Annotated in this window: 49 protein-coding genes and 1 pseudogene (1 of these 50 running past the window's edge); 47 read left to right on the top strand and 3 right to left on the bottom strand. The window is 47.0% G+C overall.

Annotated features, from left to right (window positions below):
• The first annotated feature begins 444 nt into the window (after nucleotides 1-444).
• From kduI to AC4EVX_RS06320, 11 genes are all read left to right on the top strand, one after another.
• Nucleotides 445-1,287: a 5-dehydro-4-deoxy-D-glucuronate isomerase gene (kduI, locus tag AC4EVX_RS06270; protein WP_177976624.1), complete on the top strand. Its 843-nt coding sequence runs from the start codon at nucleotides 445-447 to the stop codon at nucleotides 1,285-1,287.
• Nucleotides 1,288-1,344: 57 nt separating this feature from the next.
• Nucleotides 1,345-1,809 (top strand): NanQ anomerase/TabA/YiaL family protein, encoded by a 465-nt coding sequence (locus tag AC4EVX_RS06275; protein ID WP_177976614.1) that lies wholly within the window; start codon nucleotides 1,345-1,347, stop codon nucleotides 1,807-1,809.
• 243 nt (nucleotides 1,810-2,052) lie between these two features.
• Entirely contained in the window at nucleotides 2,053-2,772 is a 720-nt protein-coding gene (locus AC4EVX_RS06280) for an acyl-[acyl-carrier-protein] thioesterase (protein ID WP_177976615.1), read from the top strand.
• Between the two features lie 152 nt (nucleotides 2,773-2,924).
• The gene (locus tag AC4EVX_RS06285) at nucleotides 2,925-3,758 is read left to right on the top strand and encodes a CvfB family protein (RefSeq protein ID WP_490159807.1); all 834 of its coding nucleotides are present in this window, start codon (nucleotides 2,925-2,927) and stop codon (nucleotides 3,756-3,758) included.
• Between the two features lie 49 nt (nucleotides 3,759-3,807).
• A complete protein-coding gene (locus AC4EVX_RS06290; protein ID WP_490159808.1) occupies nucleotides 3,808-4,392 on the top strand; it encodes a class I SAM-dependent methyltransferase in 585 nt (194 codons plus the stop codon).
• 488 nt (nucleotides 4,393-4,880) lie between these two features.
• Entirely contained in the window at nucleotides 4,881-5,993 is a 1,113-nt protein-coding gene (locus tag AC4EVX_RS06295) for an ABC transporter ATP-binding protein (protein ID WP_177976618.1), read from the top strand.
• 387 nt (nucleotides 5,994-6,380) lie between these two features.
• Nucleotides 6,381-7,469: a PucR family transcriptional regulator gene (locus AC4EVX_RS06300; RefSeq protein ID WP_177976619.1), complete on the top strand. Its 1,089-nt coding sequence runs from the start codon at nucleotides 6,381-6,383 to the stop codon at nucleotides 7,467-7,469.
• Between the two features lie 2 nt (nucleotides 7,470-7,471).
• Nucleotides 7,472-8,155: a cell division ATP-binding protein FtsE gene (gene ftsE, locus AC4EVX_RS06305; protein ID WP_177976620.1), complete on the top strand. Its 684-nt coding sequence runs from the start codon at nucleotides 7,472-7,474 to the stop codon at nucleotides 8,153-8,155.
• Nucleotides 8,152-9,060, top strand: coding sequence for a permease-like cell division protein FtsX (gene ftsX / locus AC4EVX_RS06310; RefSeq protein ID WP_177976621.1), 909 nt, complete (start codon nucleotides 8,152-8,154; stop codon nucleotides 9,058-9,060). The genes ftsE and ftsX overlap by 4 nt, the downstream gene beginning before the upstream one ends.
• A gap of 83 nt (nucleotides 9,061-9,143) precedes the next feature.
• On the top strand, nucleotides 9,144-10,742 hold the full coding sequence (locus tag AC4EVX_RS06315; RefSeq protein ID WP_490159809.1) for a peptidoglycan DD-metalloendopeptidase family protein: 1,599 nt from the start codon (nucleotides 9,144-9,146) through the stop codon (nucleotides 10,740-10,742).
• A gap of 267 nt (nucleotides 10,743-11,009) precedes the next feature.
• Nucleotides 11,010-12,413 carry a S41 family peptidase gene (locus AC4EVX_RS06320; protein ID WP_177976622.1) on the top strand — a complete coding sequence of 468 codons (1,404 nt, stop codon included), beginning with the start codon at nucleotides 11,010-11,012 and terminating at the stop codon, nucleotides 12,411-12,413.
• 362 nt (nucleotides 12,414-12,775) lie between these two features.
• Here the strand turns inward: AC4EVX_RS06320 and AC4EVX_RS06325 are convergent, their stop codons facing one another.
• Nucleotides 12,776-14,257, bottom strand: coding sequence for a DUF1846 domain-containing protein (locus tag AC4EVX_RS06325; protein ID WP_490159810.1), 1,482 nt, complete (start codon nucleotides 14,255-14,257; stop codon nucleotides 12,776-12,778).
• Between the two features lie 121 nt (nucleotides 14,258-14,378).
• Between AC4EVX_RS06325 and tnpA the strand changes: the two are divergent.
• From tnpA to AC4EVX_RS06405, 16 genes and pseudogenes are all read left to right on the top strand, one after another.
• Nucleotides 14,379-14,790, top strand: a pseudogene (gene tnpA, locus AC4EVX_RS06330) (IS200/IS605 family transposase).
• A 14-nt stretch (nucleotides 14,791-14,804) separates the two neighbouring features.
• Nucleotides 14,805-15,908: an IS200/IS605 family element RNA-guided endonuclease TnpB gene (tnpB, locus tag AC4EVX_RS06335; RefSeq protein WP_490159811.1), complete on the top strand. Its 1,104-nt coding sequence runs from the start codon at nucleotides 14,805-14,807 to the stop codon at nucleotides 15,906-15,908.
• A 259-nt stretch (nucleotides 15,909-16,167) separates the two neighbouring features.
• Nucleotides 16,168-16,719: a DUF1653 domain-containing protein gene (locus AC4EVX_RS06340; RefSeq protein ID WP_177977482.1), complete on the top strand. Its 552-nt coding sequence runs from the start codon at nucleotides 16,168-16,170 to the stop codon at nucleotides 16,717-16,719.
• A gap of 27 nt (nucleotides 16,720-16,746) precedes the next feature.
• A complete protein-coding gene (gene uvrC, locus AC4EVX_RS06345) occupies nucleotides 16,747-18,633 on the top strand; it encodes an excinuclease ABC subunit UvrC (protein WP_490159812.1) in 1,887 nt (628 codons plus the stop codon).
• Between the two features lie 139 nt (nucleotides 18,634-18,772).
• The gene (gene hprK, locus AC4EVX_RS06350) at nucleotides 18,773-19,711 is read left to right on the top strand and encodes an HPr(Ser) kinase/phosphatase (RefSeq protein ID WP_177977484.1); all 939 of its coding nucleotides are present in this window, start codon (nucleotides 18,773-18,775) and stop codon (nucleotides 19,709-19,711) included.
• Between the two features lie 85 nt (nucleotides 19,712-19,796).
• A complete protein-coding gene (gene murB / locus AC4EVX_RS06355; RefSeq protein ID WP_490159813.1) occupies nucleotides 19,797-20,759 on the top strand; it encodes a UDP-N-acetylmuramate dehydrogenase in 963 nt (320 codons plus the stop codon).
• Between the two features lie 48 nt (nucleotides 20,760-20,807).
• Nucleotides 20,808-21,710: an RNase adapter RapZ gene (rapZ, locus tag AC4EVX_RS06360; protein WP_177977486.1), complete on the top strand. Its 903-nt coding sequence runs from the start codon at nucleotides 20,808-20,810 to the stop codon at nucleotides 21,708-21,710.
• Nucleotides 21,711-21,736: 26 nt separating this feature from the next.
• Nucleotides 21,737-22,702, top strand: coding sequence for a DNA-binding protein WhiA (whiA, locus tag AC4EVX_RS06365; protein WP_177977487.1), 966 nt, complete (start codon nucleotides 21,737-21,739; stop codon nucleotides 22,700-22,702).
• A gap of 30 nt (nucleotides 22,703-22,732) precedes the next feature.
• Nucleotides 22,733-22,990 carry an HPr family phosphocarrier protein gene (locus AC4EVX_RS06370; RefSeq protein ID WP_177977488.1) on the top strand — a complete coding sequence of 86 codons (258 nt, stop codon included), beginning with the start codon at nucleotides 22,733-22,735 and terminating at the stop codon, nucleotides 22,988-22,990.
• 156 nt (nucleotides 22,991-23,146) lie between these two features.
• A complete protein-coding gene (locus AC4EVX_RS06375; protein WP_177977489.1) occupies nucleotides 23,147-26,623 on the top strand; it encodes a DNA polymerase III subunit alpha in 3,477 nt (1,158 codons plus the stop codon).
• Between the two features lie 173 nt (nucleotides 26,624-26,796).
• Nucleotides 26,797-27,771, top strand: a complete 975-nt coding sequence (gene pfkA / locus AC4EVX_RS06380) for a 6-phosphofructokinase (protein ID WP_177977490.1) — start codon at nucleotides 26,797-26,799, stop codon at nucleotides 27,769-27,771.
• 182 nt (nucleotides 27,772-27,953) lie between these two features.
• The gene (locus tag AC4EVX_RS06385) at nucleotides 27,954-28,322 is read left to right on the top strand and encodes a DUF6145 family protein (protein WP_177977499.1); all 369 of its coding nucleotides are present in this window, start codon (nucleotides 27,954-27,956) and stop codon (nucleotides 28,320-28,322) included.
• Nucleotides 28,319-29,287 (top strand): tRNA dihydrouridine synthase DusB, encoded by a 969-nt coding sequence (gene dusB, locus AC4EVX_RS06390; protein ID WP_177977491.1) that lies wholly within the window; start codon nucleotides 28,319-28,321, stop codon nucleotides 29,285-29,287. The genes AC4EVX_RS06385 and dusB overlap by 4 nt, the downstream gene beginning before the upstream one ends.
• A 330-nt stretch (nucleotides 29,288-29,617) precedes the next feature.
• Nucleotides 29,618-30,100, top strand: coding sequence for a transcription elongation factor GreA (greA, locus tag AC4EVX_RS06395; protein WP_177977492.1), 483 nt, complete (start codon nucleotides 29,618-29,620; stop codon nucleotides 30,098-30,100).
• Nucleotides 30,101-30,323: 223 nt separating this feature from the next.
• Complete coding sequence (gene lysS, locus AC4EVX_RS06400; protein WP_177977493.1) at nucleotides 30,324-32,279, top strand: lysine--tRNA ligase; 1,956 nt, start codon at nucleotides 30,324-30,326, stop codon at nucleotides 32,277-32,279.
• Between the two features lie 292 nt (nucleotides 32,280-32,571).
• Entirely contained in the window at nucleotides 32,572-33,972 is a 1,401-nt protein-coding gene (locus AC4EVX_RS06405; RefSeq protein ID WP_490159814.1) for an O-antigen ligase family protein, read from the top strand.
• A 140-nt stretch (nucleotides 33,973-34,112) separates the two neighbouring features.
• On the opposite strand, the gene AC4EVX_RS06410 is transcribed toward AC4EVX_RS06405, so the two are convergent.
• Nucleotides 34,113-35,141, bottom strand: coding sequence for an acyltransferase family protein (locus tag AC4EVX_RS06410; protein WP_490159815.1), 1,029 nt, complete (start codon nucleotides 35,139-35,141; stop codon nucleotides 34,113-34,115).
• 335 nt (nucleotides 35,142-35,476) lie between these two features.
• Here AC4EVX_RS06410 and AC4EVX_RS06415 point away from each other — a divergent pair, with 335 nt between their 5' ends.
• From AC4EVX_RS06415 to AC4EVX_RS06460, 10 genes are all read left to right on the top strand, one after another.
• Complete coding sequence (locus AC4EVX_RS06415) at nucleotides 35,477-35,698, top strand: hypothetical protein (protein ID WP_177977496.1); 222 nt, start codon at nucleotides 35,477-35,479, stop codon at nucleotides 35,696-35,698.
• A gap of 32 nt (nucleotides 35,699-35,730) precedes the next feature.
• Nucleotides 35,731-35,997, top strand: a complete 267-nt coding sequence (gene rpsO / locus AC4EVX_RS06420) for a 30S ribosomal protein S15 (RefSeq protein ID WP_177977497.1) — start codon at nucleotides 35,731-35,733, stop codon at nucleotides 35,995-35,997.
• 260 nt (nucleotides 35,998-36,257) lie between these two features.
• Nucleotides 36,258-38,366, top strand: coding sequence for a polyribonucleotide nucleotidyltransferase (locus AC4EVX_RS06425; RefSeq protein WP_308450885.1), 2,109 nt, complete (start codon nucleotides 36,258-36,260; stop codon nucleotides 38,364-38,366).
• A gap of 4 nt (nucleotides 38,367-38,370) precedes the next feature.
• A complete protein-coding gene (locus tag AC4EVX_RS06430) occupies nucleotides 38,371-39,792 on the top strand; it encodes a M14 family zinc carboxypeptidase (protein ID WP_490159816.1) in 1,422 nt (473 codons plus the stop codon).
• Between the two features lie 310 nt (nucleotides 39,793-40,102).
• On the top strand, nucleotides 40,103-41,773 hold the full coding sequence (locus AC4EVX_RS06435; RefSeq protein ID WP_177977550.1) for a Na/Pi symporter: 1,671 nt from the start codon (nucleotides 40,103-40,105) through the stop codon (nucleotides 41,771-41,773).
• A 297-nt stretch (nucleotides 41,774-42,070) separates the two neighbouring features.
• Nucleotides 42,071-43,102: a type I glyceraldehyde-3-phosphate dehydrogenase gene (gap, locus tag AC4EVX_RS06440; protein WP_177977551.1), complete on the top strand. Its 1,032-nt coding sequence runs from the start codon at nucleotides 42,071-42,073 to the stop codon at nucleotides 43,100-43,102.
• 235 nt (nucleotides 43,103-43,337) lie between these two features.
• Complete coding sequence (locus AC4EVX_RS06445; RefSeq protein ID WP_177977552.1) at nucleotides 43,338-44,564, top strand: phosphoglycerate kinase; 1,227 nt, start codon at nucleotides 43,338-43,340, stop codon at nucleotides 44,562-44,564.
• A gap of 184 nt (nucleotides 44,565-44,748) precedes the next feature.
• A complete protein-coding gene (gene tpiA, locus AC4EVX_RS06450) occupies nucleotides 44,749-45,501 on the top strand; it encodes a triose-phosphate isomerase (protein ID WP_177977553.1) in 753 nt (250 codons plus the stop codon).
• A gap of 341 nt (nucleotides 45,502-45,842) precedes the next feature.
• Nucleotides 45,843-46,952 (top strand): ATP-binding protein, encoded by a 1,110-nt coding sequence (locus AC4EVX_RS06455; RefSeq protein WP_177977554.1) that lies wholly within the window; start codon nucleotides 45,843-45,845, stop codon nucleotides 46,950-46,952.
• Entirely contained in the window at nucleotides 46,942-47,634 is a 693-nt protein-coding gene (locus AC4EVX_RS06460) for a response regulator (protein WP_177977555.1), read from the top strand. Before AC4EVX_RS06455 ends, AC4EVX_RS06460 begins: the two co-directional genes overlap by 11 nt.
• A 38-nt stretch (nucleotides 47,635-47,672) precedes the next feature.
• Here AC4EVX_RS06460 and AC4EVX_RS06465 read toward each other — a convergent pair whose 3' ends face one another.
• Nucleotides 47,673-48,707, bottom strand: coding sequence for a hypothetical protein (locus tag AC4EVX_RS06465; RefSeq protein ID WP_490159817.1), 1,035 nt, complete (start codon nucleotides 48,705-48,707; stop codon nucleotides 47,673-47,675).
• A gap of 227 nt (nucleotides 48,708-48,934) precedes the next feature.
• On the opposite strand from AC4EVX_RS06465, the gene AC4EVX_RS06470 reads away from it, so the two are divergent.
• The 10 genes from AC4EVX_RS06470 to AC4EVX_RS06515 form a co-directional block, all read left to right on the top strand.
• Entirely contained in the window at nucleotides 48,935-49,876 is a 942-nt protein-coding gene (locus AC4EVX_RS06470; protein WP_177977557.1) for a carbohydrate kinase family protein, read from the top strand.
• Between the two features lie 124 nt (nucleotides 49,877-50,000).
• Entirely contained in the window at nucleotides 50,001-50,273 is a 273-nt protein-coding gene (locus AC4EVX_RS06475) for a PRC-barrel domain-containing protein (RefSeq protein ID WP_490159818.1), read from the top strand.
• A 326-nt stretch (nucleotides 50,274-50,599) separates the two neighbouring features.
• Entirely contained in the window at nucleotides 50,600-51,070 is a 471-nt protein-coding gene (gene nrdR, locus AC4EVX_RS06480) for a transcriptional regulator NrdR (protein ID WP_177977559.1), read from the top strand.
• 133 nt (nucleotides 51,071-51,203) lie between these two features.
• On the top strand, nucleotides 51,204-51,707 hold the full coding sequence (locus AC4EVX_RS06485) for a YqeG family HAD IIIA-type phosphatase (protein WP_490159819.1): 504 nt from the start codon (nucleotides 51,204-51,206) through the stop codon (nucleotides 51,705-51,707).
• A gap of 111 nt (nucleotides 51,708-51,818) precedes the next feature.
• Nucleotides 51,819-52,376, top strand: coding sequence for an elongation factor P (gene efp / locus AC4EVX_RS06490; protein WP_177977561.1), 558 nt, complete (start codon nucleotides 51,819-51,821; stop codon nucleotides 52,374-52,376).
• A 154-nt stretch (nucleotides 52,377-52,530) separates the two neighbouring features.
• Nucleotides 52,531-54,807 carry an SF1B family DNA helicase RecD2 gene (recD2, locus tag AC4EVX_RS06495; protein ID WP_490159820.1) on the top strand — a complete coding sequence of 759 codons (2,277 nt, stop codon included), beginning with the start codon at nucleotides 52,531-52,533 and terminating at the stop codon, nucleotides 54,805-54,807.
• Nucleotides 54,808-54,914: 107 nt separating this feature from the next.
• The gene (locus AC4EVX_RS06500) at nucleotides 54,915-55,850 is read left to right on the top strand and encodes a restriction endonuclease subunit M (protein WP_490159821.1); all 936 of its coding nucleotides are present in this window, start codon (nucleotides 54,915-54,917) and stop codon (nucleotides 55,848-55,850) included.
• A 4-nt stretch (nucleotides 55,851-55,854) separates the two neighbouring features.
• Complete coding sequence (locus AC4EVX_RS06505; RefSeq protein ID WP_308450872.1) at nucleotides 55,855-56,901, top strand: Eco57I restriction-modification methylase domain-containing protein; 1,047 nt, start codon at nucleotides 55,855-55,857, stop codon at nucleotides 56,899-56,901.
• Nucleotides 56,901-57,545, top strand: a complete 645-nt coding sequence (locus AC4EVX_RS06510; RefSeq protein WP_308450871.1) for a GIY-YIG nuclease family protein — start codon at nucleotides 56,901-56,903, stop codon at nucleotides 57,543-57,545. Before AC4EVX_RS06505 ends, AC4EVX_RS06510 begins: the two co-directional genes overlap by 1 nt.
• Nucleotides 57,545-57,671, top strand: the 5' portion of a protein-coding gene (locus tag AC4EVX_RS06515; RefSeq protein ID WP_490159822.1) for a DEAD/DEAH box helicase. It continues 1,574 nt past the right edge of the window; the window shows 127 of its 1,701 coding nt (coding positions 1-127); its start codon is at nucleotides 57,545-57,547; its stop codon lies off the right edge, out of view. The genes AC4EVX_RS06510 and AC4EVX_RS06515 overlap by 1 nt, the downstream gene beginning before the upstream one ends.

Below are 57,671 nucleotides of genomic sequence, written 5' to 3' on the forward strand. Positions count from 1 at the left end.
TCAAAATATCTGCTTTCTGTTGATGTCATGGTAGGAAAGGAAAATCCAATTCCGGAAAAAATCGTATGCGTAAGAAATAAAGCGAATCCCATTTTAGGTATGGGAAGTCTTAGTTACTGAGTATTTTGCAGAAGCGACACAAGGCGAGAAAGATTCTGCAAACCCGTGTGAAGCGCCGGTGTTTAGATCGCGTATTTTGCGATCTTATGCACCGTTGCGCTGAACCCGGAGTGAGAACGAGTTTGCAGAACTTTACTCGCCGGTGGAGCATATTCCCATTTTGCGCCCTTTCATTTGATTTTTGTTGAAAGCGCTTACAAAATGACCTTTATTTTCAGTACTTTGTTCCATTGAATATTAGTTACGGAATCGCTTATAATGGAAAATACAGGCAGGAGCGCGGGGGCGTACTGCCACAAAAGACAAGTATGGAGGATGAATGTAGTGGATATTCGCTATTCTGCAAACCAGAGAGATTTCAAACGTTATACAACAGAAGAAACGAGAAAAGAATTTCTGATCGAAAATTTATATGTGCCGAACGAGGTTGTTGCTGTGTATTCTCATGTAGATCGTATGGTAACCCTTGGATGCATGCCAACGACGGAGACCGTTTCCATCGACAAGGGCATCGACATCTGGAAGAACTTCGGTACCCAGTATTTCCTTGAGCGCCGTGAGATCGGTATTTTCAACATTGGCGGAGCTGGAAGCATTACCGCAGATGGCGAGACTTTCAAGATGGGATACAAGGATTGCCTGTACATCACAAAGGGAACGAAAGAGGTATTCTTCGCAAGTGAAGATCCGGAGCATCCGGCTAAGTTCTATATGGTAAGTGCGCCGGCACACAAGGCATGCAAGACGACCTTTATTCCGATCGAGAAGGCTGCAAAGAGACCGATCGGTGCAATGGAGACTTCCAACAAGCGTGTGATCAACCAGTTCATCCATCCGGACGTTCTGGAGACCTGCCAGCTGTCTATGGGTATGACCGTTCTTGAGCCGGGCAGTGTATGGAACACGATGCCGGCACATACTCACGAGAGAAGAATGGAGATCTACATGTACTTCGAGATTCCGGAGAACAATGTAGTCTTTCATATGATGGGTGAGGGTCAGGAAACCCGTCACATCGTTATGCAGAATGAGCAGGCAGTCATCAGCCCGTCCTGGAGCATCCATTCCGGAGCAGGTACAAGCAATTACACCTTTATCTGGGCAATGGGCGGAGAGAACCAGGCATTTGATGATATGGATACAATCCCGACCACAGAGCTGAGATAAAATCGGTTCTGGGAGAGACGAGAGAATTAATTAGAAATTTAATAGGAGGAGAGAGACATGATTTTAGATAACGCAAAGAATATTGATTTTTACCGCACTCTGGGTATCGAGGGACGCTATGCAAAGGCAATCGACTTTTTGAAGAGTCACGATCTGGCAACCCTTGAGGATGGAAAGTATGAGATCGACGGAAAGAACGTTTATGCAAATGTAATGAGCTATACCACCCTTCCGTGGGAGGAGGCAAAGTACGAAGCTCATCAGAACTACTCTGATATCCAGTATGTGATCTCTGGTGAGGAAGTGATGACCTACGCACCGGCAGAGGAGTTAAATCCGGCTGGACCGTACAATGCAGAGAAGGATGTTGTGAAGTTTGACAACGCCAATCCGGGTCTCAAGGTAACCTGCAAGGCAGGCGACTTCATGATCTTCTTCCCGTGGGATGGACATAAGCCGAAGGCAGCAGCAGGCGAGCCGTCTATGGTAAAGAAGATTGTTGTAAAGATCTGCGAGAAATAAAGATAATGTAAAGATTTGATAAGTGTAACAAATGATTTAAAGTGAGAGGTCGACGCTGTGAGACCTCTCATTTTTATTGTTTTGCGAATTGCGGGCGTATCAAAATCCGGTTTTGTTTGTGTAAAGCATGAACAGTAACGCTTTTGTTCCTTTTTTTGAGCGGTATTTCTTTGAAAAAACGGTTGTGATTCGCGACGGAATATGCGATAATGTACTGGACTTGACAGAAAGAGGGAAGAAAGCATGTATTCATTTGACAGCCGGGTTCGTTACAGCGAGGTGGATCAGAATCAGGAGCTGACGACGACTGGGATTATCAATTATCTTCAGGACTGTTCAACGTTTCAGTCAGAGGATCTGCATTTAGGCATTGATTATCTGACGGCGCATCATAGAGCGTGGTGGCTTTCCTTTTGGCAGATTGTCATTGAACGCTATCCGAGACTGGGAGAGCCGATTACGATCAGCACATGGCCGTATGATTTCAAGGGAATCTTCGGATACCGAAATTTCACGATTCGGGATAAAAACGGAGAGTATCTTGTGAAGGCAAATTCCCACTGGTTCTTTTTTGATACCGAGAAGGGAACTCCGACGAGAGTACAGGAGGGGGACATCCGGGGCTATGGAGTTGGCAGTGAGGAAAAGCTGGATATGGAGTATGCGCCGAGACGGATCAAAATTCCGGAGGAGTATCAGGAAGCTGAGCCAGTTGTGGTTGCGCGTCACCATATCGATACGAATCATCACGTTAATAACGCGCAGTATGTGGAGATTGCGAGAGAACTGCTTTCGGAAGAGATTCAGATTCGGGAGATTCGGGTGGAGTACCAGAAGTCGGCTGTGCTTGGGGATGTGATTTATCCGAGAATCAGCAAGGATGGAGAGACAACCACGATTGCACTCTGCAACCGGGAGGGCGCACCATATGCCGTTGTTTGGTTTCGATGTATCTCCAGGTAGAAATTTTCTGAACTGAAAATCCCGTATGGTAGTTATGGTACAGTTATAGCAGTGGATTTTGTCGATTCCCCACAGATGGGTAAAGAATCAGCGTTGACAATAAATAAGGAATAGCAAGAGGGTCGTATGGACGACCAGAAAGCGAGAATGCAATGATTGAACTTGGAAAGATACAGACACTTACTGTTTTGCGAGAGAAGGCATTTGGTGTGTATTTAGGACATCAGCAGGACGCAGAGCATGCGGTTCTGCTTCCACGCAAACAGGTTCCGGAGGGAACAAAGACAGGAGATGAACTGTCTGTGTTTGTGTACAAGGATTCGGAGGACCGTATGATTGCCACGACAGGAACCCCGAAACTTCAGGTGGGCGAGACTGCCGTGCTTGAGGTGAAGGATGTCGCAAAGATTGGTGCATTTCTGGATATGGGACTGGAGAAGGATCTTCTTCTTCCGTTCAAGGAGCAGAATCACCGCGTGGTAAAGGGAGAGAAATGTCTGGTGGCGCTCTACATCGACAAGAGTGGACGTCTGGCAGGAACGATGAACGTGTATCCCTACATGCGTGCAGACTCCGAGTACAAGAAGGATGACCGCGTGACTGGAATTGTTTACGAGATCAACGAGAATCTCGGAGCTTTTGTTGCAGTCGAGAACCGCTATTACGGTCTGATCCCGAAGCGGGAGCTGTACGGAGACTTCCATCTCGGAGATACCGTCGAGGCGCGCGTGGTCAAAGTCCGTGAGGACGGCAAACTGGATTTGAGTCCGAGACAGAAAGCCTATGTGCAGATGGATGAGGACGCAAAGCAGGTTTTGAAGGCGATTGATGAGTTTGACGGTGTGCTTCCGTTCAACGACAAGGCACGACCAGAGACAATTCTGCGCGAGATGAAGATGAGCAAGAATGCATTTAAGCGCGCAGTCGGACGCCTGTTAAAAGAGGGAAAGATCCGAATTACAGAAAAAACGATTGAAAGAATTTAACTGCGAGAGAGTAGATGGCAGTTAGAAAAGAATTTAATAGGAGGACGTTTTGGACACGATAGACTACTATAATAAGTATGCATCCAAGATTTTTGAAGATACGGTGGACCGGGATACGGAGGAATTGAGAGAAGAATTTTTGAGCCATTTACAGCCGGGAGATACGATTCTGGATTTGGGCTGTGGCTCAGGAAGAGATAGTCTCGCATTTTACGATCTGGGATATGATGTGACGCCGTTAGATGCATCGGAGGAAATGTGCAAACTTGCAGAGATTCACACAGGACTGGAAGTGTTGCAGATTTCTTATGAAGATATGGAGTTTAATGAGGCTTTTGATGGAGTTTGGGGTTGTGGAGCGCTGATCCATGAGCCGGAGGACGAGCTTGAAGGGATTCTTGACAAGCTCGCTGACGGACTCTGTCAGAAGGGTGTCCTGTTCCTCTCTTTCCTGGAGGGGGATTTTGAGGGAATCCGAAGCGGACGTTATTTCTGTGAGTATACGGAGGAGCAGTTGGAGCGAATTCTGCGTGAGACGGGCAGATTTGAGATCATTCGTCTGTGGCGCACAGAGGAAGAGGAACATGACGGCGGAGAACGTTGGCTGAATCTGCTTGCAAGAAAGATCTCATAAGATCTCATAAGATTCCGTAAGAACTCGAGATGTTTTGAGAAATGTTATCGAAGTTTTTGAAAGAGAAAGAAATAGCCAAAAAATCAGCCGGATTCTCCGAGAATCTGTCTGAATTTTGCTAGTTTGTGTAGATTTAAGACAGGAAATTGTACAAGGAAAGGTGTACGAACTTAGGCAAGATTCACAAGGTTTTCGTGCTGGGGCAGGTGTGAGAGCGGTTTTGAAGCAAAATTTATCGAATTCTTACAGGAAAATCAGGCGGAGTTCCGCCTGATTTTGTTATTTTCAGCACTTTTTAAATTAGTTAAGCAATTCTGACAAAAAGCAGAAAAGCAATTTGGGTATTCGGCACATGGCAGAACCTGGAGATCTATTGTATGATAGGATCATCAACCAAGGAGCTGTAAAACAGCCGGTTTGCCCGTGCTGATATGGATAAAATGGGGAGATCCGAAGCACACAGGCAGAAATAGCAGGAGGACAATATAATGGCAAGTTTATCACTGAGACATGTAACCAAAGCATATCCGAATGGATTTGTTGCAGTAAAAGATTTTAACCTGGAAATCGCAGACAAGGAGTTCATCATCTTCGTAGGACCGTCTGGATGCGGTAAGTCTACCACCCTTCGTATGATCGCTGGTCTGGAAGATATTTCTTCCGGTGAGCTGTACATCGACGGCAAGCTCGTAAATGATGTAGAGCCGAAGGACCGTGATATCGCAATGGTATTCCAGAACTACGCTCTGTATCCGCATATGACTGTATACGATAACATGGCATTTGGTCTGAAGCTGAGAAAGACTCCGAAGGATCAGATTGATAAACTGGTTCAGGAAGCAGCAAGAATCCTGGATCTGTCCCATCTGCTTGATCGTAAGCCGAAGGCTCTGTCCGGTGGTCAGAGACAGCGAGTTGCAATGGGTCGTGCAATCGTTCGTAACCCGAAAGTATTCCTGATGGATGAGCCGTTATCCAACCTGGATGCAAAGCTGAGAGGTCAGATGCGTATTGAGATCTCCAAACTGCATCAGAGACTGCAGGCAACCATCATCTATGTAACTCATGACCAGACCGAGGCTATGACACTGGGAACCAGAATCGTTGTTATGAAGGATGGCGTGGTTCAGCAGGTAGATTCTCCGCAGAACCTGTACGACAAGCCGTGCAACAAGTTCGTTGCTGGATTCATCGGCGCTCCGCAGATGAACCTGATCGATGCTGTTGTTGGTAAGGCTGGTTCTGATGTAACCCTGACCTTCGACAACCACACGATCACCGTACCGGCTGAGAAAGGCAAAGTTCTGGATCAGAAGGGATATGTTGGCAAGACCGTTACCCTTGGTATTCGTCCGGAGGATCTGCATGATGACGAGGCATTCCTTGCATCCTCTCCGAAGAGCGTGATCGAGGCTACGATCCGTGTATATGAGCTTCTCGGTGCTGAGGTATATCTGTACTTCGATATCAACGATGCAAACTGCACCGCTCGTGTAAAACCGAACACCACCGCAAGACCGGGTGATGTGATCAAACTGGCGTTAGATCTTGAGAAGATTCACGTATTCGACAAAGAGACCGAGCAGGTAATCGTTAACTAGGAATCATCCGAAAGATCAACCGGAAGTTCTAGGATTGGCTAAAAGAAATTGACTAGAAGAAATTAGTTAAAAGAAATTAGCGGAGGGTATTTGGCTGACTGGTCAGATTTGGAGAACAAAGGTTATGGATAAAGATTTCTGAATCTTTTATAAAAAGAGCAGGCAAGTGTGATACTTGCTTGCTTTTTTTATTATTTTGCATTAAGATATAGGCTAAGGAAAGTTTCTTTTTGTCGAGATTTTTGCCGGAATTTAAGGGCAAAGGACAGACAAAACGGACTCAGGGCTTCAAAAATGTTTCTGCTTGCGGGCAGATCTGTTGCTGACTTTTTTTGCATACGGACACAGGGGCAGGGACGACAAAATATAGAATAAGGAGCGTGTGTTATGATTTCAAATCAGATTCTTCAGAACACGATTGACGGATTAAAGGGTATTACCAGAATTGATCTCTGCATCTGCGATACAGAGGGAAAAGTGCTGGCTTCCACATTCCCGGATGCGGAGGAGTATGAGAGCTCCATTCTCTCCTTTGTGGATTCCCCGGCAGACAGCCAGGTGGTACAGGGATATCAGTTTTTCAAGGTGTTTGACGAGCATCAGCTCGAGTACATCCTTCTCGCACGTGGCGGAAGTGATGACGTATATATGGTAGGAAAGCTGGCAGCATTCCAGATCCAGAACCTCCTCGTCGCATACAAGGAGCGCTTCGACAAAGACAACTTCATCAAGAACCTTCTTCTTGATAACCTCCTGCTCGTTGATATTTACAACCGTGCAAAGAAACTCCACATCGAGACGAATGTGAAGAGAGTGGTATTCCTGATCGAGACCAAGCACGAGAAGGATGTCAATGCGCTTGAGACCGTTCGCAGTCTCTTTGCGGCTAAGACGAAGGACTTCATCACGGCTGTTGATGAGAAGAACATCATTCTTGTGAAGGAAGTCAAGGCAGGCGAGAACTACGACGATCTCGAGAAGACCGCAAACATGATCCTCGACATGCTCAACACCGAGGCAATGACGAAGGTTCACGTCGCTTTCGGTACGATTGTCGGAGACATCAAGGAAGTATCTCGTTCCTACAAAGAGGCAAAGATGGCACTCGATGTCGGCAAGATCTTTTACAGCAGTAAGAATGTTGTCGCTTACAACCGCCTCGGAATCGGCCGTCTGATCTATCAGCTTCCGCTTCCGCTGTGCCGGATGTTCATTAAGGAGATCTTTGAGGGCAAGTCCCCGGATGAGTTCGATGAGGAGACCCTGACCACGATCAACAAGTTCTTTGAGAACAGCCTGAATGTTTCTGAGACCTCCAGACAGCTTTACATTCACAGAAATACTCTGGTATATCGTCTGGACAAACTTCAGAAAAGCACTGGTCTTGATCTGCGCGTGTTCGAGGACGCAATCACGTTCAAGATTGCTCTGATGGTTGTGAAGTATATGAAATATATGGAGAGCCTGGATTATTAATTATGATAGAGATTCAGAATGTGTGCAAGACCTATGAAAACGGAACGAGAGCTCTGCGAAACGTCAATATCGAGATCGAGGATGGCGAGTTCGTCTTCATCATGGGACGAAGTGGATCGGGAAAGACGACGCTGTTCAAACTTCTGATGAAGGAGGCAGAGCTGACTTCCGGAAAGATTCTTGTAAACGATATGGATCTGCAAAAAATGCCGAGGCGTTATGTTCCGAAGTACCGGAGAAAGCTGGGAGTTGTCTTTCAGGACTTCCGCCTTCTCCGGGATCGAAATGTCTTTGAGAATGTGGCATTTGCACAGCGGGTTGTCGGAGCATCGACGAGAAGCATCCGACAGTCTGTTCCGGAGATGCTCAAGCTCGTGGGACTTTCTTCCAAATACAAGTCTCTGCCTCAGCAACTCTCGGGAGGAGAACAGCAGAGAGTCGCGATTGCACGCGCGCTGATCAACCGCCCGGAAGTCCTGCTTGCGGATGAGCCGACCGGAAATCTCGACCATGAGAACGCGATTGAGATTATGAAACTGCTTGAACAGATCAACCGACTTGGAACGACCGTTGTGGTGATCACGCACAGTCAGGAGATTGTCTCTAAGATGGGAAAGCGCGTCATCAAACTCGAAAAAGGTCAGGTTGTCAGCGACAGCAGAGCAGAGGAGCAGGCAGATTCATGAGAATTAGTACATTTTTTTATTGTCTGAAACAGGGTGTAAAGAATATATGCAGGAACATCTGGTTTTCGCTTGCATCTGTGGCGACGATTTCTGCATGTATTTTTTTATTTTGCCTGTTTTTTTCCATTGTGGCAAATGTTCAGTACATGGTGCACAATGTGGAGAGCACGGTGGGAATCACGGTGCTGTTTGATGAGAGTTTGACGGAGGATCAGATCAAGGGGATCGGGACAGAGATCGCGTCGCGCCCGGAGATCCGGTCGATGAAGTTTGTGTCGGCACAGGAGGCTTGGGATTCCTTTAAAAAGCAGTATTTTGAGGGAATGGAGGAGCTTGCCGATGGATTTGAGCAGGATAACCCGCTTGCAGGTTCTTCGTCGTATGAGATTTATTTAAACGATCTGTCCGAACAGCCTCAGGTTGTGGAATATCTTCAGGGGATCGAGGGCGTTCGCCAGGTGAACTACTCGAACACGGCGGCAGCAGGACTGACGAGTGTCAACAAGATGGTCGGACTTTTGTCTCTGGTGATCATCGGGGTTCTTCTTGCTGTTTCCGTCTTCCTGATCAACAACACGATCTCGGTTGCAGCGGCATTTCGAAAGCAGGAGAGCCAGATCATGCGCCTGATCGGAGCGACAAATTTTATGATTCGCGCGCCGTTTATTGTTGAGGGTGTGCTGATCGGCATGGCGGGAGCGGTGATTCCGCTTGTCGCAATGTTTTTCCTGTATACAAAGTCCGTAGTCTATCTGATGGATCGTTTTCGGATTCTCTCAAATATGTTTTATTTTATTCCGGTGAAGGAAATCTATCCGATCATGATTGTTGTGGCACTTGTGCTCGGAGTCGGAATCGGATTTTTTGGAAGTTTCTTTACGATTCGCAAGTATCTGCGGGTGTAGAGATTTCACCATTTGAATTTTGTATTTAAGTTGGGGTAGTTTACAGGTAGTAATGATTGGAAATATAAAGGCGGTATGCAGATATGCAGATGAAGGGAAAGATCATGGGGACGGTGCTTGCAGTTACGCTTGCTCTGTCTGGTATTCAGCCCGCCTATGCGACAAAACAGGAAGTCCGGGTGGAAAAAGAGAAGGCTTCCGTGATGCAGGAGGAAAAGAAAAAGCTGGAGGACTCTCTGAAAAAATTGGAGGGTCTGAAAAATGACACCGCCGCCTACGTCAAGGAGCTTGATGGTCAGATGGAGACACTGAGCCGGGAGCTTGATTCGATCAATACCCGGATCAACGAGAAGGAGACGGAGATCACAGAGATCGGAGAGGATCTTGAGGTGGCAAAGCAGACGGAAGAAAACCAGTACGGCGACATGAAGATGCGCATCAAATATATGTATGAGCATGGACAGACGAGATTTCTGGATATGCTCTTGCAGTCCGAGGATATGGGACAGTTTTTGAACCGTGCAGAGTACATTCGCGAGATCTCGGATTATGACCGGACAAAACTTCGGGAGTATGCAGAAAATAAGCAGAAGATTGCTGACCATGAGGCGAAACTTGAGTCGGATCACGCGGAGCTTGTCACGCTGAGAGAGCAGAATGAGGCAAAGCAGGAGTCGGTGCAGACGCTTTTGGCGACGAAGAATGAGGAGCTGAACAATTATCAGGGTCAGATCCAGACAGCTCAGGGCCAGATCAGCCAGTATGAGCAGGACATTAAGGCGCAGGAGAAGAAGATCGAACAGATCGAGGCAGAGATCAGGCGCAAGGAGGAAGAGGCGAGAAAGGCTGCCGAGGAGTCAAGACGCGTAGCAGAAGCCAAGCGAAAGGCGGAAGCCGAGGCAAAACGTCAGGCAGAGGAAGCGAGCCGAAAAGCGGTTGAGGCGAGTCGTAAGGCTGAGGAGGCAAGCCGTCAAGCCGTAGAGGCGAAGAAGGCGGAGGATGCAAAGAAAGCGGCCGAGGCAAGTCGTCAGGCAGAAGCAGCGAGCAAAAAGGCAGTCGAGGCGAGCATTCAGGCGAAAAAGGAAGCCGAGGCGGTGAAGAAGGTGATCGCAAAGCCAGAGGAGGAAGCAAAACCGGCCGCCGGGACGAAGCAGGTCGCACAGGCACAGACGACGGCTCCGGAGACGAAGAAGAGCGCGGAACTCAAGCAGGCGGAGACGAAATCGAGTGCAAAGACACAGACGGCATCTGCGGATTCTTCCTCGAATAAAAGCTCGAGTGGAGGAAATACTAAGTTTATCTGGCCGTGTCCGGCAAGCAGTAAGATCAATTCCAAGTTTGGAAAACGAACTGCACCGACGAAAGGGGCTTCGACTTATCATCAGGGAATCGACATTGGCGCGAGCACGGGAACCGGAATTGTGGCAGCGGCATCTGGCACGGTTGTGGCGTCGACATACAGCTATTCCGCGGGAAATTATATCATGATCAGTCATGGAAATGGAGTGTACACGGTGTATATGCACTGTTCCCAGCTTCTGGCTTCGGATGGGCAGAGTGTTAAGCAGGGACAGACGATTGCGAAGGTGGGATCTTCCGGATACTCGACCGGACCGCATCTTCACTTCGGAGTGAGAGTCAATGGAAGTTATGTGAATCCGCTCAAGTATGTGAGTCCGTAGAAAATCAGGACACTTCATAGGGTTTTAGGGCGCCGACGGTGGGGAAAGTCCTGCAAACGAGCTCTCGCTCCGGGTTCAGCGCAGCGGTGCATAAGATCGCAAAATACGCGATCTAAACACCGGCGCTTCACACGGGTTTACAGGTACTTTCCCACCTTACGGCGCCAGCCCACTAAAAATATGAAATTTCCCATAAGGTACAAGGGATGACAATACGCGGAGCATGTTTTAGACAGTCGAAAAGAAAGACAGGTGACAGCAGTGGATATGGAAAAAGAAACGCAGAATCAGGAAGAACACGATACAGGCACTAAGAAGGCGAAAGCTCCGGGGGAGGGCTCACAGAAGAGCGGTTTCTGGAAAGGAGTGCTGACCGGTGCGCTCGTGACCGCATTTGCAGGGCTTGCGGTTGTCGGGGTTGCTTCGGGAATCAATGTGATTGAGCGCTCGGTGAATGGAAGCGGACAGAATTCCACATCCGTTGAGAGCACACAGGCGACGGCTCAGAACCGTCTCGACATGAAGGCAGTCGGGGCAAAGCTGAACCTGCTTCAGTCGGTGGTGAATAAGTACTTTCTGTTTGATGAAGATATGGATAAGGTGGAAGCCGGCATTTACAAGGGTATGATGAATGGTCTTGACGATCCGTATTCGACGTATTACACAGCGGAGGAGTATGATTCTCTGACGGAGGAGACGCAGGGTGTCTACTGTGGAATCGGTGTGCTCGTGAGTCAGAACCGGAACACAAATGCTGTGACCGTTCTTCGTGTCTTCTCCGGATCTCCGGCGGAGGAAGCCGGAATGAAGAGAGGAGACATTCTGTATAAGGTCGGAGATATCGAGGCGGCTTCGACCGATCTCGACGTGCTTGTCAAAGAGCATATTAAGGGCGAGGAGGGAACTTATGTCGATCTGACCGTTCTGCGCGACGGTGAGGAGGTTCCGCTTCATGTGGAGCGTCGGATGGTTGAGACGGACACTGTGGAGCACCAGATGCTCGAAGACAAGACCGGCTATATTCTTGTGAGTCAGTTTGACGTTGTGACCGGCGACCAGTTTGAGAAGGCGGTCGACGATCTTGAGAGTCAGGGCATGGAGCGACTGATCATTGATTTGCGCGACAACCCGGGCGGAGTTGTGGATTCCTGTGTTCAGATGGCAGCCTATGTGCTTCCGGAGGATAAGCTCGACGGAACGATTCTGACGACCGCGACGAAGGAGGGCGAGTCCGATCGCTACTATTGCAAGGACGGTCAGATCCTGCATGAGTACAACGATGGAAGCACAGACAAGAAGTATCCGAAGCCGGATGACCACGAGATCACAGTTCCGATTGCGGTTCTGATCAACGGACAGTCGGCGAGTGCGTCCGAGGTTTTCTCCGGAGCACTTCAGGATTATGGAGTTGCAAAGCTCGTCGGAACGACCTCGTTTGGAAAGGGAATTGTTCAGAGCCTGCTTCCGCTTGATGATGGATCTGCGATCAAGATCACAGTCGCACACTACTACACACCGGCAGGAAATGACCTTCACAAGAAGGGATTGACACCGGATGTCGAGGTCGAGTATGAGACACCGGATGTGTCGGATTTGAACATTTATGACTCAATTCCGCTTGATCGGGATAATCAGGTTCAGAAGGCGATTGAGGTGCTGAAATCGGAGTGATTAAATAAAATAATCAGAAATTAGCAATCCGAAATGGTAAAAACAGCTGGCGTTTATGCAATCAAAAAATTGCAGAGTGTCAGCTGTTTTTTTTAATAGTTGTCAAAAAAAGTCACTTTTTGACAAAGGGATTTAAACGGAGTGCGGTTGGATTTTATTATGCGCCGGGTGATGTTTATAATTATTACTGGGTACAGATTTTTGCAGATTGATAAAGAAAAAGTCAGGCAAGCGGATTTTATATAGTAAATTTTTGGTAAAAGAAAAAGCTGTTACGTTTGTGATAGATAGAAAATCGCAATGTAACAGCTTTTTGCTTTATATACTTCGCGAGCGTTGACCTAAATGGAGTAACACAAAAATTAGTGATACAGTTTTTTGTCCTCGTAGATCGGCTCGGAAGTCAGCTGGATTCCGAGAGCGTGGAAGGTCTTCACGTCCACGGAGGAGAGCATAACCGAGGTGTGTACCTGACATCCACGCAGGAGCGGGAGCTGTTCAAGTGCACGACGCGCATTCTCATCGCTTGCGGCACACATTGAGAGTGCGGTCAGAACCTCATCGGTGTGCAGGCGAGGGTTCTTGCTTCCGAGATACTCGGTCTTTAAGTGCTGAATCGGCTCGATGAAAGTCGGAGAGATAAGAAGAGTCTCATCCGGGATTCCGCCGAGTTCCTTGACGGCATTTAAGAGAACCGCGGAGGAAGCACCGAGCAGGGCAGTCGTCTTTCCGGTCACGATCTTTCCATCCGGAAGCTCGAGAGCAGCAGCCGGAGCTTTCGTCTCTTTCGCAAGATTGTTTGCAGTCGGAACAACCGGGCGGTATTCCGGAGTGATCTTTGCCTGCTTCATCAGAAGCTCAATCTTGTAGACCTCATCCTGAGTACCCTTGTCCTTTGCGAGACGGCCGAGTGCCTGATAGTAACGGCGGATGATCTCCTGGAGGGAAGCCTCCTGGCAGACCTCATCGTCGATGATGCAGTTTCCTGCCATGTTGACACCCATATCGGTCGGGGACTTGTACGGACAGCTTCCGAAGATTCCCTCAAACATTGCGGAGAGTACCGGGAAGATCTCTACATCACGGTTGTAGTTGACCGTGGTGACTCCGTAGGCATCGAGGTGGAACGGGTCGATCATGTTGACATCGTTCAGATCAGCGGTCGCAGCTTCGTAGGCGAGATTGACCGGATGCTTGAGCGGGATGTTCCAGATCGGGAAGGTCTCAAACTTTGCATATCCGGCTTTGATGCCACGCTTGTTCTCATGATAAAGCTGGGAGAGGCAGGTAGCCATCTTTCCGCTTCCCGGTCCCGGAGCCGTGATGACAACGAGTGGACGGGTGGTCTCGATGTAATCGTTCTTGCCGTATCCCTCATCACTCACGATGTGGGCGATGTTGTTCGGATAGCCCTCGATCGGATAGTGGCGGTAAACGCGGATGCCAAGGTTTTCCAGACGGGTGCGGAACTGATCAACGACATCCTGACCGGTGTAGCGGGTGATTACGACACTTCCCACATAGAGACCCTTGTCGCGGAATTCCTGGATCAGGCGCAGAACATCTACGTCGTAGGTGATGCCAAGGTCATGGCGGATCTTGTTTTTCTCAATATCAGCAGCGTTGATGGCGATGACGATCTCTGCCTGATCAGCAAGCTGGAGAAGCATCTTGAGTTTGCTGTCCGGTGCAAATCCCGGAAGTACGCGGGAAGCGTGGTAGTCATCGAAAAGTTTTCCGCCGAATTCCAGATACAGCTTGTCACCGAACTGGCTGATTCGCTTACGGATGTGTTCTGACTGCATGTTCAAGTATTTCTGGTTGTCAAATCCGATTCTATTCATCAGTATATGCCCTCTCTTTCCATAGAGGATATTGTAGCACATCCATTGATAATTGAAAAGAGGCTACTGCAATCCCACTGACTTTAGACGGTGGGTTAAGGTAGCCAAAAGTTAGATATTATTGTATGCTTATGGCAGGGGAACATGGGAATCTAAAAACAGACACAAATACTTATTACAATATCACATTATTTTCGTCTGCAAATACAGAAAGAAATTGCTGGTCTCACAACAAATATCAGATGATATAAAGCAGTTTTCATATGAGATATGTCAAAAGCACAAAGTGATTATCAAATACATGGAACATTCATTATATGATAGAAGCAGAACCAACAATGTCTATTAGCAGGATTGTAAACCTGATGAAAAGTTATACAACATATCATATATGGGAAAGATATCCGAATTATTTGCGAAAACCCAAACATTTTTGGAAAGAACACACCTTTTGGACAGATGGATATTTTGCATGTAGCGTAGGAAATGTATCAGAAGAAATGCTAAAAAGGTATATAGAAAACCAAGGTTGAGGAGGCGACAGCAGATGTTAAAAGCGTATAAATACAGAATATATCCAAACAATGAACAGAAAGTACAGATAGCAAAAACATTTGGCTGTTGCCGTTTTGTATATAATCGGACACTGACGTATCGAAAAGAAACATATGAGAAAGAAAAAAAATCTGTAAGTAAAACCGACTGCAACAATTACTGTAATCGAGAATTAAAGAAAGAGTATGAATGGCTAAAAGAAGTGGATAAATTTGCTCTGACAAATGCGATTTATAATATGGATGCTGCATATCAGAAATTTTTTAAGGAACATGCAGGTTATCCAAAGTTTAAGAATAAGCATGATAGTCATAAATCATACACAACGAATTTTACAAATGGGAATATAGCGGTAGATTTTGATAGAGGAAAAGTAAAGCTACCCAAACTAAAGGAAGTAAAAGCAAAACTGCATAGAAATTTTAGCGGACAAATAAAGTCTGCAACGGTATCGCAGATGCCAAGCGGAAAATATTATGTATCAATTTTGGTGGAAACGGAACATGTAGAACTGCCACATACAAATCAAAACACAGGAATAGATTTGGGCATTAAAGATTTATGTATTACTTCAGAGGGGAAAAAATACGAAAATCTAAAAATCATCAGGAAATATGAAAAGAAGCTGGCAAAATTGCAAAGGAAGTTAGCACATAAAGAAAAGAGGAGCCAAAATTACTATAAGATCAGGAAAAAGATAGCATTATGCCATGAGAAAATAAGAAATACCAGAAAAGATTATCTGGATAAGGTATCCTATGAGATTATCAGCGAAAACCAAGTGATAGTTTCGGAAAATTTGCAGATACAGAATATGGTGAAAAATCATCATTTAGCAAAATCTATAAGTGATGTCTCATGGTATGAGCTGACAAGACAGTTAGAATATAAAACAAAGTGGAATGGAAGGGAATATATTAAGATAGATACATTCTATGCCAGCAGTCAGCTATGTTCTGTTTGTGGATATCAAAATACAGAAACGAAAGATCTGTCAGTAAGGGAATGGATATGTCCCGTTTGTGGGGCGAAACATGACAGAGATATCAATGCTGCAAAGAATATATTGGCAGAGGGATTACGACAAATAGCATAAGAAGAATAAATATATAGGGCAGGGACTGCCCGAATTAACGCCTGTGGAGATAGTAGGTCACGAGGTCTGTGAAGCAGGAAGCCCATTGGCTTTAGACAATAGGTAGTTCACAAGAAAAAATGAAGTGTATTCTGAAATGTGATATAATGAGAGTATCGTTTGCGGGCGGGAAAGTTCAGACTGGAAAATTCCCCCTGTGATGCTGTAAAAGCACAAAAACAAAAACGGATATGGACAGAAAGAACAGGAGGCGGGCGGAATGGAGAGAACCGTGAGACCGGGAGAATTCTACCGACATTTTAAAAATAAGATGTATCAGATTGTAGCGGTGGCAACTCACTCGGAGACAAAAGAAAAAATGGTGGTCTATCAGGCACTTTATGGAGATTATGGAGTGTATGTGCGCCCGTATGAGATGTTTATCAGCGAGGTGGATCGGGAAAAATATCCGAATGTAAAGCAGAAGTATCGCTTTGAGCGGATTGACCCGGCAAGTCTGGTTACAGGTTCGATCTCTGGTGGCACAGATAGTTCTTCTGAAGATTCCGATGATTTTGAGATGATGGATCTTGAGGAATCGGAGGAGATCGAGCCAGATCCGAATTTCCTCCGATTCCTTGAGACGGACAGCTATGAGGTGAGAATGGAGTGTCTCAAAAAAATGCTTCACACTGCCTCTCAGAGAGATCTCGACAGCATGTATCTCGTGCTTGATATGAAGCCGGAGTCCGGTTCGGTCGAGGAGCAGGTGGATGCGATCGCGCGTTTCCTGCGGATGCAGTACCGGTATGACGGAAGCCGTCTGAGATAATTTGGGCGGGAAAGGAAAGAATGGAACGTGTTTAATATTGAAGAGGAACTGAAAAAACTGCCCTCCCAGCCGGGCGTTTATCTGATGCACGATGCAAAGGATGAGATCATCTATGTCGGGAAAGCGATCAGTCTGAAAAACCGCGTGCGCCAGTATTTTCAGAGCAGTCGAAATAAGACTGCGAAGATTCAGCAGATGGTATCAAGGATTGCCCGTTTTGAATATATCGTGACGGACTCGGAGCTTGAGGCACTTGTCCTCGAGTGCAATTTAATCAAGGAGCACCAGCCCCGCTACAACACGATGCTCAAGGACGACAAGGCATATCCCTATATCAAGGTGACGGTCGGAGAGGATTTCCCGCGTGTGATGACGGCGCGCTCGATGAAAAAGGACAAGAGCCGATATTTTGGCCCTTATACGAGCGGAGGAGCAGTCAAGGACACGATCGATCTGATGCAGAAGATTTATCGGATTCGCACCTGCAACCGTGTGCTTCCGCGGGACATCGGAAAGGCTCGCCCGTGCCTGAATTATCATATCGGACAGTGCGATGCCCCGTGTCAGGGAAAAATCAGTCGGGAGGAGTATGCAAAGAAGACGGAGCAGGTGCTTGAGTTTTTGAATGGGCATTACGACACACTTCTTAACTATCTCGAAGATAAGATGCAAGAAGCGTCCGCTGTCATGGAATTCGAGAAGGCGATGGAGTACCGGGATCTTCTTGCAAGTGTGAAGCAGATTGCACAGAAACAGAAGATCACGAGCGAGGCGGCTGAGGATCGCGACATCATTGCAATGGCGAGCGACGATGAGGATGCAGTCGTTCAGGTCTTCTTTGTCCGTGAGGGCAAGATGATCGGGCGGGAGCATTTCGGAGTATCGGTCGGAAGCGCAGACACGCACGCTCAGATTCTGACCGGGTTTGTGAAGCAGTATTATTCGGGCACTCCGTTTGTCCCGAAGGAACTCTGGATTCAGGAAGAGCTTGAGGATCAGGATGTGATCGAGAAATGGCTTTCCACGCGCCGGGGTCAGCGTGTTCACATTCTCGTTCCGAAAAAGGGCGAGAAGGAACGTCTTGTGGAGCTTGCGAGAAAGAACGCAAAGATGGTGTTGATTCAGGATAATGAGCGAAACAAGCGAGAGGAGGCGCGCACGAGCGGGGCGATGCAGGAGGTTGCAGGCTGGATCGGTCTTTCGGGAGTGCGAAGAATCGAGGCATTTGATATTTCCAATATCTCCGGCTACGAGTCAGTCGGATCGATGGTCGTCTATGAGGACGGAAAACCGAAGCGGAGTGATTACCGCAAATTCCGGATTCGGACGGTAACCGGACCGGATGACTATGCATCGATGAGAGAAGTGCTGACGCGAAGATTTACGCATGGACTTGAGGAGGCAAAACGTCTTGAGAAAAAAAATCTCGGCACAGCGCTCGGAAGTTTTACGCGATTCCCGGATCTTTTGATGATGGATGGCGGGCGCGGTCAGGTCAACATTGCGCTCGAAGTGCTGAGTGAGCTTGGACTCTCGATTCCGGTCTGTGGAATGGTCAAGGACGATAACCACCGGACGCGCGGACTTTATTATCAGAATGTGGAGATTCCGATTGATCGCCGTTCAGAGGGATTTCGGCTGATCACAAGGATTCAGGACGAGGCGCACCGATTTGCGATTGAGTATCACAGGAGCCTGCGCTCGAAGGGGCAGGTGCGCTCGATTCTTGATGAGATTCCGGGAATCGGGGACACGAGGAGAAAGGCGCTGATGAAGCATTTGAAATCGCTTGACGCAGTGAAATCGGCATCGGTCGAGGAACTGATGGAAGTGCCTGGGATGAATCGGACTTCGGCAGAAAATGTATACCGCTTTTTCCGGAAAAACAAGGATGACAATCCCGCACAGATATGATAGGATGAACGCAGGTTCTTGTATATGGGCAGGAATTTTCTGAACTGAAAATTCCGTATGATACAGTGAAGCAAAAAACGATCATGCAGTTTATTATGTGATAAAAAAATAAAAAGAGGATCAGAAAAGGAGAACAGGTATGTACGGTGTTACGATTACAGAATTAATTAAGAAGATGAATATGAAAAATGTGATTCCGGAGATCGACACAGACAAGGAAGTTCTGTCCCACCCGGAAGTCAATCGTCCGGCTCTTCAGTTGACTGGATTTTTCGATCATTTTGACCGTGAACGCGTGCAGATCATCGGATATGTCGAGCAGGCTTACATCAAGACACTCTCCCGCGAGGTGAAGGTGCAGATGTATGAGCGTCTTCTGACGAGCGAGATTCCGTGTATTGTATACAGCCGCGGACAGATGCCGGATGAGGATATGCAGGAACTCTGCCGTCGCTATCAGGTTCCGCTTCTCGTGTCCGACAAGACGACTTCCGATCTGATGGCAGAGGTCATTCGCTGGCTCAAGGTAAAACTGGCTCCGTGCATCAGCATCCACGGCGTTCTCGTCGATGTATTCGGTGAGGGTGTTCTGATTATGGGTGAGAGCGGAATCGGTAAGAGTGAGGCGGCTCTGGAGCTGATCAAGAGAGGGCATCGTCTCGTAACCGACGATGTTGTTGAGATCCGTAAGGTCAGCGATGAGACATTAGTCGGAAGTGCACCGGATATTACAAAGCATTTCATCGAACTGCGCGGTATCGGAATCATCGATGTCAAGGCACTGTTCGGTGTTGAGAGCGTAAAGGATACCCAGAACATTGATATGGTGATCAAGCTCGAGGACTGGGATAAGGATAAGGAGTACGATCGTCTTGGTCTGGAGGATCAGTACACTGAGTTCTTAGGCAACAAGGTTGTCTGCCACAACATCCCGATTCGTCCGGGTAGAAACCTCGCAATCATCGTTGAGTCTGCCGCAGTCAACTACCGTCAGAAGAAGATGGGTTACAATGCGGCTCAGGAGCTGTACAACCGCGTACAGGCAAATCTGGGACGTGCAATGCAGGACCATAAATAGATTTAAGCCGAGGTAGTTCAGAGAGAGAACAAAAAATAAGAGAGAAATAACCTAGAAAGAAATTAAGTAAGATGGAGCAGGAAAAATGACAGAGCAGAGGACAGCGCAGAATGTGGAGAAGAGAGAGCAGACAACGAGTCTGAGAGAAAAATTAATGCAGGTTCTGCCGGAGGGAGGACTGCGTGAGAACGAGCCGATGGGCCGTCACACGACATTTCGTGCGGGCGGACCGGCGGATTATTTTGCGGAACCGCAGTCTGCCGATCAGCTTGCAGGTGTGATCCGTGTCTGCCGGGAGGCAGGAGAGCCTTATGCGATTGTCGGAAACGGCAGTAATCTTCTCGTCGGAGATTTGGGATACCACGGTGCAGTGATCTCAATCGGAAAGGCATTTGGAGAGATCCGAGTGGAGGACAATCGGATTTTTGCGGGAGCGGGCGCCCTGCTTGCATCCGTTGCAAGAAATGCGCTCACCGCAGAACTTACCGGGTTTGAGTTTGCCGCTGGTATTCCGGGAAGTGTCGGCGGAGCTGTCGTCATGAATGCGGGAGCTTACGGCTCTGAGATGAAAGATGTGATGGCATCTGCGATGGTTCTGACACCGGAAGGCGAGGTTGTGACGATTGCATCAGAGGATCTTGAACTTGGCTACCGAACGAGCTGTGTTTTGAAAAAGGGATATGTAGTTCTTGGCGCTGAGTTTGTGCTTGAGCATGGAGATCCGGAGAAGATTCGCGAGCAGATGGACGAACTTGCTGGAAAGAGAAGAGAGAAACAGCCACTTGAGTATCCGAGTGCGGGAAGTACGTTTAAGCGTCCGCAGGGAGATTTTGCGGGACGTCTGATTGAGGTTGCGGGACTGCGCGGATTTCGCGTCGGGGATGCACAGGTTTCGGAGAAACACTGTGGATTTGTGATCAATCGGGGAGAGGCATCCTCCGCAGATATTTTGAGTCTCTGCCGTCAGGTTCAGGAGAGAGTGAAGGAGAATTCGGGAGTGGAGCTGGAACTTGAGGTGAAACTGCTCGGAGAATTTTCGGTAAAATAGATCAATAAGAAACTAACATAAGAAGTGGAAATTTCGGAGGAAAAGATCGTGAGACTGGTGATTGTGACGGGAATGTCCGGGGCGGGCAAGACGATTGCCCTGAAAATGCTGGAAGACATCGGATTTTATTGTGTGGACAATCTTCCGGTTCCGCTAATGGAGCCATTTGTCGATCTGGCGCTTCAGAAACCGACCGCCCATGAGCGTGTGGCACTCGGAATCGACATCCGAAGTGGCGGGGAGACGCTTCCACAGCTCCAGAAGATTTTGGAAGGATGGAAGCAGAATAAGATTCCGTGCGAGATCCTTTTTCTGGATGCAAAGGATGAGACACTGGTCAAGCGTTACAAGGAGACGAGACGCGCTCACCCGCTTGCGGGAAAGGGACGCGTGGACAGCGGAATTCATCTTGAGAGAGCGCAACTGCACTTTTTAAAAGAGAGTGCGGATTTCATCATTGACACAAGTCAACTGCTGACGCGCGAACTCAAGCAGGAGCTTGAGAAGATTTTTGTGGGGAATCAGAAGTACCAGAACCTGTTTATCACAGTGTTGTCGTTCGGGTTCAAATATGGAATTCCGGCGGATGCCGATCTGGTCTTCGATGTGCGTTTTCTGCCGAATCCTTACTATGTGGAGTCTCTGCGCAGTCACACCGGAGAGGAAGCAGAAGTGCAGGCGTATGTGCGCCGTGGCGGAACTGCGGAGATCTTTCTCGGAAAACTTTACGATCTGCTGGATTTCCTGATTCCAAATTATGTGAAAGAGGGAAAGAATCAGCTGGTCATTGCAGTTGGATGTACCGGTGGAAAACATCGCTCTGTGACGATTGCGAGTGCGCTCTATCAGCATTTGAGCGGATTTGAGGAGTACGGGCTGAAGATTGAGCACCGTGATATCGGCAAGGACAAGAGTCGCAGTCTGCCTTCGCAGGACGGCGGGAAAGTGTGACTTGCCGGGAAGGGATGAAGAGAACGATGTCATTTTCTTCTATGGTAAAAGAGGAACTTTCTCACCAGATGTCTTCCGCAAGACACTGCCAGATTGCGGAGATTACCGCGATTATCAGTCTGTGTGGGCGGGTGCAGATCTCGGAGAGAGATTCCTATTGTATTAAAATTCATACAGAAAATATGGCAGTTGCAAGAAAGTACTTTACATTATTGAAAAAAACATTTAATATAAAGACTGATGTCTCCGTGCGCCAGGGAATGGAAAATCGCAGTAGTCGCATTTATTCGGTTTGCATCCGAAAGCATGAGGATGCGATCCGTGTTTTGCAGGCGGCAAAGCTGATTGATCTGTACGGAGAGATCGAGGAGAATCTATCGTTGGCTCAGAATGTGGTGATCAGAAAAAGTTGCTGTAAACGTGCGTTTATTCGCGGTGCGTTTCTGGCAGCGGGGTCGATCAGTGATCCCGAAAAGTTTTACCATTTTGAGATTGCCTGTACCGCTCCTGCGAAGGCAGTGCAGTTGCAGGAACTGATGCTGTTTTTCGGGTTGGAAGCCAAGATTATACAGAGAAAAAAGTATAATGTGGTCTACCTGAAGGAAGGCAGTCAGATTGTGGATATTCTGAACGTGATGGAGGCTCCGGTTGCGTTGATGGAACTGGAGAATATCCGGATTTTAAAAGAGATGCGCGGAAGCGTGAACCGGAAAGTTAACTGTGAGACTGCCAATATTCATAAGACTGTATCTGCTGCGGTAAAGCAGATAGAAGATATTTCTTATATCCGCGATCACATGGGATTTGAGAAACTTCCGGATACACTTCGAGAAATCGCCGATCTGCGTCTGGCAAGACCGGAGGCGACGCTGAAGGAACTTGGGGAGGTACTGGATCCGCCGGTTGGCAAGTCTGGGGTCAATCATCGTCTTCGGAAACTTGGAGAGATGGCAGAAGATCTTCGACAGCGGAATTCGGTTACAGGGGCGTAAAGTCGCGCCCATATCATGAGGAGGATTATTATGTTAAAGAAGACAATCACCATCAGACTTGAGAATGGTCTGGAAGCAAGACCTGTGGCAATGCTGGTTCAGATTGCAAGCCAGTATGAGAGTGTCATCTATGTAGAAAAGGGTACTGCTCGGGTGAATGCAAAGAGCATCATGGGAATGATGACCCTTGGTATGGATGCGGGAGAGGCACTGACTGTTATTACAGATGGTGCGGATGAAGCTGAGGCAATGGACAGTATTGAGAAGTATCTGACGGATGCGAAATAAGTAGAACAATATAGAAATTCTGCGCCTGAGTTTACAGGAAAATTGAAAAAGAAACAGGGAGCCTCGGCATTGTGTCGAGGCTCTTTTTGCCAATGAGGCAGAAAAAAACAGGATACAAAAACAAAATTTCAGAAAGAGAGAAAGTGAGGAAGAGGAGTGGCATTTACGCATCTTCATGTCCATACAGAGTACAGTCTTCTCGATGGTTCCTGTAAGATCAAGGAGCTTGTCGCGAGGGCAAAGGAACTCGGGATGGACAGCATGGCGATCACGGATCACGGTGTGATGTACGGCGTGATTGATTTTTACCGTGCGGCAAGAGAAGTGGGAATCAAGCCGATCATCGGCTGTGAGATTTATGTGACGCCCGGATCTCGTTTTGAGAGGGAGAAGGGCAGTGGGGAGGACCGTTATTATCATCTGGTTCTTCTCGCGGAGAATGATCAGGGTTATCATAACCTGATGAAAATTGTGTCGAGGGGATTTGTAGATGGATTTTACTACAAGCCCCGCGTGGACTACGAGGTACTTGAGAAGTATCATGAAGGAATCATTGCATTGTCCGCCTGTCTTGCAGGTGAGGTTCAGAAGAATCTTGCACGCGGAATGTACGAGGAGGCAACGCTGTCGGCACAGAGATATGAGAAGATTTTCGGAAAAGGGAATTTCTTTCTGGAGCTTCAGGATCACGGAATTCCGGAGCAGAGAACCGTCAATCAGGGACTCTTGAGATTGAGCAGGGAGCTTGGCATCGACCTCGTCGCAACGAACGATATTCACTACATTCTGGCGGACGATGCAAAGGCGCATGATATTTTGCTCTGCATCCAGACCGGAAAAAAGGTCACGGATGAAAACCGAATGCGCTACGAGGGCGGTCAGTACTACGTCAAATCCGAGGAAGAGATGAGGGCGCTCTTTCCATATGCGCAGGAGGCGATCGACAACACACACAAGATCGCAGAGCGTTGTAATGTGGAGATTGAGTTCGGTGTGACGAAGCTCCCGAAATTTGAGGTTCCGGAAGGATATGATTCGTGGACTTACCTCAACAAGCTGTGTCAGGATGGCATGAAAAAGCGATACCCGAATGACGACGGGACACTGGCGAAACGACTTGAGTATGAACTCGGTGTCATTCACAACATGGGTTACGTCGATTACTTTTTGATCGTTTGGGATTTCATTCATTTTGCGCGGTCGAACGACATCATGGTCGGACCGGGACGAGGATCGGCAGCGGGAAGTATCGTTGCCTACTGTCTGGAGATCACAAACATCGATCCGATCCGCTATGACCTGCTCTTTGAGCGGTTCCTGAATCCGGAGCGAGTTTCGATGCCGGATATCGATGTGGATTTCTGCTTTGAGCGAAGAGGAGAGGTTATCGACTACGTTGTCGAGAAATACGGAAAGGATCAGGTCGTTCAGATCGTCACCTTCGGTACACTCGCCGCAAAGGGTGTCGTGAGGGACGTCGGGCGAGTGCTTGATCTGCCGTATGCGCGGTGTGATGCAATCGCGAAAATGATCCCGGGAGATCTCGGCATGACACTCGACAAGGCACTCAAACAGAGTCCGGATCTGCGCGAGGCGTACCAGAATGATCCGGAGGTTAAGAATCTGATTGACATGGCGAAGCGTCTGGAGGGACTTCCGCGTCACACGTCGATGCATGCAGCGGGCGTTGTGATCGGTCAGAAGGCGATGGATGAATTTGTTCCGCTCTCGAGAGCTTCCGATGGAACGATCGTCACGCAGTTTACGATGACGACGCTCGAAGAGTTGGGACTTCTGAAAATGGACTTCCTCGGTCTTCGGACGCTGACGGTTATCCAGAATGCGGTTCAGCTGATAGAGAAGGGATATGGAACCCATCTCGATATGGAGAAGATCGGCTATAACGATAAGGAAGTTCTTGCTTCGATCGGAACCGGAAAATGTGAGGGCGTGTTCCAGCTCGAGAGTTCCGGAATGAAGAGCTTCATGAAGGAGCTGAAACCGGAGAATCTTGAGGACGTCGTCGCCGGAATCTCGCTGTACCGTCCGGGTCCGATGGATTTCATTCCCAAGTATTTGAAGGGAAAGAATGACAAGGATTCCATCACCTACGACTGCTCGCAGCTTCAGCATATTTTAAGCCCAACCTACGGATGTATCGTCTACCAGGAGCAGGTTATGCAGATCGTTCGTGACCTCGCCGGATACACGATGGGACGAAGCGATCTTGTGCGCCGTGCAATGTCGAAGAAGAAGACAGCAGTCATGGAGAAAGAACGCCAGAATTTCGTCTACGGAAATGAGGCAGAAGGCGTAAAGGGCTGTATCGCAAACGGGATCAGCGAGAGCATCGCAAATCACATCTACGATGAGATGATTGATTTCGCGAAGTATGCGTTTAATAAGTCGCACGCAGTCTGCTACGCGGTGGTTGCATACCAGACCGCATATTTGAAATACTATTACCCGAGAGAGTTTATGGCGGCGCTTATGACGTCGGTCATGGACAATATCTCGAAGGTATCCGAATATATTCTGACATGTCGGCAGATGGGAATCGCAATTTTGCCTCCTGACATCAATGAGGGAGAGAGCGGATTTTCCGTGTCGAACGGGGCAATCCGTTATGGACTGTCCGCAATCAAGAGTGTCGGACGAAGTGTTGTGGACGCAATCATTGCGGATCGGGAAGCAAATGGTCTGTACACCTCTCTCGATGATTTTGTGGATCGGATGGGAGGTCGCGAGGTCAATAAGCGAACGCTTGAGAGCTTCATCAAATCGGGAGCATTTGATTCTCTTCCGGGCAATCGCAGACAGAAGATTGAGGTGGCTCCGGAACTGCTTGATCAGAAGACGAAAGACCGCAAAAATGTATTTGAGGGTCAGATGAGTCTCTTTGATTTTGCGAAGGAGTCGGAGAAAAAACAATACCAGATCACAATGCCGAATGTGCCGGAATATCCGAAGGAGGAACTGCTCGCATTTGAGAAGGAGATCCTCGGTGTTTACGTCAGCGGTCATCCGCTTGAGGAGTACTTAGATCTCTGGAAAAACAGCGTGACGGCGCAGACGATTGACTTTGCAGTCGATGAGGAGACGGGGCATGCAAAGGTCGCAGACAACAGCCGGGTGACGATCGGCGGAATGATCACGGCAAAGACCGTCAAGATCACAAAGACCGGACAGCAGATGGCATTTCTGACCGTTGAGGACATGGTTGGATCGGTCGAAGTTCTTGTCTTCCCGAGAGATTATGAGAGTAAGAGAGCACTGCTCAACGAGGACGCGAAGGTCTTTGTTCAGGGACGTACTTCGATCGGGGATGATCCGGTCGGAAAACTAATCTGTGAGCAGGTAATTCCGTTTGAATCGGTTCCGCGTGAGCTTTGGTTAAAATTCGCGGACAAGGCGGAATATGATGAAAAACATCAGAGGATTTTGGACATTCTTCGCACTGGACAGACTGCAAATGCCTCGGATACCGTCATTATTTATCTGGAGAAGGAGCGCGCGAAGAAAGTGCTCCCGCCTACTTGGAAAATATGCACAAATAAAGCACTTCTGGACACATTGAATAAAGAACTTGGTGAAAAAAATATCAGACTTGTAGAAAAGGGATTGAAAAGATGAAAAAAATGATTTACACTAGGCAGTGAGCAGTGCGCGTGCACTGAGAGGGCAGCTCGGAGCTGAGGGTGTAAATGATGCGTTGCGTTCACAGGGGGTCTGTGAGGAGAAGCGTGACAGTCGAAGAAAGGGCACAGCCTACACTATATATACGCTGTTGACAGGAGGAGACTACTATGGCAAAGCAAGTAAAGACGATTGGTGTTTTAACGAGCGGTGGAGATGCACCGGGAATGAATGCTGCAATTCGTGCAGTTGTCCGGACCGCTCTGAATAAAGGACTGAAGGTTAAGGGAATCATGCGTGGATACGCAGGACTTCTTCAGGAAGAGATCATCGACATGGACAGCACCAGCGTGTCAAATATTATTTACCGTGGTGGTACGATCTTGTACACAGCAAGATGTATGGAATTTACCACACCGGAAGGACAGCAGGCAGGTGCAGACATCTGTCGCAAGCATGGAATCGACGGTATCGTTGTAATCGGCGGAGACGGTTCTTTCCGCGGTGCCGGAAAGCTGGCAGCTCTCGGAGTTAATACAATCGGTGTTCCGGGAACGATCGATCTGGATATCGCCTGCACGGATTACACGGTTGGATTTGATACCGCAGTAAACACCGCAATGGAGGCAATCGATAAGGTTCGTGATACTTCTACCTCTCATGAGCGTTGCAGTATCATCGAGGTAATGGGTAGAAATGCCGGATACATCGCTCTGTGGTGTGGCATTGCAAATGGCGCAGAGGACATTCTGCTTCCGGAGCGTTACGATGGAAATGAGCAGGCACTGATCAATCGAATCATCGAGAACAGAAAACGCGGTAAGCGCCATAACATCATCATCAACGCAGAGGGAATCGGACATTCTACTTCTATGGCAAGAAGAATCGAGGCAGCAACCGGCATTGAGACGAGAGCAACCATCCTCGGTCACATGCAGCGTGGTGGTACTCCGACCTGCAAGGATCGTGTCTATGCGTCCATCATGGGAGCAAGAGCAGCAGAGCTTCTGTGCGATGGAAAGAGCAATCGTCTGGTTGCTTACAAGCATGGTGAGTTTGTGGACTATGATATTCAGGAAGCACTCCAGATGACAAAGGACATTCCGGAAGAGCAGTATGAGATTGCAAGAATGTTGGTGAAGTAAAACTTCTCAGATAAAAAACAGGCGTGACGATAAAACTGCCCGGCGGAAGCAATTTCGCCGGGCGTTCTTTGTGAATTTGTGAAATTATGGACAAATAAGATACGTAAGACAAATAAAACAGATAAGACAAATAAGACAGGCACGGTTATTGACTATCGCAATGATAGAAGGGAAAGGTGAAGATGAGAGGACACGACGGACGAATTGTACTTTGTGGTTCTAATGGATACGAAAAGAAGTATTATTTTAATGAAGAATTTTCCAATCTGCCGGAATCAATTCAGCGTCAGCTTCATGTGATGTGCGTGTGGTTCACGGAGGAGTGCGGAGGAATTCTGACTCTGGAATTTGAGGAGGATGGAACTCTGGAATTCTGCTATACGACATCGGAGTATGACGGTTATTACGATGAGATCGGAGCAGATTTGAAGATCAAGCAGTACCGGGAGGAAGGACAGGAGCTTCTGAAGGCGCTGGAGACTTACTATAAGGTCTTTTATCTCAATGAGGATATTGAGGACGAAGATGAGGATGGGGATCAGGGCGAATGAGATTGCAGATTGGAAATGTAAAACTGGAAAATAACTTGATCCTTGCTCCGATGGCCGGTGTGACGGATCTTCCGTTTCGTGTGCTCTGCCGTGAGGAAGGCTGTGGTCTTCTCTACACGGAGATGGTCAGCGCGAAAGCGATCCTTTACAAGAACAAGAATACAAAAGAACTTCTCGAGGTTGACCCGTCGGAGCGTCCGATCGCAGTTCAGCTCTTTGGCTCCGATCCGCAGATTCTCGGTGCAATGGCACATCAGATTGAGGATGGTCCCTATGATCTGATTGATTTAAACATGGGATGCCCGGTTCCGAAGGTTGCGGGAAATGGAGAGGGTTCTGCATTGATGAAGAATCCGAAGCTCGTGGAGGAGATTCTCTCCACGATGGTAAGGAGCGTGAAGAAACCGGTCACGGTAAAATTCCGCAAGGGATTTGATGATGAGCATGTCAATGCAGTCGAGATCGCAAAGATTGCGGAGAGCTGTGGCGTGTCGGCGGTGGCAGTTCATGGAAGAACGAGAGAACAGTACTATTCCGGCACCGCAGACTGGGACATCATTCGCCAGGTTAAGGAGGCGGTGAGCATTCCGGTGATCGGAAATGGAGATATTTTTACTCCGCAGGACGCAAAGCGGTGTCTCGAGGAGACTGGATGTGATGGGCTGATGATCGGAAGAGGGGCGAGAGGAAACCCTTGGATTTTCAAGCGCACCGCGCACTATCTTGAGACTGGAGAACTTCTCGCGGAGCCGACCGGAGCTGAGATTGGAGAAATGATTCTGCGTCATGCCCGGATGCAGGTGAAAATGAAGGGCGAGTACATTGGTATGAAAGAAATGCGAAAGCATGTGGCATGGTACACCGCAGGTCTTCCACATTCTGCTTCGATGCGACGAGCAAGCAATGAGTTAGAGACGCTTGAACAGCTTGAAAACCTGTTAAATACGAATGGTCTGGGTTCTTGACAACCCGCACCCTTTGGGATATAATACTGTGATACTTGAGTATGTGAGGAGACGCGCCGATGACGCGTCTTCTGCATGCAATGAGCTAAATCAGGTTTAGATCAGAGAGGAAGAAGCCGGAGGGATCGGCTTTGTCCGAAGTCTTCGGAGATAAGATGACATCAGGTGGGGAAACAACAAAGAATCAGCGAAGAACCAGAGACGTGATTTAAGTAGTTTTTTAGTAGCTTTTAAGTAGTATTTTTAAGTGGCGTTTTTGCAATGCTTTTAAGGGCATGAAAAGCGCTATGAAAGTATTTAAAGTATGATGTTGTAAGGAAGGAAACAGTTATGGCAGACAAGAAACATATTATCACTTATGCGGGACTGAAACAGTATGAGGATGAGCTTCAGGATCTGAAGGTGAATCGTCGTCGTGAAGTTGCACAGAAGATTAAGGAAGCAAGAGAGCAGGGCGATTTGTCTGAGAATGCTGAGTATGATGCTGCAAAAGATGAGCAGAGAGACATCGAACTGCGAATTGAGGAACTTGAGAAACTTCTGAAGAACGCAGAGGTTGTAGATGAGGATGAGGTGGATTTAGACAAGATCAGCATCGGCTGTAAAGTAAAGGTATACGATGTTGATTTTGATGAGGAGATGGAGTTCAAGATCGTTGGTTCTACCGAGGCAAACAGCCTTCAGAACAAGATTTCCAACGAGTCTCCGGTGGGAAGAGCACTGCTTGGAAAGCGCGTTGGCGATGTTGTTGACGTTGAGACTCAGGCAGGAATCATTCAGTACAAGGTACTAGAGATCCAGAGAGTATCATAGTATTGCAGTCTTGTTGTTTGATAAGCTATGCATAAATGAAAGATGATTTTCATTTATGCATAGGTGAAGCAGTTATAGATGAAACAATCATGAGTTTTTGTGATTGTAAATTTTTGTAGTTGTAGGTTTTAGTGAAGGTACAAAAGTCATGAGTGTGCAGTCGTCTTCGTAAGGTGCGAAGTGCAGACCGCACGACGGAAAGTGACAGGCAAAGGAGATAGAGATGGCAGAGCAGAATCAGAACGCAAAGCAGGCACAGGAGCCGGATGTTCATCAGCTCCTGAAGGTTCGCCGTGAAAAGCTGGCAGAACTTCAGGCAGCAGACAAGGACCCGTTTAAGATCACAAAGTATGATGTGACCGTACACAGCACGGATGTAAAGGAAAATTACAGCGAGTGGGAAGGTAAAGAGGTATCCATCGCAGGACGTGTAATGTCCAAGCGTGTGATGGGTAAAGCCTCCTTCTGTAACGTTCAGGACCTCAAGGGCAACATTCAGTGTTATGTTTCCCGTGATGACCTTGGCGAGGATGCATACAAAGATTTCAAGCGCATGGATATTGGTGATATCGTCGGAATCCGTGGTCTTGTATTCACTACAAAGATGGGTGAGATTTCCATTCATGCACATTCTGTAACCCTGCTGTCCAAGAGCTTACAGATTCTGCCGGAGAAGTATCACGGTCTGACCAACACTGATACTCGTTATCGTCAGCGCTATGTAGACCTGATCATGAACGAGGATGTGCGCAAGACCTTTGTGATGCGTTCCCGTATCATCAGCTGTATCCGTCGCTATCTTGACAATCAGGGCTTCTTAGAGGTTGAGACCCCGATGCTCGTTGCAAATGCAGGTGGTGCAGCTGCAAGACCGTTTGAGACCCATTACAACGCACTGGATGAGGATGTAAAGCTTCGTATCTCTCTTGAGCTGTACTTAAAGCGTCTGATCGTCGGCGGTATGGAGAAGGTTTACGAGATCGGTCGTGTATTCCGTAACGAGGGTCTTGATACCCGTCACAATCCGGAGTTCACCCTGATGGAGCTGTATCAGGCATACACCGATTACTATGGCATGATGGATCTGACCGAGAACATGTTCCGCCATATCGCAAACGAGGTGTGCGGTACCACGAAGATCCCGTATGCAGAGGTTGAGATTGATCTTGGAAAGCCGTTTGAGCGCCTGACGATGATCGATGCAATCAAGAAGTACACCGGAATTGATTTCAACGAGATCAAGACGACTGAGGAAGCAAAGAAGCTCGCAGACGAGAAGGACATCCACTATGAGGAGCGTCACGTTCGCGGTGACATCATCAACCTCTTCTTCGAGGAGTTTGTTGAGGAGCATCTGATTCAGCCGACCTTCATCATGGATCATCCGATCGAGATCTCTCCGCTGACCAAGAAGAAGCCGGATCATCCGGAGCAGGTAGAGCGTTTCGAGCTGTTCATTTACGGAAGAGAGATGTGTAACGCATACTCCGAGCTGAACGATCCGATCGACCAGAGAGAGCGTTTCAAGGCACAGGAGGCTGCACTTGCAGCTGGTGATGAGGAAGCAAATACGACCGATGAGGACTTCCTGAATGCACTTGAGATCGGTATGCCTCCGACAGGTGGTATCGGATACGGAATCGACCGTCTCGTTATGCTGTTCACCAACAGCCCGGCAATCCGTGACGTTCTGCTCTTCCCGACAATGAAGTCATTAGATGCAGGCAAGAAGTCCGCAGACAAGGCTGGCGAGAAGGCAACTGCTGGCGACAATAATGGTTTCTTTACCCCGAATGAGAAGATCGATTTCTCCAACGTAAAGATTGAACCGCTGTTCGAAGAGCAGGTAGATTTCGAGACGTTCAGCAAGTCTGATTTCCGTGCGGTAAAGGTAAAGGCATGTGAGGCTGTGAAGAAGTCCAAGAAACTGCTTCAGTTCACCCTCGATGACGGAACCGGCAAGGATCGCACAATCCTCAGCGGAATCCATGCTTACTATGAGCCGGAAGAGCTGGTTGGCAAGACCCTCGTGGCAATCACCAATCTGCCTCCGCGTGCAATGATGGGCATCGAGTCCTGTGGTATGTTACTCAGCGCAGTATGCGAGGAGAACGGCGAGGAAAAGCTGAACCTGCTGATGGTAGACAACCACATCCCGGCAGGTGCAAAGCTGTACTAAGATCTACTAAGCTGTATCAAGGCGTGCTAAAGTGAGAGTACGATAAAATCAAAGAGTGCGAGGCACGACAACTGTAAAACAGCTGGAATTTGAAATACAGAAAATGGGGCTATCGCTCGGCAACAATTTGCTAATGCGACAGCCCCATTTGCTTTAAACTTGAAATGAAATATGTTGCTTGAGTCAGGCATTTTTTACAGTGCTTATCGTTTACAAACGATTGCTGAATACAGAAGATATTTATTTATAGCAATGTCCGTTTTCTAAGGATAAGCAAGAGGAGAAACGACAGGTGCGAACCTTATCCGAAATTATTGTAAAAAGAGATTATTCTCAAAAACGTCCTTCTTCCACCTTTTATAAAGACAGTCCGTTCTGGCAGAAATTACTCTGTATCTGTTTTGTGGGTCTGCTGACGTTTGCAGGTCTGGGTGAGTGGAAGACCTTAAACAACATGCTTGGTGGCTTGCCCAAGATATTTACAGTGGGTGTGATCGCTATGACCGTGGGCTATGGGTTTATTTATCCGGATATTGAGAAATTGAAAAAAATAATCTGGTCAGCTCTTGCCTGTATGTCATTGATTGTGGCCCTGCTTCTCTGGTCCATGGTTATTTGGATGATGAATCTGAATAATATCTCTACGATGGTCAATGCCTGTTCTAAACTGGTTTTTCAGAGTATTTCTATTCTGACGGCGGTCTGTGGTGTTTATCTGTTTGGTTCCAGGACAGTTGATTTATTTACGATCGCAATGTGTATGGCGAATGCAGGAATTATGGTTTTGGAGATATCAAATTTTGGTTTGGGACCAAGTATCCAGTCGCTGATTACCTGCCTTGTGACCTTCGGTGAAGCAGAAGGTTATGCGCGCAATCTGGAAATACATGATATCACGTTTGTCTTTGGTCAGTTGGTGCTTTACTATGTAGCTTTTGCCCCTCGTGAGACGCGGAAAGAGAAACGTCAGCGTATCTTTTTTATACTGGTATGCACCTTTTTCTTTTTTGTTGGCATGAAGCGTATTGCGATTCCGGCTGTTGTATTATTTATCATGGTGGCCTACATTGTTCGTTTATTTAAAAAGAAAAAACTCATCTTTGTTCTCTGGGGAATCGCATGGGTGGGGTTCTTTTTCTTGTATCTTTACGGAGTTCGGACAGGAGTCGTTTCTCAGGTATTGGACGTTATTGGCATTGATATGATGGGACGTGACTACCTCTGGAGTCTGGCAAATGATTATTATGAGTTTTCAGTGGATTATTTTGGAAAAGGCTTTGAATACGTAGATTCCATTGTCGGTATCTGGTACAGTACAGGCTTGATCAATCATCCATATCCGTTCCACAATGATATTTTGAAAGTATTTGTGGAGATGGGATTTCCGGGATTCATTTTCTGGTCTGGGATTCAGTATATTTTTCTTCCGATTTTTTGGACGAAGTATGCGGACGACGATACGACACTTTTATACTTATGTAATCTCAGCTACATGACGATGACCTATCTTACAGACAATACATCGTTCTCTTTCTGGAGCACAATGGCATTGCGACTGATTCCTTTGGCGTATTCTGTGGAACGAAAAAAGCCTCCCAAGCCCCAGGTATGGAAACCCCGTGACAAAAAAGAGATGCATGAGCATATCCGTATTCTGATGCAGGAGTCACAGGAAGAAAACGAAGTGAAGTAAGCAGGTACAGCCATAGAGTGAGTAAATGAAATAGGTAGATGAAGTTGGTGGATTAGGCAAAGAAGCGTCAGCGAAGAAAAAATGAGTTAGTTTTCATCGCTGGCGCTTGAATTTTGGCTTCATATTAATTGGGCACGATGTCAATCGTTAGGATGAAAATACTTATTTACCATCATTCCAACGCGATCATAGATATTTTGGATGATAACAGCAAGGATGCAGGTTAGACCTAAGCATGCCAAAAAGAAAAAGACATCAAAGGGTCGTTTGTTTGACAGATAATAATTTTTCAAAATCGTGAGCACTGGAAACTGGAATAAGTAGATAAACATCGTATATCGATTCATAGTTTTTAAAATGAGATTGTTTATCTCTATTTTATCCATCAACAAAATCAGTACAAATCCAACTGGAACAAGCATGAGATTGTGAAAAATCAAATCCAGCAATCCTCGTTCCGGAACACTGAATGCAATTCCTCCGAAAATAATTTCTGCCATGATGACAAGGAAAATGGCATATTTCTTTTTTAAAAATCTGGAAATCAAATCTGCGTATTCATAAATCAATACTCCAAATGGAAATGCCAATTCACTGATGTAATAGTTTCTGTAATTGTTCCCGCTAAAATTATCGAAGTAGAGCACAATCAAAATGCCGGCAAACACAGCGCAGGTGAGACAGAGGTTTCGCAAATTTTTTGACTGGGAGAATACGCGAAATACCACATAAAAAATGAGATACAGTGCGATGATTGCGGGCATGTACCAGTTAATCAGGCTGAGTGGTTCGCTCCAGCCGAGAGCAATGTTTTTGATGAGTGCACTTGCCAAACTTGAAAAAACGGTGATCCACACCAAATTCCCGATTTTCTTTCCGAAATGATCCAGATAATTTGGCTTGTTCGCGACAGAATAAGCCAATCCATAACCAGATAAAATAAAAAAGTATCCGACGCCAAAAGTAGATATTTTTCTTAGCGGAAAGAGAATATGTGGCAAATATTTGTAGGGAAGGGTGCAGTGAGTAAATATAATCAGGATGGCAAAAATAAATCTTAACTTGTTGATTCGATTCATGACAATTTTTACATCCATGTCAGCGGTCACAAAATGAATATTCCAGGCACATAACACGGCTAAAAGGATATACAAAATAATATACACCATCAGGGATTCTCCTTTGTATAAAAATTTTCTTTGTTATCTTATAAGTTTTATCGTTTTCTGCGGTCTTTTTCTTGCCTTTTATTTTCACGATGCTTTTGTTAATGATGTTAATAAAATGCTCATGTTAATTGTGTTAATTATAAGATACGAAAGAAAAGGAACTGCTGTCAATAGTTTTTCCGGGATTCCTTTTTGTTTTTCGTATTTATTTTGATATGCGTTATTTTGGTTGATTTAGGTTTCCTCTGAGGAGTATAAAGTATAATGACAAAAAAGTATTAACGAAAATTGATGGACAGAGGGGAAGAGCTGCGAGTCATCGTTGCAGATACGGGATGGGTCTGAAGAACATGGGCTGCATAGAGGAATTCATGGAAAAACGAAAAGAAAAAAGTTGGGATGCATATCTTGTGATTGATATAAAAGAAAAAACAGGCAAGGAAGAAATATGGAAGAAGCGATTGACAGCAAAAACGGAATATGTTATGATGTTCCGGTATGAAAACGCCGAGGCCCGGTTGTATGGCCACTCCAGCCACATACCTGGTTTCCGGTAAGATTATTTAATATTTTTAAGGAGGATTTCACAATGATTTCTAAGGAAAAGAAAGCAGCTATCATCGCAGAGTACGGCAGAAAGCCGGGAGATACCGGTTCACCGGAGGTTCAGATCGCAATCCTGACCGCTCGTATCGCTGAGCTGACCGAGCACTTAAAGAGCAACATGAAGGATCATCATTCCAGACGTGGTCTGCTGAAGATGGTTGGTCAGAGACGTGGTTTACTGAACTACCTGAAGAAGACCGACCTCGAGGGTTATCGTGCACTGATCGAGAAGCTGGGTATCAGAAAGTAATTTTAGATATAAAAGGGGGCGGAGAGGGTTTCTTCTCCGCCTTGATTTGTATCTGAGCAAAAAACAGAAAATACGAAAGAACAGGAGCAGGACCCCGAAGCCGCTGCTGTACCCACAGGAACATCTATTCTGCGGGCAGAGCAGTAGTTTCGAGGAGAGATCTTTCTGTTTTTCGGGATTTTTCTGAACCAAAAAGTTTCAAGAAAGAGAGTTTTGATAAAGAGAGTTTTAATTATATTTTGATGAAAGGAAAACAAGACATGTACAAAAGTTATAGTATGGAACTTGCTGGCAGAACGCTGACCGTAGATGTGGACAGAGTTGCTAAGCAGGCAAACGGTGCAGTACTGATGCATTACGGAGATACTGTTGTACTTTCCACCGCAACCGCATCTGACAAACCGCGTGAGGGCGTTGACTTCTTCCCGCTGAGCGTAGAGTACGAGGAGAAGATGTATGCAGTTGGAAAGATCCCGGGTGGATTCAACAAGAGAGAGGGAAAGGCATCTGAGAATGCAATCCTGACCTCCCGCGTTATCGACCGTCCGATGCGTCCGCTGTTCCCGAAGGACTACCGCAACGATGTTACCCTTGACAATATCGTGATGTCCGTAGATCAGGATTGCAGTCCTGAATTGACCGCTATGCTCGGTTCCGCAATCGCAACCGCAATCTCTGATATCCCGTTTGACGGCCCGTGTGCAACGACCCAGATCGGTCTCGTAAACGGCGAGTTCGTGGTAAACCCGACTCAGGCACAGAAGATTGCTTCTGATCTGGCGCTGACCGTTGCGTCCACGAGAGAGAAAGTCATCATGATCGAGGCTGGCGCAAAGGAAGTGCCGGAGGACGTGATGATCGAGGCAATCTACAAGGCAGATTCCGTGAATAAGGAGATCATCGCTTTCGTAGACAAGATCGTTGCAGAGTGCGGAAAGCCGAAGCACAGCTACGAGAGCTGTGCTGTTCCGGAGGAGCTGTTTGAGGCAATCAAGGAGATCGTTCCGCCGGCAGAGATGGAAGTTGCTGTCTTCACCGATGACAAGCAGACCCGTGAGGCAAATATCCGTGCGATCACCGAGAAGCTCGAGGAGGCATTTGCAGACAACGAGGAGTGGCTTGCACTTCTTGGAGATGCTGTTTACCAGTACCAGAAGAAGACCGTCCGCAAGATGATTCTGAAGGATCACAAGCGTCCGGATGGCCGTGCAATCACTGAGATCCGTCCGTTAGCAGCAGAGGTTGACCTGCTTCCGCGCGTACACGGTTCCGCAATGTTCACCCGTGGACAGACCCAGATCCTCAATATCTGTACTCTGGCTCCGCTGTCCGAGGCACAGAAGTTAGATGGTCTTGATGAGCTTGAGACCACGAAGCGTTACATGCACCACTACAACTTCCCGTCCTTCTCTGTAGGCGAGACGAAGCCGTCAAGAGGACCGGGACGTCGTGAGATCGGTCATGGTGCTCTTGCAGAGCGTGCGCTTGTTCCGGTACTTCCGTCCGAGGCTGAGTTCCCGTATGCAATCCGTACCGTATCTGAGACGATGGAGTCCAACGGTTCCACCTCTCAGGCAAGTATCTGTGCATCCACGATGTCTCTGATGGCAGCCGGTGTTCCGATCAAGACGATGGTAGCAGGTATCTCCTGTGGTTTGGTAACCGGCGAGACCGATGACGATTACATCGTTCTGACCGATATCCAGGGTCTTGAGGATTTCTTTGGCGATATGGACTTCAAGGTAGGCGGAACTCACAAGGGTATCACTGCAATCCAGATGGATATCAAGATTCACGGTCTGACCCGCCCGATCATCGAGGAGGCAATCCGCAGAACCCGTGAGGCAAGACTTTACATTCTCGATGAGGTTATGGCAAAGGCAATCTCCGAGCCGAGAAAGACCGTTGGCAAGTATGCTCCGAAGATCGACCAGATCAGCATTGATCCGCAGAAGATCGGTGATGTTGTCGGAAAGCAGGGTTGCGTGATCAATAAGATCATCGAGGAGACCGGCGTGAAGATCGACATCTCTGAGGACGGAAACGTTGCAGTTTGCGGAACCGATCAGGAAATGATTGATCGTGCAAAAGAGATCATCCACAACATCGTTACCGATATTGAGCCGGGTCAGGTGATTACGGGTAAGGTTGTTCGCATCATGCCGTTCGGCGCATTTGTTGAGCTGAAGCCGAAGAAGGATGGAATGATTCACATTTCCCGCCTGTCTGACCGCCGTGTTGAGAAGGTTGAGGATGTGGTAAATATCGGCGATACCGTAACCGTTAAGGTACTTGATGTAGACAAAGCTGGCAAGATCAGCCTGAGCATGAAGCCGGGTGACCTTGCAAAGAAGGACAGTGAAAACTAGTTTTATGAGAACAAAAAATATAAATGGCTTTCTTACCGGAATGCTGGCTACCGTTATGGTAGCCGGCACTTCCTTTTCGGCACAGGCAGAAGTGATTGTGCCGGCAAACGAATTGACGACAGAAGTAAAGCAGGAGTCCCCGACAACTGCGACCACAGAGACAACCACAGAGACGACGCAGGCGGCTGTCCAGACTTCACCGGCACCGGTGACATCTGAGACGCAGGCGACTCCGACAGCTCCGACTGCCTCCTCCACTCCGACTCCGTCTTCCGGAACCGTCACGTCTGGAACGGTTACGTCCGGCTCAACAACAACCTCCGGTTTTTCCACCGGAACGGGTTCACCGGTCATCGGACCGGGAATGAGCACTTCCAACTCTGTGGGACCGGGCGTGTCTGGAATCGGGGGGATGATTCCCCAGGTTACAGAGTCGACGAACACGACAGACGGAACGAGTGCGTTTGCGGGAACCGTGACCGACCCGATTGTCAAAGTGGCAGAGAAGTATACCTATGACCAGATGAGTCAGGATATTCAGAAGTTATCAGCGCGTTATGGAAGCCATATGAAAGTGAATGTGATCGGCACCTCGTTGGACGGCAGAAATCTCTATGAGATTGTAGTCGGCAATCAGAATGCGCCGAAGCATATCCTGATTCATGCAGGCATCCATGCGAGAGAGTATATGACGCCCCTTCTTGTGATGAAGCAGTTGGAGTACGGTCTGGCATTTTACGATAGCGGAAGCTACAATGGAACGCCACTTTCCCAGCTCTTTAATCAGGTTGCCATTCACTATGTTCCGATGGTTAATCCGGACGGAATCTCCATCAGCCAGTTTGGAGAGAGCGGAATTCGCTCTGAGACTCTGCGTCAGCAGATTCGCCAGTGCTATGAGAATGACAAGGAACTCGGAAGAACGAGTTCAACGTATGAGCGTTACCTCCTTTATTGGAAGGCAGATGCGAGAGGAACGGATTTGAACCAGAACTTCCCGGCTGACTGGGATCAGGTAAGCAGTTCCCCGAAGCCGTCTTATGGCACTTACAAGGGAACGAGTTCTCTGTCTGAGCCGGAGAGTCAGGCACTTGCAAATCTTGCTCTGTCAAGAAACTGGGCGTTGACGATCAGCTATCACAGCATGGGAAATCTCATTTACTGGGATTATGCAGGGAACAAGGTCAAAGAGACATCCAAGGCTTTGGCAGACCTCATGGCGTCCAAGACAGGCTATCGTCTGGGCGGATCAAGTGGTCACGGCGGTTTCAAGGATTGGGTACAGATTAAGGACAGTCCGATTCCGAGTGTGACGATTGAGGTTGGAAGTGTCACCTGCCCGATGCCGGTTTCCGAATTCCCGGCAGTATGGCAACACAACAAAGAAGTCTGGGTTTCTGCGATGGAATTTGCAATCCAGCACTAGACACAGACTCATGAATTACCAGAAAAATATGGATAAGGACATTCAAATGAAAAGTAGACGTTTGAGACACTTTTTGTTTGAGTGTCCTTTTTATTTTCTGTAAAAATGTGGATTGTGCAGAATGGAAAAATTCTCCTGTAAAAATACTGTTTATTTTACAGGGAAACACTGCTCTTTTTTCAATACCCGGTTGAAAATTGCAAAGTTTCTATGGTATAGTGAAATTGTTGTGGCTGTGAAAAAGAGAGAAAAGAGAGAAAAACGGACAGTCACGGTTTGCTTATACGCAAACGCGGAGAAAGGGGAAACTATGTCAATCAACGATGTTTCAAACCTGTTTGGTTTTCTGGGCGGACTCGGCATGTTCCTGTACGGCATGAGCATCATGGCGGATGGTATGCAGAAGACGGCGGGAAGCAAGATGAGTACGTTTCTTGGAAAACTGACAAACAACCGTGTGATGGCAATTGCGCTCGGCGCCCTGATCACGGCGATCATCCAGAGCAGTGGTGCGACGACGGTTATGGTAGTCGGTTTCGTAAGTGCGGGAGTGCTGAACCTGACGCAGGCAGTCGGTGTCATCATGGGTGCCAATATCGGTACGACGATCACGGCATGGATCGTCTCGATGAGCCAGCTCGGGGACACGATGAAGGTGCTCAACCCGGGATTTTATGCGCCATGTATAATCGGAATCGGAGCACTGCTTCTGGTCTTTGCCAAGTCCCAGAAGAAACATATGGTAGGAGAGATTGCAATCGGTCTGGGATTGCTGTTTATGGGTCTGAGCCTGATGTCAGGATCAATCTCACCGTACACCGATGCGCCGATTTTTGCGCAGGCCTTCGCGGTACTCGGAAAAAATCCGATTCTCGGCATGATTGTCGGTGCGATTGTCACAGCGATTCTTCAGAGTTCATCGGCATCAGTCGGTATTCTTCAGACACTTGCGCTTAACGGCATCGTGACGACGAGTGCGGCAATCTACATCACGCTCGGTCAGAATATCGGTTCCTGTGTGACTGCAATGCTTTCCAGTATGGGTGGAAGCCGGACGGCAAAGCGTGCGGCAGTGATTCATCTGAGCTTTAATACGATCGGAGCATTGATTTTCGGTATCGGTGGTTTTGTGTGGTTTGCCCTGCGACCGGATATCGGACTTTCCAATATCACAGCAGTTCAGATCTCTATATTCCACACAGTATTTAACCTCGTGAATACGACAATTCTCTTCCCGTTTGCAAATCAGCTTGTCAAGCTGTCCGGCATGATTGTCAAGGGTGAGGATGAGGACGAGGAGAAGGATGAGGATGAGGCATCTGCGACTCTCAAGCACCTTGACGAGCGTATCTTCGAGTCCCCGGCATTTGCCGTTGAGACGGCGGCTCTTGAGGTTGTCCATATGGCGCAGATTGCGATGGGAAATGTCAAGACAGCTCTCGATGCGATTCTGACGGAGAATGTTGAGGAAATTCAGAACGTGTATAAGACGGAAAAAACTCTGAATAATATGGAAAAATTCCTGACCGAGTATCTGATCAAAGTCGACAATCTGTCGCTGACTGAGAAACAGAAAAAACTCGTCAACAACCTGTTTTACAGTGCGAGTGACATTGAGAGAATCGGAGACCATGCAGAAAACCTTGCAGAGCAGGCGGAGTACATGGTGGAACATAAGCTCATGTTCTCTGAGACCGGTCTTGATGATTTGAAATCGATCAGCACGAGTGCGATCAAGGCGTTCCAGTATGCGATTGAGGCACGCCAGAACGGAGATATGGATTCCGTGCGAAAGGTCAGCCAGTATGAGGACGATGTGGACAGCCAGGAGGAGGAGATGCGCGAGAAGCACATCGAGCGTCTGACGAAGGGAAACTGCGATCCGTCCGCCGGTATCGTTTTCCTCGATATCATCAGCAATCTGGAGCGTATTTCCGATCATGCCTACAACCTTGCCGGTTATGTGAAGGATGAGATGTAACTTGACCAGATTTTTTTTGATCGGAATGTAAAGTTTTGGAAAAAACTATGCTAAAAAAACGTCAAGCTGAGCCTTGAATATTCTGAAAAGAAATACAAAACCTCAGGAAACAGCAAAAAAATGTAAAAATTTAAGAAGAAACCTGTGAAAAAGAGTGAGACAAAAGAAAAAACATCAAGAAGAGTTTTTAAAATGCAAAAAAACTACTTGCTATTTTATAGAGAATTGGGTAGAATAGAGACAGGTTGATTATAATTTAACAATCATTAAATTTTTAACAAGCAGGAGGATTTCATCATGGCAGTAAAAGTAGCAATCAATGGTTTTGGCCGTATCGGTCGTCTGGCATTCCGTCAGATGTTTGGAGCAGAGGGTTACGAGGTTGTTGCAATCAACGACTTAACCGATCCGAAGATGCTGGCACACCTGCTGAAGTATGATACCGCTCAGGGTGGATACGCTGGTCACATTGGCGAGGGCAAGCACACCGTTGAGGCGGGAGAAGACTCCATTACCGTAGATGGCAAGAAGATTACAATTTATAAAGAGAAGGATGCAAAGGATCTTCCGTGGGGCGAGATCGGTGTTGACGTAGTTCTGGAGTGCACCGGCTTCTACACCTCCAAGGAGAAGTCTCAGGCTCACATCGACGCTGGCGCTAAGAAGGTAGTTATCTCTGCTCCGGCTGGTAACGATCTGAAGACCATCGTTTACAGCGTAAACGAGAAGACCCTGACTGCTGAGGATACCATCATTTCCGCAGCATCCTGCACCACCAACTGTCTGGCTCCGATGGCAAAGGCTCTGAATGACTACGCTCCGATCCAGTCTGGTATCATGAGCACCATTCATGCTTACACCGGCGACCAGATGATTCTGGATGGCCCGCACAGAAAGGGTGATCTGAGAAGAGCAAGAGCAGGCGCTGCAAACATCGTTCCGAACTCCACCGGCGCAGCTAAGGCAATCGGTCTGGTTATCCCGGAGCTGAACGGCAAGCTGATCGGTTCTGCACAGCGTGTTCCGGTTCCGACCGGTTCTACCACCATCCTGACCGCTGTTGTTAAGGGTGCAGACGTAACCAAGGAAGGCATCAATGCAGCAATGAAGGCAGCAGCTAGCGAGTCCTTCGGCTACAACGAGGATCCGATCGTTTCTTCCGATGTTATCGGTATGAAGTACGGTTCTCTGTTCGATGCAACTCAGACCATGGTTTCCAAGATTGCAGACGATCTGTACGAGGTTCAGGTTGTTTCATGGTATGATAACGAGAACTCTTACACCAGCCAGATGGTTCGTACCATCAAGTACTTCGCAGAGCTGGCTTAATTTCACCGATGCAGACTCGGCAGACGGACAGGCATGAACATGAGAAATGTCTGAAATTTGCCTGAGAACAGGAGAAATCAAAGAAGACTCATCAAGGGGTCCGGTCTCAGAGAGGGCCGGACCTCTTTTTGCTTCATGGGAGAGAGGCGAATCCTGTGATAGGAAAGCGCTGATTCTGTGAGACGGATGAGACAGAAATAGTTCATTTTTTGAAATGGAAGGAGCGACATCTGCTATGTTAAATAAGAAGAGTGTTGACGATTTAAAGAATGTAAAAGGCAAGAGAGTCCTGGTTCGTTGCGATTTCAACGTACCGTTAAAGAATGGTGAGATCACCGATGAGACCCGTATCGTGGCAGCTCTGCCGACGATCAACAAGCTGATCGGCGAGGGCGCAAAGGTTATCCTGTGCTCCCATCTCGGAAAAGTTAAGAACGGCCCGAACGAGGGTGAGTCCTTAGCACCGGTTGCAAAGCGTCTGTCTGAGAAGCTGGGCAAGGAAGTTGTTTTCGTTTCCGATTACCATGTAACCGGCGAGGCAGCTACCGAGGCAGTTGCAAAGATGAACGAGGGCGATGTTGTTCTGCTTCAGAATACCCGTTTCCGTGGCGCTGAGGAGACCAAGAACGGCGAGGAGTTCAGCAAGGAGCTGGCTGATCTGGCTGACGATTATGTATGTGATGCATTCGGTTCTTCTCACCGCGCACATGCTTCTGTTGCAGGCGTTACCAAGTACATCGCCGAGAAGGGTGGTACCAATGCAGTTGGTTACCTGATGCAGAAAGAGATCGACTTCCTGGGCAATGCAGTTGAGAAGCCGGTTCGTCCGTTCGTTGCAATCCTGGGCGGTGCTAAGGTTGCTGATAAGCTGAACGTAATCTCCAACCTGCTTGAGAAGTGCGACACCCTGATCATCGGTGGTGGTATGGCATTCACCTTCTTAAAGGCTGAGGGCAAGAATGTTGGTAAGTCTCTGGTAGACGACACCAAGCTTGACTACTGCAAGGAGATGATGGAGAAGGCTGAGAAGCTCGGCAAGAAACTCCTGCTTCCGGTTGACGCTGTTACCGCTGGCGCATTCCCGGACCCGATCGATGGACCGATCGAGGTTGAGGTTGTATCTGCTGATGGCATCGCTGAGGACAAGATGGGTCTGGATATCGGACCGAAGACCGCAGAGATGTATGCAGAGGCTGTTAAGACTGCAAAGACCGTTGTATGGAACGGACCGATGGGCGTATTCGAGAACCCGACTCTGGCAAAGGGTACAATCGCAGTAGCAGAGGCTCTGGCAGAGACCGACGCAACTACCATTATCGGTGGTGGTGATTCCGCAGCAGCTGTTAACCAGCTTGGATTCGCAGATAAGATGAGCCACATCTCTACCGGTGGCGGTGCATCCCTGGAGTTCTTAGAGGGTAAGACTCTTCCGGGCGTAGCAGCAGCTGACGATAAGGAATAATAAAAACGAATAAATAAAAGATGCTTTTGGAGTCTCATCTGGATTTGGGGTGTTGAGCGGGAAAAATATGTTTGGATGTATTTTTCTCGTTCACTCCCTGAAGGCGGGGAGACTCTGAATTGCATAGTGGGGAAACACAAGGGAACCCAAAAGGAACCTAGAGGAACAAAAGGAGAAGAAAATCATGGGAAGAAAGAAAATTGTTGCAGGTAACTGGAAAATGAACATGACTCCGAGCGAGGCAGTTGCTCTGATCGATACCTTAAAGCCGTTAGTAAAGAATGATGACGTAGATGTTGTATTCTGCGTTCCGGCAATCGACATCATTCCGGCAATCGAGGCTGCAAAGGGAAGCAACATTCAGATCGGCGCTGAGAATATGTACTTCGAGGAGAAGGGTGCATACACCGGAGAGATTTCCCCGAACATGCTGACTGACGCAGGTGTTAAGTATGTCATCATCGGACATTCTGAGAGAAGAGAGTACTTTGCTGAGACTGATGAGACTGTAAATAAGAAGGTTCTCAAGGCATTTGAGCATGGTCTGACTCCGATCATCTGCTGTGGCGAGACCTTAACTCAGAGAGAGCAGGGCATCACGATCGACTGGATTCGCCAGCAGATCAAGATTGCTTTCCTGAACGTAACCGCAGATCAGGCTAAGACTGCTGTCATCGCTTACGAGCCGATCTGGGCAATTGGAACCGGTAAGGTTGCAACGACCGAGCAGGCTCAGGAAGTTTGCTCCGCAATCCGTGCATGCATCGGAGAGATCTACGATGAGGCAACCGCAGAGGCAATCCGCATCCAGTACGGCGGTTCTGTATCTGCAAAGAGCGCACCGGAGCTGTTCGCACAGGCAGACATCGATGGTGGTCTTGTAGGTGGCGCATCTCTGAAGCCAGACTTCGGCGCAATCGTAAATTATAACAAATAATTTATTTACACTTGTTTTTCTGTGTAGTAAAATTCAAGGGGCAGGAGGAATCCTGCCCCGATTTTGTTTTTGTAGGAAATAGAGTGGTGAGCGGGTACGGCTTCAACAGCGCAATAAGTCCTGCAAACGCGCTCTCGCTCCGGGTTCGACGTAGCGGTGCATAAGAGCGCAAAGTACGCGCTCTAAGCACCAACGTCTCACACGGGTTTGCAGTGACTTTTTCGCTGTGAAGCCTGATTTGAATACAATGAAAAATTATTTGCTAGATATTAGATTGTATGGGAGAGGGGGAGTTTTCTATCGCTGACTGGGATAAAAATAATAAGACAAAAACGCAAAATATGGGATTAGAGACAAAAATTAGTGAGAAAAAGAGACGCTACTGGCAGTATGCGAAAAACATGGGAGTCGTGTTTTTCTTCATGTCGATTGCGACGCTCGGTGCGCTTGCGTATCTTCATCTTGGACAGAATGATGCGAGTGTGTCGATCATCTACGTGCTTGCCGTGATGTTCACGGCGCGCTGTACGACCGGATATGTGGCCGGAATTGTCGCTTCTCTGCTAGGTGTGTTCTGTGTGAATTTTGCATTCACTTATCCGTATATGAGTCTGAACTTTTCGATTGACGGCTATCTCGTGACGTTTGGCGGAATGATGATCATTTCCTCGATCACGAGTGTGACGACGACCCAGCTGAAAGAGAAAAATAAGATTTTAAAAGAGCGTGACAAGATGCTTCTTGAGGCAGAGAAGGAGACGATGCGTGCAAACCTTCTGCGTGCGGTTTCCCATGATCTACGGACTCCGCTGACCGGAATGATCGGAATGGCAAATGCCTATCTTGAGGGTGGGGATCACATGTCGGAGAGTGAGAAGCGGGAGATGGTCGCAAACATCCGGGAGGATGCAAACTGGCTCTTGAATATGGTCGAAAATCTGCTCACGGTCACGCGAATTCAGGTTGGAGATACCAAGGTCAACACAAACCCGGAACCACTTGAGGAAGTAGTCTCTGAGGCAATGATGCGTTTTCGTCGCCGTCTGCCGAAGGCGAAGGTGCGCGTCAGCGTTCCGGATGAATTTCTGATGGTTCCGATGGATGCGATGCTGATTGAGCAGGTGATCATCAATCTGCTTGAGAATGCAGTTTACCATTCCGGCGTTGAGGATGAGATCGAATTTCGGGTGACAAAGGAAGCGGAAAATGCCGTTTTCCATATCCGGGATTTCGGAAAGGGCATTGATCCGGCACGGTTGGATACGATTTTTGACGGCGTTGGAATCGATAAAAACGGCAGTGGAGATTCGCACAAGGGAATGGGAATCGGACTGACGATCTGTAAGACGATCATCACTGCGCATCACGGTACAATCTGTGCAGTAAACCATGACCGGGGAGCTGAATTTATTTTTACATTACCGCTTGGGGAGGAAAAAAATGAACAATAAGCCAACGATTTTGATTATTGAAGACGAAAAGACGATTGGAAATTACATAGAAACGATTGTGACTTCAAATGGATACAAGGCACTCTGCGCACAGAATGGAATGTCAGGTCTCTCGCTGTGCACCTCTCATCATCCGGATCTGATTCTTCTCGATCTGGGACTGCCGGATATCGACGGAATGGAGGTTCTTCGCAAAGTCAGAGAGTTTGCCTCGATTCCGGTGATCGTGATTTCTGCTCGTACCTTGGAGAGAGAGAAGGTGATAGCGCTCGATGCGGGAGCAGATGATTACATCACGAAACCGTTTGGATCGGAGGAGCTTCTCGCAAGAATCCGGACTGCCCTGCGTCACAGCGTCCAGTCTGCCGACAAACCTCGTGCAGTTGTCTATGAGAGTGACGGACTTCGAATTGATTTTGATAAGCGTCTCGTGACTCTCGATGGAAATGAGGTGCATCTGACTCAGATTGAGTACAAGCTCGTCTCCCTGCTCGCGCAGAATGCGGGAAAGGTTCTGACCTACGATCTGATTTTAAAGGAAATCTGGGGTCCTTACGCCGACACCGATAACCAGATTTTGCGCGTAAATATGGCAAACATTCGCAGAAAACTCGAGAAGAACCCGGCGGAACCGCATTACATCAACACGGAGATCGGCGTGGGATACCGTATGCGGGAATAATGCAGATGAATGAACGAAGGGCAGGTGAATTCCGAAAATCAACTACCCTGCTGTCCGGCATTGATGATCTTCCACGCGCCGGATTTGCTTGATCGCGCAATGCTGACCGTGTGAAATGAATTTCCCGTGCGTCTGTCCTGAACGGTCAGGATCTTATAGATGATCAGGTTGCCGGGCCCGTATTCCGCCTCGATCCCGGCGTTGTGGTAGAGTGCAAAGTCGCCGTCGAGCGGGTAGATCTGATCGACGCCTTCCCCGTCGGAGGAGGATTCGTTGAAATACGACTGGGCGAGATCCTCAGTCTCGTTTAGCTCTTTTTCCGTCAATGCCTCGATGTAGGAGGGGGCATCCTCGGAGAATGAGGCGGGTGCAGCAGTCTCCATCGCAAAGCGTTCGGGCGGAAGTTCGTCTGCAAGCTCAGACGGAATCATATTGAGCGCGTTTCTCTCGGCTTCGGAGAGGGAGTCATAGAAATGCAGCCATTTGAGGGTGTCTTTCGAGACATCCTTTTTCTTTTTGTAAATGCCCTCGTACTCGATCGTGTCATCCGCGAGAAAGAGCATGTACTGTCCGTTTAAGCGGACTGCGACAGCTCCGTCATGGAGAAGAATGCAGGGCGCACCGAGACACGAAAAATTCGCCTCACCGTTTTTGGAGGGGCGCTCACTGTTTCCGACAATGTGAGTGATCGAGAGCGTCGCATGCTTGCCATTTAAATGAGCCTTACGCCCTGTCGCACTCAGGCAGGTTTCCTCAAAATAGACCATCTGGGAGGAAGTACCTGAATCATCGGAGAACGTTGTCTCAGTGCCTGAAGTCCGGTCGTCAGACAGATTTTGTGATGGATCTTGAAGCGAGTTCTGTGGTTGATCCTGAGATGATTGATTGGTATTTTGATTCTGATTCTGGCGCTGCCTGTCGGCAGAATCTCGTCTGTGTTGTGAATTTGAAAAATGCCCTGCATGAGCTTGTCCCGATGTGGTCGAGGAAACCTCAGAGGAGAAGATCTGGCATCCGGTCAGAAGGATTCCGAGGGTCAGAATCGTTATGATAAGCGTTAAAAATCTGCGCATAAAATCGTACACTCCTTTTCGTTAGTGTTATTATATCAAACTGTGACCGGAAAAGATTTAAGATATCCGAAAGATTTGCGGAAATCCTCTGGTCAAAAGCAAGAAAATCTGCTATCATCACTGTGTTATGCGAAAATTAGCGTAAAAATGCGGAAAAATATAGGTAAAAAATCAAAAATAAAAATATACGCGAAATGCAGAAGAAAGGGAAATAGGTAAGTTTAAAAATGGCAGGAAGTAAAAATGGAATCGTAGTTCTCGGAGCAGTATTTGTAGATATCAAGGGCTTTCCGGAGGATATCTACATTCCGGACGGTAGAAATGCCGGTCGTGTCGAGTACATTCACGGCGGAGTAAGCCGAAATGTCGTGGAAGATATCGCAAATATGGAGCTGAGACCGACGTTCCTTGGCATTGTCGATGATTCTGCGCTCGGTGAGGCAGTTATTCGCAAATTAAAGAATCACAAGGTAAATACGGAGTACATGAAGACGATTCCGAATGGAATGGGAACCTGGCTGGCAGTCTTTGACAACAGCGGAGATTTGGCCGGATCGATTTCCCAGCGCCCGGACCTGATGCCGATTCTGTCGATTCTCGAGGAGCACGGAGATGAGATCATCGAGAACTGTGATTCTGTGATTCTGGAAGTTGATATCGACAAGGAGATCGTCAAGAAGGTGGTTCAGCTTTGCGAGAAGTACGACAAGAAGCTCTACGGTGTGGTCAGCAACATGAGCATTGCGGTTGAGCGTCGGGACTTCCTCAAGAGCTTTGACTGCTTTATCTGCAATCAGCTTGAGGCAGGAATCTTTTTTGCAGATGACTACAGTGAGAAGACACCGCAGGAGCTTTGTGACATTCTCACGGAGCGCCTGAAAGTCGCAAAGATTCCGTCTATGATCGTGACGATGGGCGCACAGGGTTCTGTCTACGCAGATGATCAGGGACATTGCGGATATTGCCCGGTACAGAAGGTGACCGTAAAAGATACGACAGGTGCAGGTGATGCATTCTGTGCAGGTGCGGCAAGTGCACTGACCTACGGAAAGACGCTCGCTGAGGCAGTGGAGATCGGAACAAGACTCTCTGCATCTGTTATCACCTCTTCCGAGAATGTCTGCCCGCGTTTCCAGCCGGAGGAGTTCGGCATCAACGCTGAGAGATAATGAAAGACGCTGAGAGATAAAGCGGGATAAAGAGTAGGCGACGAAAGATCTATGATTCTTGCTGTTTGGGAATCACCGAAAATCGGGATTGCGCATAGAATACACCAGAAATGGGGTGGGTTCTATGCGTTTTTCTGATCTAAAACGAAAGGAAGTCGTCAATATCTGCGACTGCAAAAGGCTCGGATTTGTCGGGGATCTCGATTTCGATCCGAAGACCGGGTGTATCAAACATCTGATCGTTCCGGAGGCGGGATGCATCTGCGGAATCTTCGGACATGAGAAAGAATATGTGATTCCATTTGGCGATGTCAAGCAGATCGGGGATGATTTGATTCTCGTGGAAATGAAAAAGCCGAAAGATGCAGAAAAACCGTGCAAAGACGGCAAAAAATGACGGAAATAAAGGAAAAATTGCTTGCATATCTATGCATGGTCATGTAAAATGAAGCTATTCAAAAAGTATTCAAAAAAGAGAAAAAACTTGTAAAGAAGAAAGAAAACAAGAAGAAATCTTGTTGAAAAGAAAGATAAGAGAAAATAAGATAGTTACTGCACACGGGTAGGCATTTTCTGAACTGAAAATGCCGTATGATACAGGGATGGTAGCAGATTTTGCCGATTTGGAATGCGAAGCATCGGCAAAATCCGTTGCTGTTTGCGCAACGCGTGAACAGTAACACTGGTGAAAATCCGAGAGACGAAAGAGAGGGGAGACAATCAGTGAAATGTCCATTTTGTGGTGCTGCCGATACAAAGGTCATCGATTCAAGACCTGCGGATGACAATAGTTCGATTCGCCGTCGCCGTCAGTGCGAGACCTGCGGAAAGCGCTTTACGACTTATGAGAAATTAGAAACCATGCCACTTATGGTGATCAAGAAAGACCGCTCGCGCGAGGAGTATGACCGCTCCAAAATTGAGGCAGGGATTGTCAATTCCTGTCACAAGCGTCCGGTATCGACCCAGCAGATCAATGCGGCGATTGATGAGATTGAGAATCAGATCTTCAACATGGAAGAGAAGGAAGTGGAGACCTCCGTGATCGGAGAGCTTGTGATGGCAAGACTCCAGAAACTCGATGAGGTTGCCTATGTGAGATTTGCGTCCGTTTACCGGGAATTCAAAGATGTGAATACGTTCATGGAAGAACTGGGAAAACTGTTAAAGAAGCAGGAAGTACAGGATAAGTAGCAACACAGCAGTACAAGAAAAACGAATAGTACAAGAAAAGCAAATAACTAGAAAAGAAGATAAGTAGAAAAGCAGTCATATAAGAGTAATACAGGAGTATTGCGTGAACAGGAACACAGAATAGGGGAAGAGCATGCTGGAACGTTTTTATCCAAAAGAGTGGGTCGACAGCACCTACGAGATTGACTGGGAATCGTGGTACGAGAAGGGAATTCGAGGTGCTGTCTTTGACATTGATAATACCCTTGTTCCTCATGGCGCCCCCGCAGATGAGAGGGCGGTTGTATTGTTTTCGCGTCTGCATGCGATGGGAATGAAGACCTGCCTGCTCTCAAACAACAAGGAGCCGAGAGTCAGATCGTTTGCCGATCAGGTGGATTCCCCGTATATTTACAAGGCGGGAAAGCCGTCTGTAAAGAACTATCGGAAGGCGATGGAGAGGATGGAAACCGATGAGAAGAACACGATCTTTGTCGGCGATCAGCTCTTTACGGATGTCTACGGGGCAAATCGCAGTGGGATTTACGGGATTCTTGTCAAACCGATCAACCCGAAGGAGGAGATTCAGATCGTGCTGAAACGGTATCTCGAGGCGATCGTACTTTATTTTTACAGGAAAAGTCTAAAAAAGGCTTGATTGACAGGGAAAATCAGGGATGCGCGAAAAAAAACAGTTGAAAAAACAGGATGTTTATTATAAAATAAGATAGATTATGAGCGAGTACGCAAATTCAAGGAGGAATATCACATGATTTCAGCAGGTGATTTTAGAAACGGAATTACCCTGGACATGGATGGAGCTGTTTATCAGATCGTAGAGTTCCAGCATGTAAAACCGGGTAAGGGCGCTGCATTTGTAAGAACCAAAATTAAGAACGTTATGACCGGAGCAGTTGTAGAGAGAACTTTCCGTCCGACCGAGAAGTTCCCGGCTGCAAGAATTGACCGTGTAGATATGCAGTATCTGTACGAGGATGGCGATCTGTACAACTTCATGAACATGGAGAACTATGAGCAGATGGCTCTGGCTAAGGACGTAATCGGCGATGCTCTGAAGTTCGTGAAAGAGAACGAGACCGTTAAGATCTGCTCTTACAACGGCAAGGTATTCTCTGTTGAGCCTCCGCTGTTCGTAGAGCTGGAGATCACCAACACCGAGCCGGGCTTCAAGGGTGATACCGCACAGGGTGCAACCAAGCCGGCTACCGTAGAGACTGGTGCTACCGTATATGTACCGCTGTTCGTAGACAACGGCGACAAGATCAAGATTGATACCCGTACTGGTGAGTATCTGTCCAGAGTTTAATAAAAATTTGATTTTGTGAAAAAAGACCCTTTGGGAGACAGGCTGTTTTCCGAAGGGTTTTTTTGTATAGATGTGCCAGGGCATATTCTTTTTGTATGACAGGAAATTGCAAGTAAACTGCAAGTAAATGGCAGATAAATGAGGGGTTTTGCTTATGGGAGAGAATGGAGAGAGATCAAGAACGATGCGGATTCGCGGTGTCGTGGAGCGAATCACCTACCAGAATCCGGAAAATGGCTACACCGTCTTAAAGTGCGCGGTCAAGAATTACAGCGATCTTGTGACGGTCGTCGGAAATCTTCTCGATGTCAACGTCGGCTCGGTTCTTTTAGTCGACGGAAACTGGAAGATTGACAGCAAATACGGGCGACAGTTTCTGGCGGAGAGCTGGGAGGAGACGATGCCTGCGACCGTTTTCGGGATTGAGAAATATCTCGGTTCTGGTCTGATCAAGGGAGTCGGACCCAAGTTTGCAAAGCGGATTGTGCAGAAGTTCGGGACAGAGACGATCGAGGTGATTGAGAGCGATGAAAAGCGCCTGCTGGAAGTGGAGGGGATCGGCAAGAAGCGAATCCAGATGATTCATGAGAGCTGGGAGAAGCAGAAGGAGATCAAGAATATCATGCTGTTTCTTCAGGATCACGGGGTCAGCACGGCATTTGCGGGGAAAATCTATCGTCAGTACGGCAATGAGAGCATCCAGATCGTGAAGGAAAATCCGTTTCGCCTTGCGGATGACATCTGGGGAATCGGTTTTCGGACCGCAGATGGGATTGCACAGAAACTGGGATTCGAAAAAGATGATTTTGCGCGAATCCGGAGCGGAATCATGTATACACTCAGCGCACTCGCAGATGAAGGGCATGTCTATGCGGAGCGGGAACAGTTGATCAAGAAGGCAGTGGAGCTTCTCGAAGCAGATGAGATGTGCATTGCCGGGGCGATTGAGAAGATGCGGGAGAATAAGGATCTGATCTGTGAAGCGTGGAGAGAGGAAGAGGGGGATTCCATCTATCTTCCACCATTTTATTATGCGGAGACGGGTGTCGCATCAAGACTTCGGCGGTTGACTCAGACACCGGCTCAGGATCGTCTTTGGACATCTTTGATGCAGGCAAGGCAGAAGACAGGAAACCAAGATCTTTCCGTCGATGTCAAAAAGATTCAGGAGCGCGTCCATATGGAGTACGATGAGGTGCAGACCGAGGCGATTCGCCAGTCGGCGGTTTCAAAAGTCATGGTGCTCACGGGTGGACCGGGAACCGGAAAGACGACGACAACGCAGGGAATCATCACGGCATTTCAGTCGTTTGGATTAAAGATTCTGCTTGCAGCGCCGACGGGGCGGGCGGCAAAGCGAATGACCGAGGCGACAGGACTTGAGGCGAAGACGATTCACCGACTTTTGGAGTGCAAACCGCCGGAAGGTTACCAGAAAAACGAGGAGAATCCGCTTGAGGGCGATGTGCTGATTGTCGATGAATGCTCGATGATCGACATTGTGCTGATGAACTCACTGCTTAAAGCAATTCCGCTGGGAATGCGTTTGATTCTCGTCGGAGATATTGACCAGCTTCCGTCTGTCGGCGCGGGAAATGTCCTGCGTGACATCATGGATTCCGGGACCGTTCCGGTGATCCGTCTGACGAGGATTTTCAGGCAGGCACTCAGCAGTCGAATCATCACGAATGCGCACCGGATCAATCAGGGACAGATGCCTGACATCTCAAATGGAGCGGACACGGATTTCTTCTTCACATCGAAGGAAGAGCCGGAGGAGGCAGCGGAAGAGATCGTGAAGCTCGTCAAGACAAAACTGCCAAGATATTATGCGGTTGCGCCGTCACAGATTCAGGTGCTCACGCCGATGCAACGCGGTGTTGTCGGCGCAGGAAAATTAAATCTGATGCTTCAGGAAGCCTTAAATCCGCAGGGTGACCAGCTTTTTAGAAGTGGATATGCCTACCGCATTAATGACAAGGTGATGCAGATCCGCAACAATTATGAGAAAGAAGTCTTTAACGGGGACATCGGGCTCGTTGTGTCCGTGGATATGCAGAATCGAGTGCTCAGTGTGGATTTTGATGGACGGATAGTCTCATATGAATCGACGGAACTGGACGAGATCGTGCATGCCTACGCGACGACAATCCATAAGGCGCAGGGCTCGGAATATCCGATTGTGGTCATGCCGGTGCTGATGAGTCATTTTGTGATGCTCCAGCGCAATCTGATCTACACAGGAATCACCCGTGCGAAGAAGGTGCTCGTGATTGTCGGCACAAAGAAGGCGCTGGCATACGCAGTGCGAAATGTGACCGTCACAAAACGCAATACGCATTTGAAGATGCGGTTGCGGGAGAGTGGGGAGAATACGTTTCCAATGGGGGAGTTTCCGTTTGGAGAGTTTGAGGAAAACTGGAACTTTTAAATATGTACTTTTTTTCTGAGGCATTGAGTTGAGGATATGTGACCCATCATGTATAATATATGTGAAATGGCGAATGAGTTTTATTATAAGATCTGATAGAGGTATCAATGGATAATTTAATAGATATAAATGCTTATCCGGTAAAAACAACACTAGAAATTCTTTTACAGGATAAAACAACCAAGAAAAACATTATTTGGGCAACAGATGCCTATTCTGAAAGGGGAGATGGATTTCAGGATAAAGATCATATCGATATTATGGCGGTAAAAGGTCTTTATTCGATTGATTTGCAATCCAGAACAGAGAAAAATATAGATGAGCAACAGGCACGAACTCGCAAAAAGGCAGAAGTGTTTACTCCTGTTTGGCTGTGTAACAAAATGAATAATTATGTTGAAGAGCAATGGTTTGGGAAAAAAGATATATTTAATATTGAAAATGAAGAAGAACATACTTGGATTGTAAATCAGGAAAAGATTCCGTTTGATGAAAAAAACACTTGGAAGTCCTATGTTGATTCAAGACGATTGGAAATTACTTGTGGAGAAGCACCGTATTTGGTATCCAGATATGATGTTACTACGGGTGAAATGATTTTACCACTTGCTCGTCGGATTGGTATTTTAGATAGAAAATTACGAGTCGTAAATGAAAATGCTGTCCATGATGATGAGTGGTTAACATGGACTTTGCGAGCCTTTCAGAGCTGTTATGGATATGAATATCAAGGAGATAATCTTTTGATTGCAAGGATCAATATGATTATGACATTTTCAGAATATTTTCGAGAACGGATGAAAAAAGAACCAGACGAAAATACCTTGAAACGCTTTGCCAATATTATTGCATGGAATGTTTGGCAGATGGATGGTTTAAAAGATACAGTTCCGTTGGGAAAACCACATGAGGAATATCACCAGATGTCAATTTTTGATATGTTTGAAGAGCCTAAGCAGGAGGATGTTGCTCTTCCGTGTAAAATTAGAAACTGGCGTTCTAATGAAACTATTGTATATAAAAATTTAAAAAATGGGATGTGAGAGAATGGAAAAGAAGTTGTTTGATTTTGCAATAGGGAACCCGCCTTATCAAGAAGAATTTTCATCGGATGGTAATAAAACTTATGCAGCGCCAGTATATAATAAATTTATGGATGCAGTTGCAGAAGTTGCTGTTGGTGTTGAGTTGATTCATCCAGCGAGATTTTTATTTAATGCGGGTTCTACACCTAAAGCATGGAATGAAAAAATGTTAAATGATCCATATTTTAAAGTCATGCATTATGAAGAAGATGCCTCAAAAGTATTTGCAAATACTGATATTAAAGGAGGTGTTGCGATTACCTATCATAATGACTTAAAAAATTTTGGAGCAATTCAAGTATTTACAAAATATTCTGTGCTGAATGGTATATTGAAAAAAATAAAAAATGCAGATTCATTTATAAGTTTAAGTGAAATTGTTATTACTCGAACAGCATATAGGCTAACTACAAAGTTACATGAGGATTATCCGAATGCAATCGAACAACTTAGTAAAGGACATGCATATGATATGTCGACAAACATTTTTGATCGTTTACCACAAGTGTTTTTTTCAGAAGAGCCTAAAGATGGTGATGAATACGCTAGAATACTTGGAAGAACGGGGAATGTAAGGAGTTATAGATACATAAAAAGAAAGTATATTAATGATGTTGTCAATTATGATAAATTTAAAATTTTTCTTCCAAAGGCTAATGGATCGGGGAGTTTTGGAGAAGTTATTTCACAGCCACTTATTGCAGAACCTAAAACAGGATCCACAGAAACTTTTTTAAGTATTGGCATATTTAATAGCATTGAAGAAGCAGAAAACTGTTTGAAATATATTAAATGTAAAGTGAGTAGAGCAATGCTTGGGGTTTTAAAGACGACACAAGATTTAACGCCAGACAAATGGAAATATGTCCCACTCCAAGATTTTTCTGCATTATCTGATATAGATTGGTCGAAGTCTATTCATGAAATAGATCTTCAACTTTATCATAAATATAATTTTAGCAATGAAGAAATTACTTTTATCGAGGAAAACGTAAAGGAGATGTCGTAATGGCTAGAGGAATCCTTTATGTGATGACAACAATAGTAAATGGGCTTGTAAAGATAGGGAAAACAGGAACGAATAATTTTGAGTCAAGAATGTATACGTTGGAACATAATGGATATGCGAATGTTACAGGCTTAAAACGTCGTTTTGCTATTGAAGTCGAAGACTATGATGAAAAGGAAAATCTTTTAGACACAATTTTTAATAAAAGTAATGTGGTTGGTACAGAGTTATTTGCTGTTGATGTGAATATTGTTGTTCAGTTGCTCTCATCATTTGAAGGGAAGGTTGTTTATCCAAAATCTGAAGATAAAGAAAAGATTTTTGATGATGCTACGTCAGGAATTGTTGAAAAATCTAGTACAGAGATTGAAAAGATACCTACTGGAAAAGCGAAACGATTTAAATTTTCTATGGTTGGTATTTCAGAAGGTGAAGAATTGACGTATGTTAAAAATCCGTCTGTTAAAGTGAAAGTTGCTGATGATGGACATGTTTTTTATTGTGGACAGAAATATTCTATGTCAACACTTGTGAAAGTACTCAGTGGGGTATCAAAGCCTGTACAAGGACCGCACTGGTTTGCATATAAGGGGAAAAGACTTACAGATTTACGTAGTGAGAAGGAAAAGGAGGCGATGCGGTAATGGTTTCAAAAATCAACATCAATACCGCTCAAAAGGTTGTTCCGATGATTTATGCCTATACGACTCCGGAAATTGCTAGTCATAATGGGTGGATCAAGATTGGCTATACAGAACAGGATATTGAGA

Source organism: Brotaphodocola sp. (assembly GCF_983179755.1).

Coding starts and splice junctions, on each gene's coding strand:
- AC4EVX_RS06275 (WP_177976614.1), top strand. CDS start 1,345: ATGATTTTAGATAACGCAAAGAATATTGATTTTTACCGCACTCTGGGT.
- AC4EVX_RS06280 (WP_177976615.1), top strand. CDS start 2,053: ATGTATTCATTTGACAGCCGGGTTCGTTACAGCGAGGTGGATCAGAAT.
- AC4EVX_RS06285 (WP_490159807.1), top strand. CDS start 2,925: ATGATTGAACTTGGAAAGATACAGACACTTACTGTTTTGCGAGAGAAG.
- AC4EVX_RS06295 (WP_177976618.1), top strand. CDS start 4,881: ATGGCAAGTTTATCACTGAGACATGTAACCAAAGCATATCCGAATGGA.
- AC4EVX_RS06300 (WP_177976619.1), top strand. CDS start 6,381: ATGATTTCAAATCAGATTCTTCAGAACACGATTGACGGATTAAAGGGT.
- ftsE (WP_177976620.1), top strand. CDS start 7,472: ATGATAGAGATTCAGAATGTGTGCAAGACCTATGAAAACGGAACGAGA.
- ftsX (WP_177976621.1), top strand. CDS start 8,152: ATGAGAATTAGTACATTTTTTTATTGTCTGAAACAGGGTGTAAAGAAT.
- AC4EVX_RS06315 (WP_490159809.1), top strand. CDS start 9,144: ATGCAGATGAAGGGAAAGATCATGGGGACGGTGCTTGCAGTTACGCTT.
- AC4EVX_RS06320 (WP_177976622.1), top strand. CDS start 11,010: ATGGAAAAAGAAACGCAGAATCAGGAAGAACACGATACAGGCACTAAG.
- AC4EVX_RS06325 (WP_490159810.1), bottom strand. CDS start 14,257: ATGAATAGAATCGGATTTGACAACCAGAAATACTTGAACATGCAGTCA.
- tnpB (WP_490159811.1), top strand. CDS start 14,805: ATGTTAAAAGCGTATAAATACAGAATATATCCAAACAATGAACAGAAA.
- AC4EVX_RS06340 (WP_177977482.1), top strand. CDS start 16,168: ATGGAGAGAACCGTGAGACCGGGAGAATTCTACCGACATTTTAAAAAT.
- hprK (WP_177977484.1), top strand. CDS start 18,773: ATGTACGGTGTTACGATTACAGAATTAATTAAGAAGATGAATATGAAA.
- murB (WP_490159813.1), top strand. CDS start 19,797: ATGACAGAGCAGAGGACAGCGCAGAATGTGGAGAAGAGAGAGCAGACA.
- whiA (WP_177977487.1), top strand. CDS start 21,737: ATGTCATTTTCTTCTATGGTAAAAGAGGAACTTTCTCACCAGATGTCT.
- AC4EVX_RS06370 (WP_177977488.1), top strand. CDS start 22,733: ATGTTAAAGAAGACAATCACCATCAGACTTGAGAATGGTCTGGAAGCA.
- pfkA (WP_177977490.1), top strand. CDS start 26,797: ATGGCAAAGCAAGTAAAGACGATTGGTGTTTTAACGAGCGGTGGAGAT.
- AC4EVX_RS06385 (WP_177977499.1), top strand. CDS start 27,954: ATGAGAGGACACGACGGACGAATTGTACTTTGTGGTTCTAATGGATAC.
- dusB (WP_177977491.1), top strand. CDS start 28,319: ATGAGATTGCAGATTGGAAATGTAAAACTGGAAAATAACTTGATCCTT.
- greA (WP_177977492.1), top strand. CDS start 29,618: ATGGCAGACAAGAAACATATTATCACTTATGCGGGACTGAAACAGTAT.
- lysS (WP_177977493.1), top strand. CDS start 30,324: ATGGCAGAGCAGAATCAGAACGCAAAGCAGGCACAGGAGCCGGATGTT.
- AC4EVX_RS06410 (WP_490159815.1), bottom strand. CDS start 35,141: ATGGTGTATATTATTTTGTATATCCTTTTAGCCGTGTTATGTGCCTGG.
- AC4EVX_RS06415 (WP_177977496.1), top strand. CDS start 35,477: ATGGGTCTGAAGAACATGGGCTGCATAGAGGAATTCATGGAAAAACGA.
- rpsO (WP_177977497.1), top strand. CDS start 35,731: ATGATTTCTAAGGAAAAGAAAGCAGCTATCATCGCAGAGTACGGCAGA.
- AC4EVX_RS06425 (WP_308450885.1), top strand. CDS start 36,258: ATGTACAAAAGTTATAGTATGGAACTTGCTGGCAGAACGCTGACCGTA.
- AC4EVX_RS06430 (WP_490159816.1), top strand. CDS start 38,371: ATGAGAACAAAAAATATAAATGGCTTTCTTACCGGAATGCTGGCTACC.
- AC4EVX_RS06435 (WP_177977550.1), top strand. CDS start 40,103: ATGTCAATCAACGATGTTTCAAACCTGTTTGGTTTTCTGGGCGGACTC.
- gap (WP_177977551.1), top strand. CDS start 42,071: ATGGCAGTAAAAGTAGCAATCAATGGTTTTGGCCGTATCGGTCGTCTG.
- AC4EVX_RS06445 (WP_177977552.1), top strand. CDS start 43,338: ATGTTAAATAAGAAGAGTGTTGACGATTTAAAGAATGTAAAAGGCAAG.
- tpiA (WP_177977553.1), top strand. CDS start 44,749: ATGGGAAGAAAGAAAATTGTTGCAGGTAACTGGAAAATGAACATGACT.
- AC4EVX_RS06455 (WP_177977554.1), top strand. CDS start 45,843: ATGGGATTAGAGACAAAAATTAGTGAGAAAAAGAGACGCTACTGGCAG.
- AC4EVX_RS06460 (WP_177977555.1), top strand. CDS start 46,942: ATGAACAATAAGCCAACGATTTTGATTATTGAAGACGAAAAGACGATT.
- AC4EVX_RS06465 (WP_490159817.1), bottom strand. CDS start 48,707: ATGCGCAGATTTTTAACGCTTATCATAACGATTCTGACCCTCGGAATC.
- AC4EVX_RS06470 (WP_177977557.1), top strand. CDS start 48,935: ATGGCAGGAAGTAAAAATGGAATCGTAGTTCTCGGAGCAGTATTTGTA.
- AC4EVX_RS06475 (WP_490159818.1), top strand. CDS start 50,001: ATGCGTTTTTCTGATCTAAAACGAAAGGAAGTCGTCAATATCTGCGAC.
- AC4EVX_RS06485 (WP_490159819.1), top strand. CDS start 51,204: ATGCTGGAACGTTTTTATCCAAAAGAGTGGGTCGACAGCACCTACGAG.
- efp (WP_177977561.1), top strand. CDS start 51,819: ATGATTTCAGCAGGTGATTTTAGAAACGGAATTACCCTGGACATGGAT.
- recD2 (WP_490159820.1), top strand. CDS start 52,531: ATGGGAGAGAATGGAGAGAGATCAAGAACGATGCGGATTCGCGGTGTC.
- AC4EVX_RS06500 (WP_490159821.1), top strand. CDS start 54,915: ATGGATAATTTAATAGATATAAATGCTTATCCGGTAAAAACAACACTA.
- AC4EVX_RS06505 (WP_308450872.1), top strand. CDS start 55,855: ATGGAAAAGAAGTTGTTTGATTTTGCAATAGGGAACCCGCCTTATCAA.
- AC4EVX_RS06510 (WP_308450871.1), top strand. CDS start 56,901: ATGGCTAGAGGAATCCTTTATGTGATGACAACAATAGTAAATGGGCTT.